General features: G+C 61.8%; 53 protein-coding genes and 1 pseudogene (2 of these 54 running past the window's edge). 18 read left to right on the forward strand and 36 right to left on the reverse strand.

All coding sequences use genetic code 11. The features are described from left to right. The 9 genes from Q7514_RS16885 to Q7514_RS16925 form a co-directional block, all read right to left on the reverse strand. Positions 1–29 carry the start of an FAS1-like dehydratase domain-containing protein gene (locus tag Q7514_RS16885; RefSeq protein WP_330134437.1) on the reverse strand. 595 nt of this gene lie to the left of the window's left edge, so the window shows 29 of its 624 coding nt (coding positions 1–29); its start codon is at positions 27–29; the stop codon falls past the left edge of the window. A 24-nt stretch (positions 30–53) separates the two neighbouring features. Next, entirely contained in the window at positions 54–1,148 is a 1,095-nt protein-coding gene (locus Q7514_RS16890; protein ID WP_330134438.1) for a CaiB/BaiF CoA transferase family protein, read from the reverse strand. 58 nt (positions 1,149–1,206) lie between these two features. After that, on the reverse strand, positions 1,207–2,427 hold the full coding sequence (locus Q7514_RS16895; RefSeq protein ID WP_330134439.1) for a CaiB/BaiF CoA transferase family protein: 1,221 nt from the start codon (positions 2,425–2,427) through the stop codon (positions 1,207–1,209). Continuing rightward, on the reverse strand, positions 2,424–4,058 hold the full coding sequence (locus Q7514_RS16900) for an FAD-dependent oxidoreductase (RefSeq protein WP_330134440.1): 1,635 nt from the start codon (positions 4,056–4,058) through the stop codon (positions 2,424–2,426). The genes Q7514_RS16895 and Q7514_RS16900 overlap by 4 nt, the downstream gene beginning before the upstream one ends. Positions 4,059–4,143: 85 nt before the next feature. After that, a complete protein-coding gene (locus tag Q7514_RS16905) occupies positions 4,144–5,763 on the reverse strand; it encodes an FAD-dependent oxidoreductase (RefSeq protein ID WP_330134441.1) in 1,620 nt (539 codons plus the stop codon). A gap of 289 nt (positions 5,764–6,052) precedes the next feature. Beyond that, positions 6,053–6,976 carry an SDR family NAD(P)-dependent oxidoreductase gene (locus Q7514_RS16910; RefSeq protein WP_330134442.1) on the reverse strand — a complete coding sequence of 308 codons (924 nt, stop codon included), beginning with the start codon at positions 6,974–6,976 and terminating at the stop codon, positions 6,053–6,055. A gap of 31 nt (positions 6,977–7,007) precedes the next feature. Next, the gene (locus Q7514_RS16915) at positions 7,008–7,466 is read right to left on the reverse strand and encodes a Zn-ribbon domain-containing OB-fold protein (RefSeq protein WP_330134443.1); all 459 of its coding nucleotides are present in this window, start codon (positions 7,464–7,466) and stop codon (positions 7,008–7,010) included. A 7-nt stretch (positions 7,467–7,473) separates the two neighbouring features. Continuing rightward, positions 7,474–8,301: an enoyl-CoA hydratase/isomerase family protein gene (locus Q7514_RS16920; RefSeq protein ID WP_408016113.1), complete on the reverse strand. Its 828-nt coding sequence runs from the start codon at positions 8,299–8,301 to the stop codon at positions 7,474–7,476. A 48-nt stretch (positions 8,302–8,349) separates the two neighbouring features. Then, on the reverse strand, positions 8,350–9,582 hold the full coding sequence (locus Q7514_RS16925; RefSeq protein ID WP_330134444.1) for a cytochrome P450: 1,233 nt from the start codon (positions 9,580–9,582) through the stop codon (positions 8,350–8,352). A 168-nt stretch (positions 9,583–9,750) separates the two neighbouring features. Here Q7514_RS16925 and Q7514_RS16930 point away from each other — a divergent pair, with 168 nt between their 5' ends. Continuing rightward, positions 9,751–10,362, forward strand: coding sequence for a cysteine hydrolase (locus Q7514_RS16930; RefSeq protein WP_330134445.1), 612 nt, complete (start codon positions 9,751–9,753; stop codon positions 10,360–10,362). On the opposite strand, the gene Q7514_RS16935 is transcribed toward Q7514_RS16930, so the two are convergent. From Q7514_RS16935 to Q7514_RS16955, 5 genes are all read right to left on the reverse strand, one after another. Next, positions 10,363–11,157: an SDR family NAD(P)-dependent oxidoreductase gene (locus tag Q7514_RS16935; RefSeq protein ID WP_330134446.1), complete on the reverse strand. Its 795-nt coding sequence runs from the start codon at positions 11,155–11,157 to the stop codon at positions 10,363–10,365. Between the two features lie 103 nt (positions 11,158–11,260). Continuing rightward, positions 11,261–11,479 (reverse strand): hypothetical protein, encoded by a 219-nt coding sequence (locus tag Q7514_RS16940; RefSeq protein WP_330134447.1) that lies wholly within the window; start codon positions 11,477–11,479, stop codon positions 11,261–11,263. Between the two features lie 12 nt (positions 11,480–11,491). After that, entirely contained in the window at positions 11,492–12,715 is a 1,224-nt protein-coding gene (locus Q7514_RS16945) for an amidohydrolase family protein (protein WP_330134448.1), read from the reverse strand. 225 nt (positions 12,716–12,940) lie between these two features. Beyond that, on the reverse strand, positions 12,941–13,747 hold the full coding sequence (locus tag Q7514_RS16950; protein WP_330134449.1) for an SDR family NAD(P)-dependent oxidoreductase: 807 nt from the start codon (positions 13,745–13,747) through the stop codon (positions 12,941–12,943). Between the two features lie 48 nt (positions 13,748–13,795). Next, positions 13,796–14,461: a TetR/AcrR family transcriptional regulator gene (locus tag Q7514_RS16955; protein WP_330134450.1), complete on the reverse strand. Its 666-nt coding sequence runs from the start codon at positions 14,459–14,461 to the stop codon at positions 13,796–13,798. Between the two features lie 45 nt (positions 14,462–14,506). On the opposite strand from Q7514_RS16955, the gene Q7514_RS16960 reads away from it, so the two are divergent. From Q7514_RS16960 to Q7514_RS16975, 4 genes are all read left to right on the forward strand, one after another. Next, positions 14,507–15,301, forward strand: coding sequence for an SDR family NAD(P)-dependent oxidoreductase (locus Q7514_RS16960; protein ID WP_330134531.1), 795 nt, complete (start codon positions 14,507–14,509; stop codon positions 15,299–15,301). Then, positions 15,298–15,789 carry a nuclear transport factor 2 family protein gene (locus Q7514_RS16965; protein ID WP_330134451.1) on the forward strand — a complete coding sequence of 164 codons (492 nt, stop codon included), beginning with the start codon at positions 15,298–15,300 and terminating at the stop codon, positions 15,787–15,789. Before Q7514_RS16960 ends, Q7514_RS16965 begins: the two co-directional genes overlap by 4 nt. Positions 15,790–15,892: 103 nt before the next feature. After that, positions 15,893–16,684 carry an SDR family NAD(P)-dependent oxidoreductase gene (locus Q7514_RS16970; RefSeq protein ID WP_330134452.1) on the forward strand — a complete coding sequence of 264 codons (792 nt, stop codon included), beginning with the start codon at positions 15,893–15,895 and terminating at the stop codon, positions 16,682–16,684. Continuing rightward, positions 16,684–17,439, forward strand: coding sequence for an SDR family NAD(P)-dependent oxidoreductase (locus Q7514_RS16975; RefSeq protein WP_330134453.1), 756 nt, complete (start codon positions 16,684–16,686; stop codon positions 17,437–17,439). Before Q7514_RS16970 ends, Q7514_RS16975 begins: the two co-directional genes overlap by 1 nt. On the opposite strand, the gene Q7514_RS16980 is transcribed toward Q7514_RS16975, so the two are convergent. The 7 genes from Q7514_RS16980 to Q7514_RS17010 form a co-directional block, all read right to left on the reverse strand. After that, positions 17,440–18,204, reverse strand: a complete 765-nt coding sequence (locus tag Q7514_RS16980; RefSeq protein WP_330134454.1) for an alpha/beta fold hydrolase — start codon at positions 18,202–18,204, stop codon at positions 17,440–17,442. Positions 18,205–18,329: 125 nt separating this feature from the next. After that, positions 18,330–18,599: a carboxymuconolactone decarboxylase family protein gene (locus Q7514_RS16985; protein ID WP_330134455.1), complete on the reverse strand. Its 270-nt coding sequence runs from the start codon at positions 18,597–18,599 to the stop codon at positions 18,330–18,332. 217 nt (positions 18,600–18,816) lie between these two features. Next, complete coding sequence (locus Q7514_RS16990) at positions 18,817–19,350, reverse strand: cupin domain-containing protein (protein ID WP_330134456.1); 534 nt, start codon at positions 19,348–19,350, stop codon at positions 18,817–18,819. A gap of 205 nt (positions 19,351–19,555) precedes the next feature. After that, positions 19,556–19,774 carry a hypothetical protein gene (locus Q7514_RS16995; protein WP_330134457.1) on the reverse strand — a complete coding sequence of 73 codons (219 nt, stop codon included), beginning with the start codon at positions 19,772–19,774 and terminating at the stop codon, positions 19,556–19,558. Continuing rightward, complete coding sequence (locus Q7514_RS17000; protein WP_330134458.1) at positions 19,740–20,861, reverse strand: ABC transporter substrate-binding protein; 1,122 nt, start codon at positions 20,859–20,861, stop codon at positions 19,740–19,742. The genes Q7514_RS16995 and Q7514_RS17000 overlap by 35 nt, the downstream gene beginning before the upstream one ends. A gap of 63 nt (positions 20,862–20,924) precedes the next feature. Continuing rightward, positions 20,925–22,202 (reverse strand): acyl-CoA dehydrogenase family protein, encoded by a 1,278-nt coding sequence (locus Q7514_RS17005; RefSeq protein WP_330134459.1) that lies wholly within the window; start codon positions 22,200–22,202, stop codon positions 20,925–20,927. Positions 22,203–22,237: 35 nt separating this feature from the next. After that, positions 22,238–23,302, reverse strand: coding sequence for a phosphotransferase family protein (locus tag Q7514_RS17010; RefSeq protein WP_408016114.1), 1,065 nt, complete (start codon positions 23,300–23,302; stop codon positions 22,238–22,240). Positions 23,303–23,441: 139 nt separating this feature from the next. Here Q7514_RS17010 and Q7514_RS17015 point away from each other — a divergent pair, with 139 nt between their 5' ends. Continuing rightward, positions 23,442–24,434: an NADPH:quinone oxidoreductase family protein gene (locus Q7514_RS17015; protein WP_330134533.1), complete on the forward strand. Its 993-nt coding sequence runs from the start codon at positions 23,442–23,444 to the stop codon at positions 24,432–24,434. An 86-nt stretch (positions 24,435–24,520) separates the two neighbouring features. Here the strand turns inward: Q7514_RS17015 and Q7514_RS17020 are convergent. The 11 genes and pseudogenes from Q7514_RS17020 to Q7514_RS17070 all read right to left on the reverse strand — a co-directional run bounded on the left by Q7514_RS17020 (position 24,521) and on the right by Q7514_RS17070 (position 38,109). Next, positions 24,521–25,706: pseudogene (locus Q7514_RS17020) on the reverse strand (amidohydrolase family protein). A gap of 181 nt (positions 25,707–25,887) precedes the next feature. Continuing rightward, positions 25,888–27,303: an ABC transporter substrate-binding protein gene (locus Q7514_RS17025; RefSeq protein ID WP_330134460.1), complete on the reverse strand. Its 1,416-nt coding sequence runs from the start codon at positions 27,301–27,303 to the stop codon at positions 25,888–25,890. Positions 27,304–27,480: 177 nt separating this feature from the next. Next, on the reverse strand, positions 27,481–28,914 hold the full coding sequence (locus Q7514_RS17030; protein ID WP_330134461.1) for an ABC transporter substrate-binding protein: 1,434 nt from the start codon (positions 28,912–28,914) through the stop codon (positions 27,481–27,483). Positions 28,915–29,158: 244 nt separating this feature from the next. Then, positions 29,159–30,673 carry an ABC transporter substrate-binding protein gene (locus tag Q7514_RS17035; RefSeq protein WP_330134462.1) on the reverse strand — a complete coding sequence of 505 codons (1,515 nt, stop codon included), beginning with the start codon at positions 30,671–30,673 and terminating at the stop codon, positions 29,159–29,161. A 314-nt stretch (positions 30,674–30,987) separates the two neighbouring features. Further along, positions 30,988–31,938 (reverse strand): ABC transporter permease, encoded by a 951-nt coding sequence (locus tag Q7514_RS17040; protein ID WP_330134463.1) that lies wholly within the window; start codon positions 31,936–31,938, stop codon positions 30,988–30,990. Positions 31,939–31,968: 30 nt separating this feature from the next. Continuing rightward, positions 31,969–33,573, reverse strand: coding sequence for an ABC transporter substrate-binding protein (locus tag Q7514_RS17045; protein ID WP_330134464.1), 1,605 nt, complete (start codon positions 33,571–33,573; stop codon positions 31,969–31,971). A 73-nt stretch (positions 33,574–33,646) separates the two neighbouring features. Further along, the gene (locus tag Q7514_RS17050) at positions 33,647–34,525 is read right to left on the reverse strand and encodes an ATP-binding cassette domain-containing protein (protein WP_330134465.1); all 879 of its coding nucleotides are present in this window, start codon (positions 34,523–34,525) and stop codon (positions 33,647–33,649) included. Continuing rightward, a complete protein-coding gene (locus tag Q7514_RS17055) occupies positions 34,480–35,550 on the reverse strand; it encodes an ABC transporter ATP-binding protein (RefSeq protein ID WP_330134466.1) in 1,071 nt (356 codons plus the stop codon). The genes Q7514_RS17050 and Q7514_RS17055 overlap by 46 nt, the downstream gene beginning before the upstream one ends. Next, positions 35,543–36,457, reverse strand: coding sequence for an ABC transporter permease (locus tag Q7514_RS17060; RefSeq protein WP_330134467.1), 915 nt, complete (start codon positions 36,455–36,457; stop codon positions 35,543–35,545). Before Q7514_RS17060 ends, Q7514_RS17055 begins: the two co-directional genes overlap by 8 nt. 57 nt (positions 36,458–36,514) lie before the next feature. After that, positions 36,515–37,699 (reverse strand): thiolase family protein, encoded by a 1,185-nt coding sequence (locus Q7514_RS17065; protein ID WP_330134468.1) that lies wholly within the window; start codon positions 37,697–37,699, stop codon positions 36,515–36,517. After that, positions 37,696–38,109 (reverse strand): Zn-ribbon domain-containing OB-fold protein, encoded by a 414-nt coding sequence (locus tag Q7514_RS17070; protein WP_330134469.1) that lies wholly within the window; start codon positions 38,107–38,109, stop codon positions 37,696–37,698. Before Q7514_RS17070 ends, Q7514_RS17065 begins: the two co-directional genes overlap by 4 nt. Positions 38,110–38,834: 725 nt before the next feature. Here Q7514_RS17070 and Q7514_RS17075 point away from each other — a divergent pair. Together Q7514_RS17075 and Q7514_RS17080 are read left to right on the forward strand one after the other, a co-directional pair. Further along, on the forward strand, positions 38,835–40,037 hold the full coding sequence (locus Q7514_RS17075; protein WP_330134470.1) for a CaiB/BaiF CoA transferase family protein: 1,203 nt from the start codon (positions 38,835–38,837) through the stop codon (positions 40,035–40,037). Between the two features lie 87 nt (positions 40,038–40,124). Beyond that, positions 40,125–41,672: an MFS transporter gene (locus tag Q7514_RS17080; RefSeq protein ID WP_330134471.1), complete on the forward strand. Its 1,548-nt coding sequence runs from the start codon at positions 40,125–40,127 to the stop codon at positions 41,670–41,672. A gap of 87 nt (positions 41,673–41,759) precedes the next feature. Here the strand turns inward: Q7514_RS17080 and Q7514_RS17085 are convergent, their stop codons facing one another. Continuing rightward, positions 41,760–42,845, reverse strand: coding sequence for a TIGR03857 family LLM class F420-dependent oxidoreductase (locus Q7514_RS17085; protein ID WP_330134472.1), 1,086 nt, complete (start codon positions 42,843–42,845; stop codon positions 41,760–41,762). A gap of 93 nt (positions 42,846–42,938) precedes the next feature. Here Q7514_RS17085 and Q7514_RS17090 point away from each other — a divergent pair, with 93 nt between their 5' ends. The 8 genes from Q7514_RS17090 to Q7514_RS17125 all read left to right on the forward strand — a co-directional run bounded on the left by Q7514_RS17090 (position 42,939) and on the right by Q7514_RS17125 (position 51,522). Next, a complete protein-coding gene (locus tag Q7514_RS17090) occupies positions 42,939–44,036 on the forward strand; it encodes a phosphotransferase family protein (RefSeq protein WP_330134473.1) in 1,098 nt (365 codons plus the stop codon). A gap of 13 nt (positions 44,037–44,049) precedes the next feature. Next, entirely contained in the window at positions 44,050–44,499 is a 450-nt protein-coding gene (locus tag Q7514_RS17095; protein WP_330134474.1) for an FAS1-like dehydratase domain-containing protein, read from the forward strand. After that, entirely contained in the window at positions 44,496–44,921 is a 426-nt protein-coding gene (locus tag Q7514_RS17100; RefSeq protein ID WP_330134475.1) for a MaoC/PaaZ C-terminal domain-containing protein, read from the forward strand. Before Q7514_RS17095 ends, Q7514_RS17100 begins: the two co-directional genes overlap by 4 nt. 66 nt (positions 44,922–44,987) lie before the next feature. Next, positions 44,988–46,319 carry a TetR/AcrR family transcriptional regulator gene (locus Q7514_RS17105; RefSeq protein ID WP_330134476.1) on the forward strand — a complete coding sequence of 444 codons (1,332 nt, stop codon included), beginning with the start codon at positions 44,988–44,990 and terminating at the stop codon, positions 46,317–46,319. A gap of 198 nt (positions 46,320–46,517) precedes the next feature. Continuing rightward, a complete protein-coding gene (locus tag Q7514_RS17110) occupies positions 46,518–47,288 on the forward strand; it encodes an SDR family NAD(P)-dependent oxidoreductase (protein WP_330134477.1) in 771 nt (256 codons plus the stop codon). 867 nt (positions 47,289–48,155) lie between these two features. Beyond that, the gene (locus Q7514_RS17115; RefSeq protein ID WP_330134478.1) at positions 48,156–48,992 is read left to right on the forward strand and encodes a mycofactocin-coupled SDR family oxidoreductase; all 837 of its coding nucleotides are present in this window, start codon (positions 48,156–48,158) and stop codon (positions 48,990–48,992) included. A gap of 93 nt (positions 48,993–49,085) precedes the next feature. Beyond that, on the forward strand, positions 49,086–50,522 hold the full coding sequence (locus Q7514_RS17120) for an aldehyde dehydrogenase family protein (RefSeq protein WP_330134534.1): 1,437 nt from the start codon (positions 49,086–49,088) through the stop codon (positions 50,520–50,522). A 103-nt stretch (positions 50,523–50,625) separates the two neighbouring features. Beyond that, positions 50,626–51,522 carry a LysR family transcriptional regulator gene (locus Q7514_RS17125; RefSeq protein WP_330134479.1) on the forward strand — a complete coding sequence of 299 codons (897 nt, stop codon included), beginning with the start codon at positions 50,626–50,628 and terminating at the stop codon, positions 51,520–51,522. Between the two features lie 23 nt (positions 51,523–51,545). Here Q7514_RS17125 and Q7514_RS17130 read toward each other — a convergent pair whose 3' ends face one another. The 3 genes from Q7514_RS17130 to Q7514_RS17140 all read right to left on the reverse strand — a co-directional run bounded on the left by Q7514_RS17130 (position 51,546) and on the right by Q7514_RS17140 (position 56,730). Further along, complete coding sequence (locus Q7514_RS17130) at positions 51,546–53,129, reverse strand: ABC transporter substrate-binding protein (protein ID WP_330134480.1); 1,584 nt, start codon at positions 53,127–53,129, stop codon at positions 51,546–51,548. 237 nt (positions 53,130–53,366) lie between these two features. Further along, the gene (locus Q7514_RS17135; RefSeq protein ID WP_330134481.1) at positions 53,367–54,551 is read right to left on the reverse strand and encodes a CaiB/BaiF CoA transferase family protein; all 1,185 of its coding nucleotides are present in this window, start codon (positions 54,549–54,551) and stop codon (positions 53,367–53,369) included. A gap of 28 nt (positions 54,552–54,579) precedes the next feature. Continuing rightward, complete coding sequence (locus Q7514_RS17140; protein WP_330134482.1) at positions 54,580–56,730, reverse strand: acyl-CoA dehydrogenase; 2,151 nt, start codon at positions 56,728–56,730, stop codon at positions 54,580–54,582. A gap of 307 nt (positions 56,731–57,037) precedes the next feature. Here Q7514_RS17140 and fdxA point away from each other — a divergent pair, with 307 nt between their 5' ends. Next, positions 57,038–57,361 carry a ferredoxin gene (fdxA, locus tag Q7514_RS17145; protein WP_330134483.1) on the forward strand — a complete coding sequence of 108 codons (324 nt, stop codon included), beginning with the start codon at positions 57,038–57,040 and terminating at the stop codon, positions 57,359–57,361. A gap of 40 nt (positions 57,362–57,401) precedes the next feature. After that, positions 57,402–57,671: the start of a class I adenylate-forming enzyme family protein gene (locus Q7514_RS17150; protein WP_330134484.1), read on the forward strand. 1,242 nt of this gene lie beyond the right edge of the window; 270 of the gene's 1,512 nt are visible here — the first part of the coding sequence; the start codon lies at positions 57,402–57,404; its stop codon lies beyond the right edge, outside the window.

The following is a 57,671-nucleotide window of genomic DNA, read 5'->3' on the forward strand; positions in this document are numbered from 1 at the left end:
GCGCTGCACGCACCGATGATCGAATGCATCAAGGTTCAAGTAGCCTGAGATTCCTATTGGCACAAGTCACTATTCGCACTTTCCCAGTCGGCGAGCACGTCGTCCGCCTCGTCCGGAGCTCGGTCTGCAATTCGTCCGGGAGTGCGCGAAAGTCGTGGCGCGACAGCCGGAACGAGACCGCCCGCGAATTCTCGAACCAGCTTACGGTGCCGGTTGTGCTCGTGTTCGGGAACCTCGTCCAGCGACAGCACCGGTGTGACACAGGCATCGACCCCGTCGAATGCCTTACACCAATACTCCCGCGTCCGGGTCCGGAAGAGAGCCACGATGTCTTTCTTTCGTTCGGGCCACAATTCGACGTCCGACTGCGCGTTGTCCCATTCGGGACCTGTCAACCCGAGAACGTCCCTGAATGCCCGGTAGAACTGCGGCTCGATGCATCCGACCGCCATGTATCCACCGTCGGCGGTTTCGTAGACGTCGTAGAAGAAGGCACCGGAGTCCAGTTTGTTCGTACCGCGACGGTCGGAATGCTGCCCGACCGAGCGATTCCAGTGGAAGGTCGTCATCAGACTGGCAGCGCCGTCTACCATCGCGGCGTCGACGATCTGGCCCTTACCCGAATGGGAACGCTCGTACAATGCACACATGATTCCGTACAGGAGATACATGGATCCGCCGCCGTAGTCTCCCACGAGATTCAACGGGACCGTGGGCAGCGCCCCGTCCCTACCGACCGCACCGAGAGCCCCGGCTATCGAGATGTAGTTGATGTCGTGTCCAGCGGTCCGGGCGAGCGGACCCGACTGGCCCCAGCCGGTCATCCGCGCGTAGATCAGCTTCTCGTTCCGGCCCAGACAGACATCCGGTCCCAGTCCGAGTCGTTCCATCGTGCCCGGCCGAAAACCCTCGATGAGCACGTCTGCGCGCGTCACGAGCTTCAACAGCAGCTGGACATCGGACGGCTCTTTGAGATCGACTGCAATGCGGCGTCGCCCTCGGTCGGTGGGTCCGACGCGAGGATCGCGGTCTGCGCGATCGATGCGGACGACGTCGGCACCCATGTCGGCCAGATGCATCGCAGCGAACGGGCCCGGTCCCATGCCTGCCATTTCCAGGACACGCAGCCCTGCCAGTGGTCCCGTCACGTGCATGTCTCCCTGTCTCCGAAGTCCGCTGTACCGTCACCGATCGACCATGTGTGCGTCATAGATCGAGTTCGGGGCCCGCGCCGAATGCCCCGCGAGCTGCCAGATCTTCGATGACGTCGTCCGACAAGTTCAGGTACGAGCGGAGGACTGCAACCGTATCCTCTCCCAGCCGCGGCACCCGACGGCTCTCGGCGCTCGTCGACTCCGAATCCAAAGGACCTCGAACCAGCGGTATCTCGGTCCCGTCCGTTCTCGTTGCCGCTCCCATGAACGGTGCCGAGAGTTCACTGTCGGCAATGAACTCGGGGATCCGATTCACGAGCGCATACGGGATGCGTACCTCTTGGAGAATCTTCACCCACTCCGCACTGTCGCGCTCGGCGAAGACCTGTTCCATGACTTCCTGCTCGTCGTACCGGTTTTCGCCTCGAAGCAGGTGCGTCGCGAAGCGGGGATCCTCGAGGATGTCGAGACGTCCCACGGCCCGGCACAACCTGTCGAACATCCGGTCGTTTCCGATAGCGACCTGGATCCACCGTGCGTCCGCCGTCCGGTACGCCCCGTGCGATGCGCCGGCTCCGCCTGCACGAGGCTGGGACGGTGCGCTGTCCTCGCCGGTCGCCAGGAAGCGCAGGACATCAGCGCCCATGAGATGTACTGCCGAGGCAAGCAGAGACACCGAGATGTGGCCACCTGCACCGGTGCGGTCGGCTTCCAGGACGGCGCCCAGAACTTCGATCGTCGCCCACAGCGCCGCTGTCTTGTCGACGATCGACGCTCCGATCCGCTTGGGCGGATCACCCTTGAACCCTGTGGTGTACATGATGCCGGTCGCTGCCTGGATGACCGGGTCGTACGCCGGATCGTCCGCCCGCGCGCCTGTCGTTCCGAATGCGTTCACCGATGCCACGACGAGCTTCGGGTTTCGGGAGACGAGCATCGCGGGATCGAGTCCGATGCGTGTCATCACCGAGGGGCGCATGTTTTCGATCAGGATATCGGCCTTATCGATCATGTCCACGGCCGTCGCGATCCCGGCCTCGGACTTCAGATCCAGGACGACGGACTTCTTGCCGTAAGCGGTTTCCGTGAAGAACAGCCCGTCGCCGTCGAACGCGGGGAAGGAGTGCCGTCCGTCGTCGCCGGTGCCGGGCCGCTCGATCTTCAGGACATTTGCCCCGAGGGCGGCCAGATTCCGGCCGACCATCGGTCCGCTGACGTAGTTGCAGATCTCGACAACTGTACGTCCTGCGAGAGCTTTTCCGACGTCGATCATTTCGTTCCTCCGATCTCCGACACGGTACGGGTGTCCGCGAGCGCGGTGCCTGCGATATATCCGAGAGTCATCGCAGGTCCGAGCGTCGAACCGGCACCGGGATAGCCCGTGGACAGTGGATTGGCCGAGACGTTGCCCACGGCGAACAGACCCGGAACCACAGTTCCGTCCGAGCGCAGGGCGCGTCCGCGGGCGTCGGTCACCACGCCGCCGGCGGTACCGAACGCACCGGGAAGGAACTCCATTCCGTAGAACGGTCCGATCTCGATCGGCGCAAGATTCGCGTTCGGATACGGGTTGGTGGGATCTCCGCTGTACTGGTCGTAGGGACTCTCACCGCGGTGGAAGTCCTCGTCCACGCCGGTCTCGGCGAACTTGTTGAAGCGCTCGACGGTGACCGCGAGGTCCTGGGCTTCGAACCCGAGTCCCTCGGCAATATCAGTAAGGCTCGCGCCGGTCGTAATCCATTCGGGGAGTTCGTCACCCGCTGAGTATGTGAGGAATCCATAACGCTCGAGGAAGCGGTGATCGAAGACGACGAACATCCGCAGTGGAATGCCCTTGGCTTCGGACGCCGCGAGAGCGGACCGAATCAGGCTGTTGTAGTCCTGCGCTTCGTTCACGATGCGCTTGCCGGTGCTGTCGACAATGATGACGCCCGGCGACTGCCGCTCAGAGCGGATGTGGCGGCCGACGCGCTGTCCTTCGACCTCCTGGCCGGGCACCGACACCATCGGTGCCCACCATGCCTCGTCCATGTGGTCGAAGCGTGCATCGAGGCGGGCGGCCATCCGATGTCCGTCGCCGGTGTTGTGCGGAGGGCTGCAGCGAATCGGGATCGTCATCGGCAGATACTCGCTCATCATCTCGGCATTCCATTCGAATCCGCCGCAGGCGAGCACGACACCACCAGTCGCTGTGATCTGCCGATCCGCGAGCGCGACACCGCGGACGACGCCGTCTTCCTCGAGCAGGTCCTGCGCCGGAGCCTCGAGCGCGAAGTCGACACCGGCCTGCAGACATGCCTGGAACACCGGGCCGACCAATGCAGCACCCCGTGCGACGATTCCCTTGGCTGTCCGCTCCCGCAGCTTCTCCCACGGGAAGTTCGCCCACGAACCCCACTGCTTGAATTCGATCATCGAATACTGGAGCAGGTTCTCGTCCCGGCGAAGTAGGTCCTTCCACTCGCCGAGCAAACGGGAATCATAGATGGTCGGCTGCATCGCGCGGCCGTAGCGCGAACCCTCGAGCCCCAGCTTGTAGTCGGGGTATCCGACGGAGGTCACCAGTTCGAGGGTCGTGTGCTCGCGCAGGAATGCGACCATCGCGTTTGCGTGATCGAGAAACGCGTCGGACACCTCACTGCCGCCGACTGTCTGGGCGAGGTACGTTCGAGCACTTTCGATGTCGTCGTCGACACCTCCCTCGGCCATTCCGTCGTTGGCGGGAATCCAGATGGTGCCTGCCGACACTGCAGACGTTCCGCCGATCTGGCCGGACTTCTCCAGCACGAGCACCGATTGCCCCGCCGACGCCGCTGTGAGGGCAGCAACCAGGCCACCTGCGCCCGACCCGACCACGATGACGTCGTATCTGTTCGACAGATCCGGCTTTCCCAGAATTTTCATGAGTTGTCCCTTGTGCTGGATGGCGCGATCACCGACATCTCGACGGTCGATAGAAGGCCGTCGCGGGCGGAATCCGCCGGTCGGGTCATTTCTTGGCTGCTGCGTCGAACATGCTCGAACGTGCGGTGATCAGTGACCGCATGTTCGCGATTCCACTCTGATACCCGCCGCCCACCTCGAGCATCGCCGACGAGTTTCCGGCCGCGTACAGGCCTTCGATCGGGCTGCCGTCGTAGTCCAGGACCCGTCCCACATCGTCGGTGTCGAGCCCGGTGGTCGGGATACCGGTACCGACGAGGACCGGCCGCATCGCGTAGAACGGGCCGATGGCAACCGGGCCCAGATTCGGATGCTGGTCGGCCTGATGGTCACCATAGGAGACCTGCGAGTACATGCGTTCGCCGCGCCCGAATTCACGGTCGACACCGGCTGCGCAGTCGGCGTTGAACCGCTGAACCTGGTCGGCAAAGACTCCAGGATCTACGCCCATCTTCTCGCCGAGAGCCTCGATCGTGTCGGCCGACACAACGTCCCACTCGGACGGGAAATCCATTCCCGGCGAGATCGTGGAGAACGAGTATTCGCTGCGGAATCTGGTGTCGAAGACCCACCAGCACGGCCAGTTCGCGAAGGCCTGCCTGCGCCCGTCGATCACCTTGAGCGCGTGACCGATTGCCGGATAGAATGATTCATCACAGAACCGGCGACCGTCTCCGTTCACTAGGATCGAGTACGGGTACGAGACCGCACGGAAGATGCCGGTCATGGGTCGGCCGTCGTCCTTGCGGCCGGGGACCGGATATCCCAGGCGCATCGGCTTGGGTTCGCTCACGACACGAGCCCCCAGCGGTGCGGTCAGCCTGAAGTGATCGCCCACCACCGAGGGCGGTGCCGCGGATGCGACATCGGGGATGCCCTCGAAAGTTCTCATCGCTCTGGGATCCCAGTCGTAGGCGCCGGTTGCGATGAGGACGCCGTGACGTGCGCCGATGGTGCGCCCGTCGTCGATGCGCACACCCACAACTCGTCCGGACTCGGAGATCAGCTCCGACACCGAGGTCGACGTCATGATCTCCGATCCGGCGTCGATTGCTCCGCGGAGGAAGAGCGCCGCGAGCCCTGTGCCCATGCACAACTCGTCGGCGGCCTCGCGTTGCTCGAGCAGCGAGCGATCCCACGTGTGGCTACGCGCGATGCCACCGAGCTTCCACATGTCTTCGTGAGTGAGCCGGTACTGAACATGAGGCGAGACCCGGAGGCGGTTCCGCCATTCACCCAACGACGAGCCCGGATACGGATCGACTTCGAGTAGTCTTCCTTGCCTTCGCGCGTCCGGAAATTCACCGTAGTAATAATCCGGCAGATCGTCGACTATCCGGAACTTGGCATCCAAAAGCTCGGTGAAGTACTCGAGTGTCGGGTTTGCATTGTCGGCATAGAAGCGCACATGCGCTTCGTCCGCGAAACCCATGCCGAGCCGGCGCAGGTAGCCTGCACCGGCCTCCGCCGAGTCTTCGATTCCTGCGTCGCGCTCGAGGAACGAGCCGGCCACCCATAATTGGCCGGCCGAGTATGCGGTCACCCCGCCGAGGGAGTCCGTCTTCTCGATCAGCAGGGAGGACAACCCACGCTCCTTAGCGGCGGTCATCGCGGCAAGACCTGCAAGTCCGCCACCGATTGCAATCACATCGAACGTCGAGTTCATCGACGCCGCCTTTCTGTCCGTCGGATCTGTGCACACGAGAATCGGAGCGTTGCGTCGGAAGTGCACAGCAAGGGGTATACGGCGAGACCCCCCGATTCCACGGCCCGGACGGGTACTTCTGCGGAAAAGATTGTCTCGCAAGAGAATAGGTAGGTCGAGCATCACCGAGCTCGACTTCTTCTCGAAGCTATCGTCGCCGGACCTCGAAGTCAATATTCTATATTGGATCGGGTCCGGGCGGGGCGCCGGAAAGGGCCGCCGGGCAATGAGCCCGGCGCGCGCCCCTCGCTCAGTCTCCCAGCCGCAAACCGGCAGCACGCGTGCCGAACACGTCGATAGCAAATACCGATCCGAGCTTTTCTGCGTCCCAGCGCTTTCCGTTGTTCGACACCGTCGCAATCGGAGTCCAGCCCCGCAACCAAGAGATATTCTCGCCCAGCGCCTTGATGACCTGGCCACTGACGTGCCCGGCTTCCGGACTTGCCAGCCACGCCACCACCGGTGACCCCAACGACGGATCCTTCGGATCGAATTCGTCATCGGTGCGCTGATCGGGCTCGACCGCCGCCGGACGGCCCGGCATCGTCGCCGACATCCGAGTCAGACCACCTGGACTGATCGCGTTGACCGTAGCGCCGATCGATGCCAGTTCGAGACTCAAGGTCTGAGTCAGTCCCGCAATCGCAGCCTTCGCCGGACCATAGTTCGTCTGGCCGAAATGTCCCTGCAGGCCCGCGCCCGACGTGGTGTTGATGATCCGCCCATAGACCTTTTCACCGGACGCCTTCGACTCCTCACGCCACTTACGCGCAACCGCGCGGCTCGTCAACCACGAGCCACGTACATGCACCCGCATCACGAGGTCGAAATCCTCGGCGCTCATGTTCCAGATCGCTCGGTCCCGAACGATGCCGGCGTTGTTGACCACGATGTCGAGACGGCCGAGCTGCGAATATGCTCGCTCCACTAGCAGATCCACCTGCTCTTCGTTCCCGACATCACTGAAGTCGGAGATCGCCCGGCCACCACGGTCTTCGATGACCTGTACAACCTCGTCGGCAACTTTCCCTGTTCCCTCACCGCTGACCGATGTACCCAGATCATTGACGATCACCGTCGCGCCGTGGCCGGCCAACTCCAACGCATGAGCACGACCGATACCGTGACCCGAGCCTGTCACCAACGCGACTTTGCCCTCGAGCAACTTACCCATGTAATGCCTCCCTCGAATCGAAAAATTCTTGCTACTGCGCCACTTCAGCGGCAGGGCGGAACACCGTCGCCTCGAGCTCGTCGGTCAACGATCGGAACGCAACCTCGACCGCCATACCGACCTCGAGGTCCTCGGGCTCACACCCTTCGATGTTGGTCATGACGCGTGGGCCCTCTTCCAGCTCCACCAGTGCAGCCACATAAGGCAACCGCGACTTGAACGGATGCAGATCATTCACATACACCGTCGAATACGTGTACAAGGTGCCACGTCCACTCGCTTCCACCGCGGTCACGTCCTCGCTCCAGCAGAACGGGCAGAACGGCCGCGGGTAGTGATGCACCTTTTCGCACGCACCGCATTTCGCGATCAGCAGTCTTCCTTGTCCGGCCGCGTCCCAGTAGGGAGCAGTCGCGTCCTCGACGGTAGGAATGTCCGCGCGCGGCTTCTCCGGCGCAGCGCCGTGGTCGGATCGTTTTTTCTCGGTCATCGCTTCCTCACCAACCCACGTAACGGGGGTCCCGCTTGTCGACGAACGCTTGCACGCCTTCGGTACTGTCCTGCGAGTAGCCCTGAATCTCCTGCGCCATCGCCTCTGCCACGAACGATTGGGTGCGGTCTACATCCGGTGAGTCGTTGAACAGTCGCTTCGTCAACGCAATCGAGCTGGTAGGCGCGGAGGCCAATCTGGATGTGAATTCCTCTGTTGCCGAATCGAGCTCGTTCTCCGGTACGACCCGATTGACCAACCCCAGATCGAATGCCTGACGCGCCGAGAGCTTGTCACCGAAGAAGACCATCTCCTTCGCGCGCTGCATGCCGATGCGACGTGGCAGGAGATAGGCACCGCCGCCGTCGACGACGAGACCCCGCTTGACGAAAGACTCTGCGAAATATGCGTTCTCCGAGGTCACCACAAGATCCGACGCGTACGCCAGGTGCGCACCGATGCCGGCAGCCGCGCCTTGTACAACTGCGATGACAGGCTTGGGGCAGTCGAGCACCGACGCAACCAGACGCTGTGCGCCTGTCATGATGGTGTGCATCGCCCCGGTCACCCGCTTGACCTTGGTCGCGCGATCACCCGACAGCTTGAGTACATCCGCACCTGCACAGAAATGCCTGCCGTTCGCACGTAGCACGACCACGCGCACGTCGGGGTCTCCCCCGGCCTCCTCGAAGAGACGAATCAGCTCGTTGCGATCATCAGGTCGCAGCGCGTTCGCAGCCTTCGGCCGGTTGAGCGTGATCGTCAAGACGCCGCCCTCCCACTGCCGGAGCACGCCGTCCGTGCTCTGTGCCTGTCCGTCAATGACGTCGGTCACCGAATCCTCCTCGACCCCACGGTCATGGTGTTGTGATCTGTTCTGTCGTCAGCGCGCGGTGTACTCGACGCGAAGATGCTTGATGCCGTTCAAGAAATTGGCCCGCAGCACGTCCGGCTCTCCGACCGTGCGAATGTCCGGGAAACGCTCGAAGAGCATCCGAAAGGCGACGTTCATTTCCAAGCGCGCCAAGTGTGCACCCAGACAGAAGTGCGGTCCGGGAGCACCGAAGGCCAAGTGCGGATTAGGATCCCGGGTTATGTCGAAGGACGACGGGTTCACGAAAGCGGAGTCGTCGCGGTTCGCCGAACCGTACCAGAGCACCACTTTGTCGCCCTTGCTGAACTCCTGGTCGCCGAGCTTCACGCCGTCACGAGTGACGGTGCGGCGCATGTGCACCACAGGACTGGCGTAACGGAGAATCTCCTCTATCGCGGTGGGAGCGTACCGGTCGTAGTCCGACAGCCAAAGGTCGCGCTGATCCGGATGCTTCGTGAGGAGGTGCAGACCGTGCGAGATCGCATTGCGCGTCGTCTCATTACCCGCACCGACCAGGAGAATGAAGAACTTCGCCATCTCCTGAGGTGTGAGATTCTCGGCGTCGTTTGCCGCGACGAGCCTGGTGATTAGGTCGTCCTTCGGGTCGGCGATCCGTTCCTCTGCAAGATCGTTCAGAATCGCGATCAGCCTTTGGCTCGCATCCGTCATCGCCGCTGCAAGCCCCTCGGAACTCTGATCCGGCACATACTCCGGATCGACGGCTCCCAGCAGGACATTGGTTGCTTCGAGGATGAACGCCTCGTGTTCCCGTGGGATTCCGAGCAGGTTGTCGATGATGCGCAGCGGTACCAACGCGGCGAAGTCGGAGACGAAATCACCTCCGCCGGGAGGCATCCCGTCCAGGATCTCCGACACCGTGTCCTCGATGTCTTCCCGGATCGATGACAACGCCTTGTTCGTGAATCCGCGCGAGACGATCTTCCGCAACCGCGCATGCTCCGGGTTGTCCATGTCGATGAACGAGCCCCGATACTCGCGCAGCTTGGCCGGCTGATCAAAGATCTGAGTGCCCTCGCCCGAGCAGAAATCGTCCGGACGTCGAGATACTTCCAGGACATCCTCATGTCGTGTGAGCGCCCAGAATCCCCGTGAGCCCACCGGCACGAATGCACGCGGGTTCTCCTGACGCAGCGACGCGAAGAAGTCATCGCGTTCAGTAGACCGGTGCTGCCACCAGTCCAGATCCATCAAGAGCGAAGCCACAGACTCGGTTCCCACCATCACAACCCGCCTCGTCTTTCCGCGGACACGCACCGTGGCGCCCGCCATGTCTAATTAATTCTGGCAGTATTGTCACTATTACACAACACCGATGAGCAGCATCTTTGTCGGTGTTCATTAGTCTACGATCCTGAAAACTGGCTTACATGTCACACCTGGAGGACCCTCATGGCGGACCACTTTCCAGCCCCCGCACTGGTGATCAGCGAATGCCAGCACGGCATCCTCGATCCAGACCTGTCCGTCTCGTCCGGGCTCGCACGCGAGGCCGCTGAACGAGACATCGTCGGCCGCACGGCCTCGCTCGCCCGCCAATTTCGCGCTCGCGGTCTACCTGTAGTGCACTGCATCATCGAGCACCGGGCCGACCAACGTGGGATGCTCGCGAATTCGTATCTCGGCACGATGGCGTTGCGTACCCGCAGCTTGACCGAAGGCACACCGGATGTGGGAATTCCGTCCGAATTGGGACCCGAGCCAGCAGACATCGTCAGCAGTCGCGCGACAGGCATAACAGCGTTCTATGGCACCGACCTCGATGCAATGCTCCGCCTCGAAGGCGTTCGCACCGTCGTACTGGCCGGCGTCTCGACCAACCTCGCCGTCCCCGGACTTGCGAGCGAAGCCGTGAACCGCGGCTACCACGTTGTTCTTGCAGAGGACTGCACTGCCGGGACATCCCCACAGGCACATGCCGCGATGCTGGAGAACACCCTCGGGGCCCTGGCCCGCATCATGGCCTCCGAAGACATCGTTACCCGCCTGCCGGGCCACTCATGATCAGACCGGCTGCGCAGCCAGGCTTTCCGCGTCGGATACCGCATCTCCGTTGATCGAGAATCCGCCGTCCACGGTCACCATCGACCCGGTAGCAAACTCGGCTTCGTCGGATACCAGCCAGGTGGCTGCATAGGCGATGTCCATCGGATTGCCTATCCGCGTCAGGCGCCCGCCTCCGGTGTGATGACCGGAGTCACCTTTCGACGCGACGACACGGCCGACAAGGATACAGTTGGCCCGGATCCCGTCCGGGCTGCCCTCCACAGCCAGCGTTCGAGTCAGACTGTTCACTCCGGCCTTGGCCGCTCCGTACGCGGCGAATCCTTTGAACCCTGACAGCGATTGGCCGGACGAAATATTGAGAATGGACGCCCCCTCTGACCGGGCGAGGTGCGGCCACGCGTACTTCGACGCCCAGAAGACATTTCCGGTGAGGGTACCGGTCATGATCCGTTCCCACTCTGCCGTGTCGTACTCGTGGAGGGGTTTGATCGTGCCGGCCACAGCATCGGTGGGCGCAGCGTTGTTGACCAGAGTCGACAGCCCTCCGAACCGAGCGACAACCGCGTCGACGACCGCGCGGATACTGTCTTCCGAAGTCACATCGAGAGAGAAGAACTCGGCTTCTCCTCCCGCCGCGCGGATCCTGTCGACGACCTTGCGTCCGCGCCCCTCCGTACGCCCGGTGACCGCAACACTCGCGCCCTCCGACGCGAAGTGTTCCGCGATCGACCTTCCGATGCCACGGGTGGAGCCCGTCACCAAAACCGTCTTGTCCTTCAGCCGCTCACTCACACATTTGCCTTTCGTGGGGGTCGTACCAAGTTCGAACAGTGCGGGCACGTAGGAGCAGACCGAGCCGTCTTCCTGCTTCGCAGGAAGACGGCTCGGTGGGATCTCACAGGGTGCTGCGCAGGCTTTCCATCGCAGTGAGCCGTCGTCGTACGAGAGCGAGTGACGCAGCGACGTCGACGCCGTCTGCGTCCTGTGCCTCGAGGTCAGTCAGGCGGACGCGCGTCGCGTCGATCTCGTCGTCTAGCCGTTCACCAGCCTCATCCTTGGTGAGCAGATCCTGATCGGTCCAGTCTGCGGCGTCGATTTCCTTCTGATGAGACATCTTTCGTACTCGCTACTTTCCGTCGGTGCGGGGGAAGTTGTAGAGTTTGCGAGCGTTGAGTTCGACGATCTTGTGTGCCTCGCTATCCGGTACATCATGGAGCAGCTTCGCTGTGTACTCACGACTGTTGGGCCAGTTCGAGTCCGAATGCGGGTAATCGCACTCCCACGTAATGTTGTCGATACCGATCTGGTGTCGTCGAGCGACGCCTTCGAAGTCGTCGATGAAGCACCCGTACATGTGTTCACGGAACAAGTCGGAAGGTCGAACCTCCTTGTTCACGTTCTGATACCAGCGGTGTTTTTCCCATGTCAGGTCGATACGCTCGAGCAAGTAGGGCATCCAGCCGATACCACCCTCGGACAGGGCGACCTGCAGATTCGGGAACTTGTAGAACACCGGGGAGAACAGCAGATCTGCCGTGGCATCCATCGAGTTCGTCCCGAACAGCGAAATCATCACTGCCATAGGAGCTTCAGGAGAAGTGATCGGAGCGCGCCCCGAGGATCCGAAGTGCATGCACAGCGGCATACCGGTCTCCTCCGCCGCGCGGAAGACCGGGTCCCAGTGGTCGGTGTAGAACGACGGCAATCCGAGTCCGACGGTGTTCTCCGGGAAGGTGATCGCCTTGGCGCCCTTGGCCGCGCAGCGGTAGATCTCCTTCGCCGCCTCCGCTGGATCCCACAGCGGCACGATCATGAGCGGGATGAACCGATCCGGGTGTGCAGCCGCCCACTCGTCGAGGTGGAAGTCGTTCCACGCCTTCACCGACAGCAGGGCAAGTTCTTTGTCCTTGCCCTCGAGGAACACCGTCCCAGCGAAGCGGGGGAAAGACGGAAAGCAGAGAGCAGCCTGCACCCCGTCTATGTCCATGTCCTGCACTCGGGCGTCCACGTCATAACACCCGGGAAGCATGTCGGAGTACCGCGTAGGGTCCATGCCGTATTCCTGGGGCTTCTTGCCCGCAACCGCGTTCAGGCCGATGTTCGGATAGATCCGGCCCTCGTATTGCCACACCTCCGCGAGCTTCGGCGCAGCCGCATCCTTGCCGCGTCGAGCAGTGTCCAGCAACAGCGCGGACAGACCCTCATCACCGTGCTCTGCGCTCATGTCTTTCTCAACGATGCGCGGGCCTTCGTCGACGAACTTTTTCGGCAGGCGATCCGTCCACACGTTCGGCGGTTCGATCAAGTGATCGTCTACCGAAATCAAGTGCATATGGTCCTGAAGCGGCACAGCGACTCCTTCGATGGTCGAACTGGGACGTGAAACAGGGTGGGCAGGTTCGGAATGAATCTCCACCGGTGTATCTGACACGTCGTATGCTAGTGATCGTCATCACAAGCGTCAACCTTGAATCGACTCGACCTCCCAATAGCTGCTTACTCCACAGGAGATTTGGTGCGCCCACAGCGGGAGCAACAGGCACATCTGACACTTCGTCACCTTATGGGAAAGATCCTACCCACGATGCTCCCCCGCCGCTTCGAATGCCGCTTCGATCCGGCGATGTCGTTCCCTGACCGAATCGAGCCGCTCAGGATGAGTCACGATGTACAGGTCACCGCGCTCGATGCCGTCGGCTACCATTTCGCCCACCACGTCAGCCTCCAGGAGGAACGGCGATTCGGCCTGCTGAACCATCGGCCCACCCGAACCACCGGGCCGATTTCGTTCACTGGCACCGATGCGTGAGCGGACCTGGCCGGGAACGACCACACCCACGCCGACGTGAGCTCCACGCGCGGCGAGTTCCTCATCGAGAGCCTCGGTCAGCCCGACCACCGCGAACTTCGTCGTCGCGTAGGCAGCGAGACGAGGCGCGGCCCGAAGCCCGGCCATCGACGCAGTATTGACGACGAATCCCGCACGCGAAGTGCGCTCGATGATCGGCAAGAACGTTCGCACGCCGTGGACCACACCCCACAGATTCACGTCCACCAGCCAATGGAAGTCGTCATAGGTCAGGTCCTCGAACGGAGCCACCCGGGCGACCCCAGCATTGTTGACCACTACGTCGACCCTGCCGTACCGGTCGAGAGTCTCCTCCGCCAGCCGCTCGACATCCGCGCAGCGACTCACATCGGCCTGGACTCCCGGGACACCGAGTTCCACCGCAGCACTGTCGAGTGCGGACTGCTCGACATCAGAGATGACCACAGCCGCGCCACGGTCGCGTAGCGCGCGTGCCACCGCATAACCGATCCCCGATGCACCACCTGTGACGACGCACACTGCGCCAGCCAGGTCACTGACTCCTCGTCTCATTCGATTCCTTTCGGTTAGACATCACTGTTCCGCTGCCCAGGACCCGTGTCACGGTGTCCTCTCGAAGCCGGCATCGATCCCACCGAGCACGAATCGACCGGTCCATTCGACCTCAGAACGAGACGGCTTCGTCCCATTCCACAGATGACGGCGCATCGCACCCAAAACAAGATCTGCGATGCAGTCGCCATCGAGTCGGGGATCGGCTCCCAGTTCCTCCAAAGGCGCCGAGAGCAGCTCACGGAGGGGATAGAGCAACTCGTTCGGCGAACTGCCCGAACCCGAGTCGCCGGCTCTCTTGAGTGGCTCGAGCACCGCCCGGCTCGTCTGCGCGGCTTCTGTATCCGTTACTTGCCGTAGGACTCCACGGGTCCACGCCAGAATCTGTTCGCGGGGGTCCTTCGTCCGCGCCATACGCTCACGAATGTAGTCCGCAACCCGCAGCGTGCCCTGCTCCAGTACAGCGAGGAGGAGGTCATCCTTACTGGGGAACGAGCGGTACAGCGTTTGGTTCGAGATGCCGGCCGTCGCCACGATCTCCGAGACGGAAGGGATTGCGGGTGCGGACTTCTCGATGAGTTCGAGGGTCACTGCAAGTATTCGCTGAATCTCGTCTTCAGCGGACTTCCGCTGCCGGGCCGTACGACGCTCTGCCGCCTGCGCGACTCTGTTGGGGACTGCCGAGGTCCGCGATCCTGATGTATCTTTCTTCATACTGAGTAATCCGATTCTGATCTGAGGATATTTATGACTCCCAGTATGGACGATGACACCGACCGATCGGTGCCGGATCCGCAGTCCCCTTTCGATCTGTTCAGCCTCACGGGCAAGGTCGCACTCATCACCGGCGGCAGCCGCGGCATGGGTAAGGAAATGGCCTTCGCCTTTGCGCGTGCCGGCGCAGACATCATCGTCGCCAGTCGCAAACTCGAGAACTGTCAGGCTGTCGCGGCCGAGATCGAGCAGACCACCGGCCGCAACGCCCTGGCCTACGGATGCCATATGGGCCACTGGGACGAGATCGAGGGGCTCGTCGACGCAGCGTACGAGCGGTTCGGGCACATCGACATCCTCGTCAACAACGCCGGTATGTCCCCGGTCTACGACGACGTCACCGACGTGACCGAGAAGATGTACGACAGCGTCCTGAATCTGAACCTCAAAGGCCCGTTCCGGCTCACCCAGCTGGTCGGCACCCGCATGAAAGCGCGCGGCTCCGGCTCGGTCGTCAACGTCAGCAGCACCGGCTCGCTACGGCCGATGGGCTCGATCATCCCGTACGCCGCCGCGAAGAACGGCCTCAACGCGATGACGGAAGGCTTCGCTCAGCTCCTGGGACCCGAGGTTCGGGTCAACACCCTCATGCCGGGGCAGTACCTCACCGATATCGCAGCAGCGTGGGACATGGAGCACACCGATCGCATGGCCGAGCGCCTGCATCTGAAGCGCATCGGAAATCCGAGCGAAATCGTTGGTGCAGCACTGTTTCTCGCCAGCGATGCATCGAGTTACACATCCGGCACTATCGTGCGTTCCGACGGAGGGATCCCGTGAGCGACCTCGACAGATCCCTTCTCGACGAACTTGCCATCCGCAAGCTGACCGATGCCTACAGCCACGCCGTCATGCGGGGCGACGGACGCGCAGCCGCAGCGTGTTATGCCGAGAACGGGATCCTTTCCGCATACAGCGCACCGGATGTGATCGGACGGGATCGGATCGGCTCGATCCTCGAAAAGACCTTGTCCCCACTCACCTTCATGGTCCTCACGTGCGCGAACGGTGTCATCGAGGTTGTCGGGGACAATGCCGTGGCGAGTTGGTCCGTGTCGGAATGGCTGGCGGTCGACGGCCAGGAGGAACTCAATTGCAATTTCGGTGTGTACGAGGACTCCCTCGCGCGGTTTCCTGAAGGTTGGCGGTTCATCCGACGCCGATTCCAAGTCTTCAGCAGGGGGAAAGTGCCATATTCCGGCAAGTTCTCTCTGCACCCCGATCTCGAACACGACTACACGGTGCCCCGCTTCCTGGATCCGGCGTAGTCGTCACGCACCTCGCAATCAGACACCCGTTCTCCGGTCGAGGAATGACCTATCCACAGGATCGGCTACTCGGCCGGAGAACCCCGTTCGAAGGAAGATTCACATGGATTTGGGTGTGCGCGACAAAGTATTTCTCATCGTTGGTGGCACTGCAGGAATGGGCTTTGCCGCAGCGATGGTCCTTGCCGGCGACGGCGCCACCGTTGTCGTGGTGGGTCGCGACCCCGACCGAGCCGAACGCGCCGCCGTCGAACTGGCTGCGGCCGGCGCGACACCTGCGGTGGGCTTTGCTTACGACGTCAGCCGCAACGGTGAGGCGGCCCGAGCCGTACAGGACACAGTCGAACGATTCGGGCGCCTCGACGGGGTCGCTGTCACCACCGGCATCAAGGGCAAGATGCCGATCGAGTCGTCCGACGACGAATGGACGGATGCATTCCGTGACGTATTGCTCGGCACTACCCGCACGGTGGAAGCCGCCTTGCCACACTTGGTGAAGTCCCGCGGCACGCTCGTAACGACCGCCGCGTACTCCATCCGCTCACCCGAGATCGCACGGTTACCATACGCGTCGCTCAAGGGCTCGGTGGCCTTGTTCACCAAGGGGATCGCGAAGACATACGGGGCGCAGGGCGTTCGCGCAAATTGCATTTGCCCGGGCGCGGTCGAGACCGACGGGCTCCGAGCCATCCGACAGCATGTCTCCGCCGAGCGCGGCTGGCCCTACGAAACAGCGCTCGAGCGTGTAATGACCGAGGAGTGGGGAATGCACACCGCGTTGGGCCGGCCCGGACGGCCGGATGAGGTCGGCGACCTGATGGCATTCCTGTTGTCGCCGCGGGCCGGATACTTGACAGGCTCATTGATCAATATCGACGGCGGGACGGATTTCTGATGACCAGATTCGACGCCAAGGTCGCTTTCGTCACCGGCGGCGCACAGGGATTCGGCGCAGCATTCTGCCGATCGTTGGTAACCGAAGGCGCCTCCGTGGTCGTCGCAGACATCGATGAAACCCGCGCCGAGAATACGGCCACGGAACTGAGAGAGGCCGGCTTCGAAGCGCTGGCGGTCCATTGCGACGTGGCCGACGAGAACGCTGTTGCGGGTGCCGTTGCACGAGCAGTCGACGCGTTCGGCGGAATCGACATCCTCATCAACAATGCCGGTCTGCACCTGACCCGCTACAACCAGCCCTTCTCGTCTATGCCGCGCGAGGACGTGCGAGCCCTGTTCGACGTCAATGTCTTCGGGATCGTCAACACCTCGATCGCATGCCTCGAAGCCATGCGGTCACGAGGCGGAGGGACGATCGTCAATGTCTCATCGATGGCGGCATACAATCCGATCACTGCGTACGGGGTTTCCAAACTGACAGTTCGTGCCCTCACGATCGCACTGGCCCACGACTTCGCTTCCGCGGGTATCCGATGCAATGCCATCGCACCCGGACTGATCGGGACGGACAGCGCGCTGGCCGATCTCCCGCAGGCGTTTGTCGACTCGATCGTCGAAGACCGGCAGCTCGTGCATCGCCTCGGCCGGACCGACGACATCGTTGCCATGATGCTGTACCTGTGCTCGGACGAGTCATCCTTCGTCACCGGCGAGACCTTCAAGGTCAGCGGCGGCACACCGCTGTGGATTTAGTCAGACCTGGGAATCCAATTCCCGCGACGGCGCCGGGTATTGCTCGACGCAATCCAGCAATACCCGGGCCAGGGTGGCAGGTTCACTGATCATCACGTCGTGACAGCTTTCGATCTCGATGACTTCGGAGACACCGCCGAGGTTGTCGATGTGCTGACGTTGTTGTGCCGGCGGCACCGCGCGATCGCACCCGGTCAGTACCCATACCCGAGGCACTCCCTGCGGCATCGCGCTTCTGTCGACAGGTTCCGTAGCGAGTCTCGAGCTTTCCGCGCACAATTCGGAGAGCGCAAACTCCTTCTGCTCATCGGTCATCCCATTGCAGAACAATTCTGCTGCCATTTCGCGGGGGAAGGGCTCGGTCGCTCCGGACGTCACCCGCTCACCTACCCGATCTTGCAAGCTGCCCTGGAGATTCTCGAGGATCGACCATCCGTTCGGCGGAACGGCAGCAGCAATGAAGATCATGCTGAGCACCCGTTCGGACCCGAGTTCGGCTGCTACACCGGCAATCGTGATGCCACCCATCGAATGCGCCACCAGTATTACGTCGTAGCACTCGGATTCCTCGATGTCCGCAACGACAGACGTGACGCATTCGGCAATCCCCACCTCCGCGAGATCAGCAGGGTTCGTCGCCCGTCCGGGTAGATCAACCGCGAGCACCGGAAGATCCGGACGCAGCCTCTTCAATTCGTCCACCGTCCACGACCAACAGTGACCGGTGTGCTGTCCGCCATGTACCAGTACGATCCCTGTGCTCATCACAAATCCTTCTGTTCCGGAACGCTACACACGATCTGCCTGAACGTCGCTGCCACTGCCATTTCCCAGGTCCACCGTGACCGGACACGAGGTCGATCATGGGTAGACCGAGCGACTCCTGACCCTCAGGTCACACGGTCGACTTCCGACGGACGATACTTCAGCACCGGTTCGGAATCGTCGTACACGTCGAGAATGTGAGTCCAGCGATGGGTGCCGATGAGTGCTGCACACATCTGACCCAATTCGACGATCTCGGCGGTCGTGAACACCTCCGCCAACTCGAGCAGCACCTTGTCACCGATCGAGTGGTGATCGAGGTTGAACGCGTCGACGAACTGCAGGGCGCGCTTTTCACGTTCCGAATAACCAGCGGAGTCGGCCGGATCAACCATGCATGCCACATCATCATCGGAGATCGACGAATCCTTGCGGGACGACGAGCAAGGTCCGCAACCATTTATCTGTGCGCTGCGGCTCCGAAGGAGTTCTTCAGGCGCTTGTCGAGCAGGCCCGGGCACCCTTCTCACTTTGAGTCGGTGATGCGCACACCGCGGAGACCGGCTGCCGCCACATCCAACCATTTCCCGGCATCTGCTCGATGCTCGAAGATCACATCTGCACCTTTCCCGGAAACCTTTCATCGGGCTCCGAGTCGAGGTCTGCGCGCCCCAACTTCAGGATCGGGTCGCTGAGCGAGTCACCCACAAACGGGGGGCGCGGCGGCCGCGGCAGGTTCTCACTGACCGCGCCCTTGGCCGCCAAGAACGACTCCCAGTCCGCCGGGTCCCCACCGAAGAACTTGCCGGTGCCCATGATCACGCAATACAGCACCGCGCCCTCCGGACCAGCCTCCCACGGACCGAACATGTCGCCCCAGTCGAGCATCATGTGCGTCCCCGCTCCCAGAACGCCATCCGGACCGATCAATTCACCTTCGAGGATGAAGATCGTGTGGTCGCCATGATGACCGTGATACGGAGCAAGGGCGCCAGGCTCCCACTTGTTGTAGAACACGAGGTATCGCGGTGTGTATTCAATCCACTTCTCCCAGATCGACGCGGTCCGTCCATCGTCGAAACGCACTCGCATCGCCTCGAACCACGGCACCTCGTCGAGATGTTTGATACGCGGGCCACCCTGCATAATCACTCCTCCAGTTCACTTCTCAGCATCGGCGCCGATGCTGAGAACACGGTGCCGATGATTCTCATATGACCACTATCACTATGCTCTTCGCGAGTCGCATGATCTTTGGAGCCAGACTCCATCCGATGAGGTGGTAGACGTGCAAGCATCAACGCTCCGAAGAGTGCAGTCGACTCGGCTCGCGACCTGCGGCAGGTCTGATCTACGACGTGGTTCCCCAGTAGCGGGTGTCGATGATGCCGACGAAGTCCGCCTGTCCGGAATCTTCGATACCAACCACTTTGTCCTTGTATGCGACCATCGTGGGCATACCGCAAATGAAGACGTCATACGCTTGTTCGCCGGCGATAGCGGACGCTTCCGCGTACAGGGCGGTGCGCTCGTCTTCACTGATGCTCGGGTCCAGCGATCGGGTGACCACGTCCTGGTATTCCTGTGACGACGGCGTCGGGAATCGGAGCGGATCCATGTAGTTGACCATCAGCGTCTGAGAGGGAACGGACTGCACCAAACGAGGTCGGCTCACACTGGCCGTTGAGGAACGCAGAGTTGATCGCCTCCCGGTCCACCGCGTAATTCAGGGCCTGCCGAACCCGGGGATCTTCGAAGCCAGGCTGGCCGATATCAAGCTGGATCGCGTAGTACGTTGCAGCCGGGAACGAGTGCATCGACAGGCCCGACGATGTGGTGAGCTGCTCCAGTTCGTCGTACTGCCCAGCCTTGGCCAACATCGCGTCGAGCTGGCCACTGCGGAACGCATTGAGTCGCGCGTTGTCGTCCGGAATCCCGAGGATGTCGAGGGTCTTGTAGTTCTGCGCGTCCGCCGCCCAATAGTTGTCGTAGCGTTCGTAGGAAATATGGTCACCGAGACGAATCCTGGTAGGAACGTACGGACCGGACCCGGCTGTCTCGATCGTCAGATCTACGCCGGAATCCAACGCCGCCGGATTGATGATCGCGCCCACGGTCGACGAAAGGACCGCAGGAAGATCCGCCGCCGGCCGGTTCGTGTCGATGCGCACTGTATGTTCGTCCACTGCCACGACATCGGAGATCATGGAAAAGGATTGGGCGACCAACGCCTGCTGCGGATCTCGTGCACGATTCAAGCTTTGGACCACCGCGTCGGCGTTCACTGGTGATCCGTCGTGGAACGTCGCATCCGAACGCAGATGGAATGTCGCCGACAGGCCGTCCGGCGCGAACTCCCACGACTCGGCAAGCATCGGTGCGGTCTCCGGTCCACTCACCGTCTGTGTCAGCCGGTCGTATACCGGAGCGAGGTAATTGAAATCCACCGAATAATTGCCGGATCGGTGCGGATCGAGGTTTCCCGGCGGAGTTGTCCACGCGTAGCGGAGAGAGGCATCCTTGTCGATCCGCCCACCGGCCGCCGACGCACTGCCATTGCTCTCACCGGAGCCGCCACACGCTGTCAACAGCAGTGAAGCAGCGAACAATGCGGCCGCAGCCTTCAGAATCCAGCTACGGCCTTTCGAATGGCTCATATCGTTCTTCCGTCCCTCGTCGCCAGTAGATCTACGACGTTCTACCGCTGTCTCAGTCCGACATCACTCCAGTCCGAGTTTGCGTTTCGCGGCCTCCACCTTGTCCGGCAGGAACTCGGTGGGCCAGGCCCCGTCCGTACCCTGCTGCCCCTTGAGCACACCACGCGCCACCTGACGCAGATGCACTTCGGTCGGGCCGTCGACAAGCCCCATCACTGGAGCGGTCACCCACATCTTGTGCAACGGCGTAGACCGGGTGACTCCGAGCGCTCCGTGGACTTGGATCGACCGTTGCACGATATCGTGCAACACCTTCGGCGTCAGGAACTTGATCGCACTGATGTCGGTGCGGCACTTCGAGTAGTCCTTGGTCTTGTCGATCAGCCAGGCCGTCTGCAGGACGAACAGTCTGAACTGCTTCAGCTGGGCATAGGACTCCGCGATGTAGGTCTGCACGGTCTCGCGATCGGCCAGCGGTTTGCCGCGAGTCGTACGGCTCAGCGCACGCTCGCACATCATGTCAAGGGCGCGTTGGGCCAGACCGACGGTACGCATCGCGTGGTGCACACGCCCACCTCCGAGGCGAACCTGCGCGACCTCGAATGCGCGTCCCTCGTCACCGAGCAATGCGGTGGACGGCACACGCACGTCGTCGTAGTGGATCAGCGCCTCCGAACCCTCTTCGTCCGGCTCGTGGATCAGTGCAAAGTTCCGTTCGATGGTCAGACCCGGTGTGTCGGTGGGCACGAGGAACATCGACATGCCCTTGTGCGGGCCGGCTTCCTTGTCGGTGTACGCCATCACGATGCAGAACGTGGCGTAGCGGGCGTTCGACGAGAAGAACTTCCGGCCGTTGATAATCCACTCGTCGCCGTCCCGGACCGCGGTGGTCTCGAAGCCGGAGACGTCCGCGCCACCCTGAGGCTCCGTCATCGAGTAGCAGGAGAAGATCTCGCCGTCGAGCAGCGGCTGAAGGTACCGCGCCTTCTGCTCGTCCGTACCGAAATGTGCGATGATCTCAGCGTTCCCCGTGTCCGGCGCCTGAGTGCCGAAAATCGTCGGCGCCCAGGTTGATCGACCCAAGATTTCGTTCAGGAGCGCAAGCTTCAGCTGTCCGTATCCCTGCCCGCCGAGGGCCGGTTCGAGGTGGCAGGCCCAGAGTTCTTGCTCTCGTACGCGTTGCTTGAGCGGATCGACGATCCGGCGGTGCTCGTCGTCGAGCGGTTTGTAGTTGTCGTACGGCCAAACGAGGTCGAGCGGCTCGACCTCGTCACGGACGAATTGAGCAACCCAGTCCAGCTTCTTCTGAAATTCGGGGTCGGTGTCGAAATCCCACGTCATGATGGCTCCTCAGGGTTGAAAGTGCAGATGAACGATCAGCGCAGGGTGACCTGCCGGGACAGCGAGGCTGCGAACTCCATGAGCTCGAGAACGATGGGGCCGAACCGCGCGACCCGATCGTCGGCCTCGCCCTTCGCGTGACGGGCGACGCTCGCCTCGAGGACGATCGCCAGCTTGAACCGCGCCAGGATGACGTAGTAATCCACATCGGAGACATCGAGGCCGCTGACTGCGGCGTACCGTTCGAGCATTGCGTCACGAGACGGCATACCCTCATAGTCGAGGTAGCGAGCGTACTTCATCGCGTCGCCCTCGGGCCCCCAGGAAACGAGAACCCAGCCGAGGTCGAGCAGCGGGTCACCGATCGTGGTCATCTCCCAGTCGATGATCGCTGCGAGCTTGGCGGGCTTCCCGTGGCGGAACATCACATTGGCGAATTGGTAGTCGCCGTGCATGATTCCGGGCCGGAAGCTGGGCGGTTGGTTCTTACGCAACCATGCGGCGGTCTCTTCGAGGCCGGGAATGTCGCGGAATTTGAAACCGGACAGATGCGACAGCCAACGATCGACCTGACGGTCGAGGAAGCCGTCGGGCTTGCCGAAACCTTCGAGTCCCTGAGCCTTCCAGTCGACTCGAGCCATGCGGGCGGCACCGTCGACCAGTTCGAGACCCAGAGCGCCCTTCGCCTCGAGGTCGGTGTCGAAGGGTGCTGCCCAGCCACCGCCCATCGGGCTCCACCCGTCGACCAGATCCATCATGTAGAAGGGTGTGCCGATCACCGACGCGTCATCGGTCGCGCCGCGGAGTGCAGCATGAGGCACATCGGTGCCCGCCAGTGCCTTCAGGAGCCGAGCTTCCCGCATCAACACCTTGGCGCGACCCTCGACGGCGTAACCGGGGGGCCGTCGTAGTGCCATCTTCTCGCCGCCGCGGACAACCTCGAACAGTTCGTTCTGCGATCCACCGGACAACGTACGGGCCTGAGCAAGTTCACCCTGTCCTGGCAGACCTTCCCGGTCCATCCATCGACTGAGGGCTTCGAGATCGAGAGAAGTGGACGTCGATGCGTCCTTGGAAGAAGTGTGTGTGTCGTGGGCCATATCTAGTAATCTAATTACTCAAATCGCGAAAAACAATTACTGGTCGATATTCGTCCTGAAGGCGCAGGTGGAAGCGGCGCAGACAGAGACGGCACTTCACACAAGGAGGCAGATGATGCACATGCGAGAGAACCTGACGATGCGCGCAGCACGGATCCACGAGCTCGGTAGCGCCGAAGCTGTCACGATCGACACGATCGAGATACCCTCGCCGGCCGCACACGAACTGCTCGTGTCGGTCGAGGCCGCGGCGGTCAATTTTCCCGACACCCTCATGATCGCCGGTCGGTATCAGACAACAACACAGCTGCCCTTCGTGCCCGGGCACGAGTGCGCGGGGGTCGTCGCCGCCGTCGGTGCCGATGTCACCGGATTCACTGTGGGAGAACGGGTCGCCGCTCTCGCACCCGGCGCCTTTGCGGAATACGTCGTTGTGCCGGAATCCTCCGCAATCCCGGTCCCCATCGGCGTAACCTCCGCCGAAGCGTCGGCAACATGGGTCTGCCACCTCACCGCGTACCACGCCCTACGGTCGATCGCCCAGATCGAACCGGGCGACCTGGTGCTCGTCCTCGGAGCAGGAGGGGGTCTCGGTCTCGCCGCGGTCGAGCTTGCAGTTGCTCTCGGTGCCACAGTGATCGCAGCCGCATCCAACATCGAGAAGCTGAATGCTGCCCGCGACCGCGGAGCTCGGCACGCTGTGGACTACGTCGGAGGCGATTTGAGAGAAGGCATCCGCGCGGCCGTGGGCCCCGGGGCGCTCCAGGTTGTGATCGATCCGGTCGGCGGCCCCTGGGCAGAACCTGCGCTTCGCGAGCTCGCGTGGGGCGGCAGGTATGTCACGCTCGGGTATGCGAGCGGCGAAATTCCCTCTATTCCGCTGAATCTCGTACTCCTCAAGGGTGCGATAGTCAAAGGCCTCGAAATCAGAACCTTTGCCCAGCACGATCCGAAGCGCGCCGCCAGGGACCGAGCCGAGTTCACCGAACTCTGGAGCACGGGCCGGATCCGACCCAGCATCCATGCCCGATACCCGCTCGACGACACCGCCGCGGCGTTGACCGCGGTTGCAAGCAGGCGGTCGGTAGGGAAGACCATCATCGAGGTCATCCCATCCGAAACGGTGAAATGACCCGGGCCCTCCTCTCACAGCAAGACCCTGTGAACACGGTGCCCGCGCCAGGAAGAGACGGGCACCGTGTGCATCGAGGTGGACAGTCAGTTGATGCGCGGAAAGTTGTAGAGCTTGCGGGCGTTGAGCTCGACGATCTTGTGTGCCTCGCCGTCGGGCACGTCGTGCAACATCTTTGCCGTGTACTGACGGCTGTTGGGCCAGTTCGAATCCGAGTGCGGGTAATCGCGCTCCCACATATGTTGTCGATACCGACCTGTTCGCGTCGGGCAATACCTTCGAAGTCGTCGATGAAGCACCCGTACATATGCTCGCGGAACAAATCCGAGGGTCGAAATTCCTTGTTCACGTTCTGGTACCAGCGATGTTTCTCCCAGGTCAGATCGATGCGCTCGAGCAGGTACGGCATCCAGCCGATTCCACCCTCGGACAAAGCGACCTTCAGATTCGGGAACTTGTAGAACACCGGTGAGAACAACAGATCCGCGGTCGCATCCATCGAGTTCGTACCGAACAGCGAAATCATCACGGCCATCGGAGCTTCCGGCGAGGTGATCGGAGACTTACCGGACGAGCCGAAGTGCATACACAGGGGAAGCCGGGCCTCTTCAGCTGCCCGGAAGACCGGATCCCAGTGGTCGGTGTAGAACGACGGCAGTCCCAGACTGACTGTGTTCTCCGGGAATGTGATGCCCTTGGCACCCTTGGCGGCACAGCGGTAGATCTCCTTCGCCGACTCTGCCGGATCCCACAGTGGCAGGATGATGATCGGGATGAACCTGTCCGGGTAGGAACCACACCACTCGTCGAGGTGGAAATCGTTCCACGCCTTGACGGAGAGTAGCGCGAGTTCCTTGTCCTTGCCCTCGAGAAACGCGGTTCCCGCGAACTGGGGGAAGGACGGGAAACATAGCGCGGCCTGCACGCCGTCGATGTCCATATCCTTCACTCGGGCGTGTACGTCGTAGCACCCGGGCAGCATGTCCGAATATCGCGTGGAATCAGTCCCATACTCCTGTGGCTTCTTGCCCGCGACCGCGTTGAGGCCGATGTTCGCGTAGATGCGGCCCTCGTATTGCCAGACCTCCGACAGCCTGGGTGACGAGCCCTCGCTCCCCGTCTGTCGACCCGATCTCGGCGCTCATGTCCTTCTCGATGATGCGAGGCCCTTGGTCGAGGAACTTCTTTCGGTAAGCGATCCGTCCACACGTTCGGCGGCTCGATCAGATGATCGTCCACCGAGATCAATTGCATATGGTCCTGAAGCGGCACAACGAACTCCTCAAAGACAAGCGCGATACCATAGCACCCGTACGTATCTGACAGCATGTCACTTTCATGAGAGGGGCCACAATGTGCACCTTCTCATGCTTTCTACTGCACGACCCCACAACGCTCCAGCGCGGCACCGCCCATTCTCACGGATATTTCTGACGCTCCGTATACATCAATGTCAGCCGGTGACCGACACCGTCCGCAGGTCGAACGGACCGCCGGTGATCGGTGGGCTCATCCGGTCCAATCCCGACACCCGGTTGCTGTGAAGATACTGCGTCGGGATCGCACAGACGTACAGCTCCAGCGCGTTCTCGGACGCAGCGCGTGACGCCGCAGTCAGTGCAGCCACCCGCGTCTCCCCCGCCAGCGTGGCGTCCATCGGAGCTTCGAGGACAGGCGCTACGCCTTCCGGCAACGGTCCCGGGTACAGGAAATCCAGATAAGTGTCGTGCATGGTGACAGCGGGATCCGCCGCACCCGGATGCGTGTACTGGAATCCACTTGCGTTACCCTCGCGCCACTCCACGACACCTTGCCCCAATTCGCGCGGCTGCAGGTTCAACTCGACGCCGACTTGGCGTAGTTGTTCCTGGATCGCGATGGCGACACCCTCGCTGGTCCGTGCGCCGGCCACCGTGAGGACGTCGAGCCGCACCGGATGTCCGTCATCGAAGCCGGCCTCGGCGAGGAGTCGCTTCGCCTTCTCCGGGTCGTGTCGGTACCGGTCGGTGCTCTCTTCGTCGTACCCGAGCACCCCCTCCTGCAGAGGCTGGGACGTGGGGATGCACTGGTTGTTCAACAGTCCGCTCGACAGGGCTTCGCGGTCGATCGCCAGATTCATCGCCCGGCGCACCCGGATGTCGCCCAGCGCCGGGTCATCGAGATTGAAATACATTGAATACCAAGCGCTGCGGTCGGTGTCGGTGAGTCCGAACTGCCCGGAATCCGCCAACCGGCGCGCGTCGGGGTACTGCGTCACCTTCGTCAAGGCGACATCGACCTGGCCGCTGCGCAACGCATTGAGTCGCGCTTGATCATCGACGAGGCCAACGATCTCGACGGTCGCCATATTCTGCGCTTGCGGATCCCAGTATTCGTCGAACCGCGTATAGCTCGCCCGGTCACCAACACGAAGTTCGCCGATGCGGTAGGGACCCGAACCGAAGGTTTCGCGACTGAGATCTCGCTCCCCCGCGATCGGATCGATGATCGCGCCTGCCAAGGTCGACAGCTGGTACAGCAGTTCCGACGCAGGTCGGTTCAAGCGCATGGCCACCGTGCGAGGATCGGGAGTGTCCACCGACTCGATCGAACCTAGAGCCTTCTTCACCGTCGACGCGGGTAGCGCCCTGGCGCGGTCGATGCTCCATTTCACCGCTTCGGCATCGATCGGTTCACCGCTGTGGAACGTCGCCTCGCGCAGATGGAACGTCAATTCCATACCGTCCGGAGTGAACTCCCACGATTCTGCGAGCATGGGTACGAGTTCGGTCCCGCTGTCGGTCCTCTCAACACCGATAAGCCTGTCGTACACCGGGCTCAGATACGGGTACGCACCGATGATCGACGGAGTGAGGTGTGGGTCCATCATGGGCGGCGGAAGGATCCAGCCTACGGACAGCCCGGCGGAACGGTCTGCCTCGCCGGTACCTTCAGGCGTCGACGCAGCCCCTCCCCCGCTACCGCATGCAGCAGTGAGCAGCATTGCTACTGCACACCATGCCGCAGCACGAACACTATTGGAAAACACTTCGCTCCTAGTCATCGTTCACGACGTCACGCCGGCGTACCGGACGTCGAAGACGCTGGTGAAGTCAGCATGGCCGAGCGAGTCCATACCCACTGTGTCGGACGTGTAGGCAATCATCGTCGGTGATCCGCACAGAAAGACGCTGTACGCCTGTTCTGCAGCCATTCCCGATGCTGACTCGTACAACTCGGTGCGCTCTCCGTCCGGCAACGATGGGTCCAACGACTGCATCACAATGTCGGTAAACTCCGATGACGGCGGGGTAGGGAACCGGAAGTCGGCCAAGTAGTTCGTCAGGAGTGTCTGACCGGGAGTCGGCGCCGATAGGAAAATGTTCAGCAGTCCATAGTCGCCGGTTCGAAATGTTGCCTGCGCGTCCACAGCCGGGATAGGAACCAGCTGAGCATCAAAGCCGACGTCATGCAATTGCGCCTGTATGGCGGTCGCCATCTCCTGTTGCGGCGATGCACTGGCAACGTGAATGATACGAACTTGCAGATTGTCCGGCGCCCCCGCTTCCTTCAGCAATTGCCGCGCACGATCCGGGTCGTACGTATACAGGCCGGCCGCATCGTCGTTGTGGCCGTCGACGCCCGCGGGAAGCGGTTGGGTCAGCGGCGGACACCTGCCGTTCAGTAGAGCACTGTTGATGGACTCGCGATCGATCGCGTAGTTCAGAGCTTGACGCACCCTCGGATCCTCGAGCCCCGGGGTACCGATGTCGAGGTACAGCACATAGGACTGGACAATCGGATATTCGTGGAGTTCGAATCCCGGCTGAGTAATCACCGATTGCATTTCGTCGTACTGATCCGGATCCACCTTGATCGCGTCGACCTGCCCCGACCGGAAGGCGTTGAGCCGAGAGTTATCGTCGGGTAGACCGATCAATTCCAATCGGGCCGGCTTCTGCGCGTCCGGGTCCCAGTACCCCTCGTGGCGCACATAGGTGATCCGATCGCCTGGCCGCACCTGGTCGAACTCGTATGGACCCGAGCCTGCACTCTCCCGGGAGATGTCCAGTCCGTTCGCTATCGCTTCCACATCGATGATCGCCGACTCCGTAGTCGCGAGAACTGACAGTAAGTCCAACGCAGGGCGATTCGTTGTGATGCGCACAGTACGTTCGTCGACTGCGTCCACTGACGCCACCATCTCGAACCGGCCGGCAACTCTCGACTGCTGCGGATCTCTCGCGCGCTCGAGGCTTCCGACAACCGCATCTGCGTCGACGGGGTTACCCGAATGGAAGGCCGCGTCGGTTCTGAGCCGGAAATCCACCGAGCGTCCGTCCTCCGCGAATGTCCATTGCTCCGCCAGCATCGGAACGACCTCCGGGCCTGATACCACCTGGGTGAGACGGTCGTAGACGGGCGACAGGAACGGATAGTCGACCGTGTAGTTGCCCGATTGGTGCGGATCCAGATTATTCGGCACAACGTTGCCCGCCACGCGCAACGTTCCCTCACGGTTGAGATCCTGGGAACCAACCTCCTCTCGAGTAGATGGACCACACGCTGCTACCAAGAGCATGGCAGCAATCAGAGCGGCAAGGATCGGAGCACCAAGTTCCCCAGCGCTGGATCGTGCCATGGGAGCGAAAAACGGCATGTGCGTATACCTCCGAGAGCGGAACAGATACGACAGAAGGAGTGTCCGGCCGCGTTTCCGCGGCCGCACAACCATCGAGTGTCTGTCAGGAAGTGATCCCCATATACCGGGTGTCGACGATGCCGACAAAGTCGGCCTGGCCACCTTCGTCCGCACCGACAACCTTGTCAGTGAACGCGACCTGAGTCGGAATGCCGCAAATGAACAGGTCGTAGGCTTCTTCGGACGCGATCGTCGAGGCCGTGGAATACAGCTCGGTCCGCTCCTGGTCTTCGATGTTCGGATCGAACGACTTCTCGACCGCCTCCCTGAACTCCTGCGACGGGGCTGTCGGGAATCGGAGTTCGGTCAAGTAGTTCGTCTGCAGCGTCTGAGCCGGGGTCGGGAAGGCGAGCCGTGGGTTAAGCAGCGCGTAGCCGCCCTCACCCATGCGGATCTGTGCATCGGCAGCAGGAAGAGGCATGATCTCGACTTTCACGCCGACTTCGGCGAGCTGTGCCTGGATGGCCGTCGCCATCTCTTGCTGAGGCGACAGACCCGACACCGTGATCAATCGGAGCGTGACATTGTCCGCGCCGGCTTCTTCGAGCAGCTGACGAGCCGCCGCCGGATCGTAGGAGTATGTCCCCTGCAAGGATTCGTTATGGCCGTCGATACCTTCAGGAATCGGCTGATACACAGGCTGACACTGGCCTTGCAACAGGGCTGCGTTGATGCCGTCTCGGTCGATCGCGTAGTTCAGCGCTTGGCGAACCCTGGGATCCTGCAGTTCCGGTTGCCCGATATCGATCTGGACCGCGTAGAACTGTGCGACAGGGTAGGTATGCATGTCGAACTGTGCCTGGGCGAGCAAAGGTTGCAGGTCATCGGTCTGGCCCGCCTTGGCGAGCATCACATCAAGCTGCCCGCTTCGGAAGGCATTCAAACGCGCATTATCGTCGGTCATTCCAATAATCTCAAGCGTCTCATTTTTTTGCGCTTCTGGATCCCAGTACCCGTCATACCGCTTGTACACGATGCGGTCTCCACGCCGGATTTGCTCGGGAACGTATGGGCCCGAACCTGCCATCTCGACTGAGAGATCGACATTATTGTCCAGCGCAGCGGGATTGATGATCGCGGCAGTCGTGCTTGCAAGCACCGCGGGAAGATCCACCGCAGGCCTATTGGCAACAACCCTGACGGTGCGTTCGTCCACAGCCTGGACATCGGTGACCATCGCTAACGTGTTCGCAGATTTCGCCTGCTGCGGATCGCGCGCGCGGTTCAGGCTCTTGACCACAGCAGCAGCGTCCACAGGTGTGCCGTCGTGGAAGGTGGCATCCGTGCGCAAGGTGAAATCGACAGAGGTCCCGTCCTGGGAGAACGCCCACGACTCCGCCAGCATCGGATCAACCTCGGGTCCGGATACCACGACAGTCAGCCGATCGTATACAGGCGCAAGATAGTTGAAATCGACTTGATAGTTGCCGGATTGGTGCGGGTCAAGATTTCCGGGTGCCAGCGTCCACGCCATCCGCAGAGTTGCATTGCGATCGACCTCACCCGCCGAGGCACCAGAAGCGGCCTCACCACCCCCACCACACGCGGTAACGGCCACGGCCAAAGTCAACGCGCCTGCAAGCGCTCTCAGACTGGTAGACAATCCTTTTCGGACCCTCATTCCACATGTCTTTCTCTCGGTGAAACAGAATGGTGTAAAGAAGCGCTATCCCCCGGATTCAGAGCACCTGTTGTTCAAGAGAGCTCCGATCGACCGCACTGCAACAACCGTAGTGATCGCAATCACATTACGCAATAGGCGTAACCAAATTACCCTCACGATCACAAAGTCGCCCGTGGTTGAACCGGCCCCCCGGATCAACCACGGGCGATATGATCAGCAGTTCAGTGGCTGTAACGCCACCGACGAAGCTACGTGCGCATCTTCGGATTCAGGTACCCGTACGACATGTCAACGAGCAGGTTGCAGACGAGTACGACGATCGCACTCACAATCACCACTCCCTGCACCATCGGCAAGTCCCGTTGGATCACGGCGGTATAGCCAAGCATCCCCAGTCCAGAAATCGCGAACACGAACTCGACAGTTACTGCACCGCCGAGGATCCGACCCATCTGCAAGCCAAGTACCGTTACGATCGATACCGCCGAATTCTTCATCGTGTGCTTCCACAACACCGACTGCTCACTCAGCCCCTTGGCCCGAGCGGTCCTGACGTAATCCTTCGACAGTGTGTCGACGATCGACCCCCTTGTCTGACGGGCCATTTCGGCCGCCGATACCGCTGCGAGTGCCAGGCTCGGCAAAATCAGATGGCGCGCCCACTCGACGAACCCACCGTCTGCCAACGACACGTACCCGGTGGCAGGCAACCATGCCCGGGTGATCGCGAACATGATCACCAGAACCAGTCCGAGCACAAATGGCGGCACCGACATCAGCAGGGACGCCAGGGTCGTGACGAAGCGGTCGACGAGTGACCCCTGCCGCACAGCCGCCCACACTCCCAAGGGAATACCGATGATGATGGTCAGCACGATTGCCCACAGCGCCAGGGACGCAGTCGGCCAGATCCGCTCCATCAGCGCCTCGGTCACGGGCTGGCCACTGTAGAGGGACGTACCGAGATCGCCGGTTACCGCGTTCAGCACCCAGTCCACGTACCGCATGATCATCGGTGAGTCCAGGTTGAGGTTCTCACGAACCATTGCGATCTGCTCCGGACTCGCGCCCTCGCCGGCGATACGCGCAGCAGGGTCCGTACCTCGATTCGCCAGTTCGAGCAGGACGAACGACAGAAAGGCCACGAGCAAGAGCAACGGTATCGCTGCAAAGATGCGACTGACTACGAGTTTCAACACGACCGGACTCCTCGAGATTGGGAAGGTATGTCAGGCGCCGGTTTTGCCGACGTACCTAAGATCGACGACGCCGATGAAGTCGGCCTGACCTGCAGTATCGAGACCCACGACGCTGTCTTGGTAAGCGACGAGAGTCGGTAGTGCACAGATGAAGACATCGTATGCGTCTTCGGATGCCGTCGCGGACGCGGCACTCACGAGCTTATCTCGCGCTTCCGCGTCCAGATTCGGATCGAGCGCCTGCTCGACAGCCTCTCGAAACTCCTGAGACGGCGGCGTCGGATAGCGCAGCGGGGTCATGTAATTATTGAGAAGCGTTTGCACCGGCGTCGGGTAGGTCAAGCGCGTATGGAGCAGACCGACGCCGCCTCCGGCAAATTCACGCTGTGCATCGGACTGGATGACGGGTTTGATGTTCATGGTCACGCCTACATCCGCCAATTGCGACTGCACAGCGATGGCCATTTCCTGCTGCGGGGATATGCCCGTGACGGAGATGACGTCGAGGGAAAGACCGTCAGGCACACCGGCTTCATCCAGGAGCTCCCGTGCCCGATCGGGATCGTACGAGTATCGATCGGCACTACCAGGATCGCTCCCCTGCAGCCCGGCGCTGATCGGCTGGCTCGTCGGTCCGCACAGGCCGTTCGTCAATGCGACATCGATGTTCTCACGGTCGATCGCATAGTTGAGCGCCTGACGAATCCGGGGATCTTCGAATCCTGGCGTTCCGAGGTCCAGTTGGATTGCGTAGAACTGGGTAACGTCGAACGTGTGCATGAGATAGTTCGGCTGCCGTGTGATCGCCTCGAGGTCGTCTACCTGACCCGCCTTTGCGAGGATGGCGTCGACCTGACCTCCCCGAAAGGCATTGAGCCGGGCATTGTCATCGGTCAACCCGATAACTTCGACCGACGCAGCCTTCTGCGCCTCGGGATCCCAGTATCCGTCATAACGCTTGTAGGTAACGCGATCGCCGAGTCGGATCTGATCGAACTGATATGCCCCGGATCCGGCGTTCTCGATGCTCAGCGTTGAATCCGGGCCAAAGAACTTCGGATTCATCACTGCCGCTTCGGTTGTCGAGAGTATGGCAGGAAGGTCGGCTGCCGGCCGATTCGTCCGGACCACGACGGTGTGTGCATCCACCTTCTCGACAGATTCGATCATGGTGAATGCTCTGGCGACACGTGCCTGATGCTCGTCGCGGGCACGATTGAGGCTCGCAACCACCGCGTCTGAATCGACGGGTGACCCGTCGTGAAAAGTTGCGTCCGTCCGCAATCGAAAAGTTGTCTCGCGACCGTCCGGTGACGGCTCCCACGACTCGGCCAACAACGGTGCTACCTCCGCACCGTCCACCATCTGCGTGAGCCGATCGAACACAAGCGACAAGTAGGTGAAGTCGAGTTGATAGTTGCCGGACTGATGTGGGTCCAGATTCTTCGGCGGAACAGTCCACGCAAAACTGAGGGACCCAGTGGGGTCGATGACACCGGTGGATCTGGCTGCTGTGGAACTACCTCCGCCACTGCCACATGCAGAGAGTAGAAGAACTGCAGAGGTTGCAGCGGCCACGGCAGCAGTACGGGGTCGCATTCGACTGCGAGCCGAGCTCGGTGCACCGTTGATCATGTTTCATTCGCTTTCGATTCATAATGCTCGTAATGCGCACGGCACACTCCGCCGTACAGATGGATCAGCAGAGTCAGGAACTCGGTGTGACGACCGTCTTGCTGCGAGACGCTCGTCGACGAGGATTCATGACCGGCATCGCAGACAAGAGTTCCTTGGTGTAGGTCTCTCGTGGGTCGTCGAAAATCTGCTCGGTAGGGCCTGATTCGACAATCTCACCACGACGCATCACGGTCACGTCGTGAGCGAACATCTTAACCAGAGCGAGGTCGTGAGAGATGAATACATAGCTTATCTGGCGCTCGGACTGAAGGTCCTGCAGGAGGTTCAGAACCTGGGCTTGGATGGATACATCGAGAGCCGCGACCGGTTCGTCACACACAATCAGCTCAGGCTCGGTTGCGAGCGCGCGCGCGATCGCGATGCGCTGCAATTGGCCACCGGAGAACTCGTGCGGATACTTCTCGATCTGGTCCTTGCGCAGACCGACTCGTTCGAGCAGTTCCGCCACCTTGCGCTCACGTCCGCCACGGTCGAGCGAGGTGTGTAGGACTAGCGGTTCAGCAACCGACTCGCCGATCAGCATACGTGGATCCAGCGAATTGAAAGGGTCCTGGAAGATCATGGTTGCTCGGCGACGGAGCTTCCGCGCCTGTGCTGCAGACATTTCCAGGATGCTGTCGCCGAACAGGCGTATCGATCCTTCGTCGGGCACAGCTAGCCGCAACACCATGCGTCCGACGGTGGACTTGCCTGCGCCGGATTCACCGACAATGGCTCGGGTACGGCCTTTTTCCAAGGTGAACGACACATCTTTGACGGCATGTGTCCGTTCCGCGGGCAAGCCGAAAACATTGCGCTTCTTGACGAAGGACTTCATCAGTCCATCAACCTCGAGGATCGGACTCATTGCGCGATTCCTTCCAGACTCAACTCGTCGGCGCGGACACACCGCACCATGTGGTCACCGGGCCCACCGAGTGCAACCAGGCCCTGGTCACACCTACCTTGCTGTGCGTAACTGCAACGCGGATGGAATCGGCACCCGCTCGGCCAATCCCACGGAGCAGGCACAGTTCCGGGAATTGCATGCAGCCGTTCGGCACGAATCTGCGCATCGGGTGTAGATGCTAAGAGTCCCTCGGTATACGGGTGCTTCGGATCGTAGAACAGCCCTTCCGCATCAGTCATCTCCATCACCTGGCCGCCGTAGAGCACCGCGACACGATCGCAGGTCTCGGCTACCACTCCCAGATCGTGGGTGATGAACAGGACGCCGAGTCCCATCCGGTCCTGAAGCTCGGTAAGGAGAGCGAGAACCTGTGCCTGCACAGTGACGTCGAGCGCGGTAGTCGGTTCGTCTGCGATCAGGACTACGGGTTCACATGCCAATGCCATCGCAAGCATGACACGCTGGCACATACCGCCGCTGAACTGGTGAGGATAGTCGCCTGCACGCTTGTCCGGTTCCGGGATACCCACCAGGTCCAGCATCTCGACCGCTCGTGCCCACGCCTCCTTGCGGGAGGAGTCAGTACGATGCCTCCGGACGACCTCGGCGATCTGATCGCCCACGGTGAACGCAGGATTGAGGCACCGACGAGGTTCCTGGAAAATCATCCCGATCGACAGGCCACGCAGTCGGTTCACTTCGCGTGCGGGCAGACCGATCAATTCCTGACCTGCAAGCTTGACTGAACCCGTGACCTTCACCCGAGGACCGGTGAGCAGTCCCATCACTGCGAGCGAGGTAACGGTCTTACCTGAACCCGATTCTCCCACCAGCCCCAATGTTTCCCCGCGATTTAGCGTGAGATTCACATTGTCGACAACCCTGGACCAACCGTGGGGGGTGTTGAAGTCGACACAAAGATCTCGTACCTCGAGGACAGTCTCCCCGAGTCCGAAGTTCTCCGCGGCTTCTTCTGTGGTGTCGAGCAGGGCGGTGTTGCCTGTAACTTTCGTCTGGTCAGCCATTGGCTCCACGTCCTTCGAAGGCGTCCCGCATGCCGTCGCCGAAGGTCGACAGCGCCAGGACGGTCAGTACGATCGCCACTGTCGGCACGATCATGAAACTCGGCGAGACGCTGACGTTCTGGAATGCATCCTGCAGCATGGAGCCCCAACTTGCCTGCGGCGACTCAACGCCGAGTCCAAGAAAGCTCAGGCTCGCTTCGACGATGATGATGATGCCAGCGCCGAAGGTGACCTGAATCATCAGTGCGGAACTGGCGTTAGGCAGCACGTGCCGCCAGAGGAGCCGGAAGTTCGAGCACCCCACGCTGCGGCATGCCTCGATATAGGACTCTCCGCTCACCGCTTGCGCTTCGGATCGAGAGATTCGGAACAGTCGAGGCGCAAGGAGCATACCGACCGCGATCATCGCGTTGGTCAGACCAGGCCCGAGTACGCCAACGACCGCCAGTGCCAGGATCAGCGGAGGCAGCGCGAGCAAGGCCTCAGCAATGCGGCTGAGAACCGCATCGACCGGACCGCCGACGAGTCCTGCCAGCAAGCCCAGCGGAATGCCGACAACGGCAGCGAGCGCCATCGCTTGCACAATAGCCAGGACCACGACCTGCGTTGCATCGATCAGGCGGCTGTATACGTCCCGCCCGTAGCCGTCGGTTCCGAGCCAGTGTTCTCCGCTAGGGCCTTGCAGCCGATCTCCCAGAGCCTGCGCGTTGGGATCGTGCGTCATCAGTAGTGAGCCGAAGACTGCTACGAGGACCAGCAGAACCAGGAAGGCCAGCGACACCATCGCGGCCCGGTTCGTACGAAGCGCACGCCACTTGCGGCCGCCGCGGAAGCGCTTGCCGCGCGGCTCCTTCACCGCAACCGGTGGTGGTGCCGTACCTGCGGGGATTGGTTCGGATATCGACATTTCCGGTCTCCTGAGTAGAGCGATGCGCCGGGGCGCGAGAATTCGACTTCGGTTTCGTCACGCCTCGCGGCGAAGCAGCATGCAACCGGCTTCCGGTCCCCCACCGATGCCGACTGCTGCAATCTCGACGTCTTTGGGAATCTGCCGATCGCCGGCTTCGCCCCACAGCTGCACACAGGCTTCGTGGAGGAATCCGTATCCGTGGAGACGTCCGGCGGAAAGCTGACCACCGTGCGGGTTGATCGGTAGTTCGCCGTCCAGGCGGTAGTGCTCGTCGTTGTCCAGGAGCTGCCCGACCTTGCCGTGTTCGCAGAACCCGAGTGCCTCGATCCATTGCGTGCACAGGTAGCTGAACCCGTCGTAAAGCGTCGCGAAATCCACGTCGTTCGGGGCAAGAGACGTGGAATCCCACATCGCCTGTGCGGAGTCATGTGCTGCCATCGTGGTCAGGTCGGCGCGCTGGTCCCAGGAATGACGTTCGTACAGAGCCGAGCCGGCAGCCTCGATGTGTAGCGGTGTGTTCGCCAACCCCGAAGCCGCTTCCTTCCGCGACACGATGATCGCAGTCGCGCCGTCACACGGCACGTCGCAGTCATACAGGCCGAGCGGCCACGATACGAGGCGAGCATCGAGGTAGTCGTCCATCGTCATCTCGTCCCGGTAGATCGCGTTCGGATTGAGACCCGCATTGCGTCGGGCATTGATAACGAGTTTGCCGATCTGTTCACGCGTCAGGCCGAAGTCGTGCATGTAACGCTGGGCGTACATTCCGATCCAGTTCGCCGGCGAGGCGGCGCCGAACGGCAGACGGAACTCGGAATGCCCTCCGGCACGTGTCGACTTTGCTGTCAGGGCTGCAGCACGTCCGGAGGCCTGTGCAGTGGCTTCCCACACCGAGCGGAAACACAGCACGTGAGTGGCACGGCCGGTCGCTACTGCTGCGGCGGCATCCAGGAGTGTTCCGGCCTGGCCTGAGGTTTCCACCCCGCTGACATGCCACCGAGTCTTCAGCCCGAATGCATCGCGAACGTCGTGGGTAGTGGCTCCGACGAAGCCACCTTCCGCGTGCACGGGTCCGGGATAGCTTGCGACGCCGTCGATGTCGTCGAACGAGAGGCCGGCGTGAGCGACCGCACGCTCGGCTGCTTCCAGTGCGAGATCGATTCCGGTACGGCCGATCCGTCGGCCGATCTCAGACTGTCCTACACCCGTGATCACGGCACGGTCGTCGACGAAGGTCATGCGGTCACCGGCCTGAAGAAGGGAAGCGCCACATCTTCCTGTTTGTCGAAGACGACCTCGACCTGCATTCCGACCTCGACGTCGTCGACATCGACGTCGACCAGACATGTGGTCAGCCGTATGTCCGGTTGCTCCTCGAGTTCGACTGCAGCGATGACGTACGGCGGTGGGAAGGCAGGGAGCCAGGGGTGATGGTTCACGGTGAATGCCGCGACCGTTGCCCGGCCCGAAGCGACGTCGGGACCGACGTCTCGACTCCGGCACCGCCAGCATGCCCCTACGGGCGGATGGAACCAATCATTACAGGAACGGCATCGATAGATGCGCAATTCGTTGTCGAATCCCCCGGTCCAGAAGTCCCGCGACTCCGCGGTGACCTCCGGCAGGATCCGTCCCGCTGTTGTGGACATCGAGTTCCTCCAAGAACGTCACGGTGCGATCGGCTCGCCTGAATAGTTCGTTCCGCGCCACCACAAGCAGTGATACGGGTCACGCTTGCGGGAACACTAACATCTGATGGTGGTGTCACGAAATAGGCAATGGCTGAACCGTCCAGCGCGGAGGCACTGAGAGCCCGCCGGATACAGGCGCTTCCCAATCGGACCATCCGGACGGAACGTAACGCCCGTCAATGAGGTCAGCTACTTGGCCAACCACCTCGATTCTCGCCGATAAAGCGTCTTAACCTGCATCGAGTTCGTTCGGCCCACTGATTCGTGCGTGTCCATGTCGAGTCGGCAGGAAATCTTCTCGAGTCAGGCGCCTCACCAACCGCAGGAAGCCTTGCATCTCCACGACAAGGCCCGGCCCGATAGCCGAATCGAGCAGTCCCTGCAGGATCACTCTGACAGTGATGTTCGATATGGGCCGCGAGGGCCCGCGTTTGCGGAGCGAATTCTCCCGCCCTGCCGGGACCAGCCTGCCGAACCGCCCACCGCGGAGAGCGGCCATAGGCGCTCGAAGAAGAGCCTTGTGATAGCCGCCACACAGCTGCGATAATTTTATGTACACTGAGTCAGATTTCAGCGCCCCTCTCTTTCATGGTGTAGGAACGCCGGCCGGACCAATCGATCCCGCACCGCACCCACGCCATGACAGTCGAACCCCAGAAAGGACCCATGTCGTGGTCGGTGTGATGAGTGGAATCAGAGTCGTCGAGGTGGCTGCTTGGACGTACGTCCCGGTGGCTGGCGCCATCCTCACCGAATGGGGTGCCGACGTTCTCAAGATCGAGCATCCCGAGTCGGGCGATCCACAGCGTGGCCTGGTGACCTCGGGCCTGGTTCCCGCGGGAGCGGTCAATCACATGTTCGAGCTTCCGAATCGCGGTAAGCGCAGTGTCGCACTGGATCTCAAGTCCAAGGAAGGGCGTGAACTGCTTATGAAACTTGTGGAGACAGCAGACGTCTTCCTCACGAACTTCCGCCCCTCCGCGCGCAAGAAGCTCGGTATCGACGTCGAGGACGTCCGTGCCCACAATGACAAGATCATCTATGTCCGCGGGTCGGCAGCGGGACAGGCAGGCCCCGAAGCCGAGCGTGGAGGCTACGATATGTCCTCGTTCTGGTCACGCAGCGGCGCGGCCGACAACGTCAGCCCCGAGTCACTCGGATACCCAGTCAACATGCCTGGTCCCGCCTTCGGAGACGTGCTAGGCGGACTCACCATCGCAGGCGCGATCTCATCCGCACTGTTCCACCGCGAGCGAACCGGCGAGGCCACGGTCGTCGACAGTTCTTTGCTGGCGCTCGGCGCCTGGGCAATGGGGCCGACGATCGCCGGTGCGCACGCGTTCAACCTCGATGGATACCCGAAGAAGACGCCCGACCAGGCAGCGAATCCCTTGGTCAACACTTACGGGACCAAGGACGGACGCCACATCAGCATCGTGATGCTCGAATCGGATCGATTCTGGCCCGAACTGATGACGGTGCTCGAGAGCCCCGAGCTGATCACGGATCCGCGTTTCGACAGTCACGCCAAACGCGCCGAGAACAACGTCGAATGCGTGGCCGCAATCGGCGCCGGCTTCGCAAAGAAGACGCTCGAGGAATGGAAGATTGCGCTCAAGGACATCAACGGAGTGTGGGCCCCGGTCCAGCGCCCGCGCGAAGTGGTCACCGATCCCCAGGTCGAAGCGAATTCGTACATCGCCGATCTCGACGACTCCGCCGGCACTGCCTTCAAGCTGGTGTCTGCACCGGTGCAGTTCAATGAGCAGCCGGGTGACGTCCGGCGAGCGCCGGACCATGGTGAGCACACCGATGAGGTTCTCCAGGAGCTCGGTTTGACGATGGACGAGATCCTCGAATACAAGATCAGCGGAGCAGTTCTCTGATCTCCGGACTTCGGTGACCCTGGTTGAGGGCCCCCGCGCATCGCGCGGGGGCCCTCAACCACATCGCTATGCTTTCGAAAGGCAGCCATGAGCATCCGACAGGAGCGTTCTGCCACCTGCGCCGACAGCGTCGATTCCGCTGAGATGACTCGGCGTCGCATGCTCACGGCCATGGTGGGGACGTTGCTCGGACTCGTCCTCTCCGCACTCGCCTCCACGACAATCCTCACGTCGCTTCCCGTGATGATGAACGAGCTCGGCGCAGGGCAGACCGCCTACACCTGGGTCATCACAGCGAATCTGCTCACCACTACCGTGAGCTTGGCGATCTGGGGCAAGTTGTGCGATTTGTTCTCGCACACCCGACTGATGTTTGCCGCGATCGGATTGTTCATCGCGGCGTCACTGTGTGCTGGACTCTCCCCCACTGCCGAAGCCCTGATCGGATTCCGTGCGGTGCAAGGAATCGGCGCAGGCGGACTCATCTCGGTGGGCAGTGTGCTGCTCGCCGATCTGGTCAGTCCGCGAGAACGCGGCAAGTATGCCGGGGTTGTCGGTGGAGTAATCGGCGTCGGCACTATGGGCGGGCCGGTCTTGGGTGGATTGATCACCGATGCCTTGGGCTGGAGGTGGAACTTCTATCTCGGAATACCGTTCGCCGTCGCATCGGTGATTCTCCTGCATCGAACGCTCGACTTGCCTTCCCCTCGCGGATCAGCACGGATCGACTGGGCCGGAGCCGTTCTCGTCACTGCGAGCGCGGGTTTGGTCATGACATGGGTGTCCGTCGCAGGTGACATGTTTCCGTGGTGGTCATGGCAATCCGTCGCGATGGTGACGACGTCGCTCGGGTGTGCGATTGCGACGATCGTCGTCGAGCGCAAGGTTGCCGAACCACTCATACCGCTCGGACTCTTCACCGATCCGACGATTTCGCGGGTTGTGATCACGAGCGTCTCACTCGGAGTGACGATGCTGTCAGTACCTGCATTCATGAGCCAGTATTTTCAGATTGCACGTGGCATGAGTCCCTCTGCGTCCGGCAGCATGATTCTGGCGATGTCGGCGTCGACATTCATTGCGTCCACAGTGGTCGGTCAGGTGATCAGCCGTACCGGCCGTTGGAAGCCGTGGGTGATTCTGGGCACCGCCTTTCTGCTGTCGGCGACAGTCGGCCTCGCCACCCTGACGAGCACCACGCCACTTGCACTGGTGGGTGGTTATCTTGCCGGAGTAGGTGTCGCCGTTGGCACGCTCATGTCGAATATGCAGATCCTTGCTCAGAACAGCGCTCCTCCGGACAAACTCGGCGCTGCCACGGCACTGCCGGCATTTTTCCGCCAACTCGCGGGGACGCTCGCGATCGGTGTTCTCGGCGCCGTGATCGCCACTCGTGTCTCCAAGACGTCGGGAGCCGCCGGCTCCACCGGAGATACGGTGCCCGATGTCTCAAAGCTGTCCGGACCTGTCCGCGACGCAGTTCAGACCCTGTATGCCGACATCATCGGAGACCTATTCCTCTGGTGTGTTCCGCTGGCAGCGGTCGCATTCCTGGCGACTGTGCTGTTGCCGAACCGACCGCTCCGCACGAACACTGCTGTCCAGCAGAGAGCAGAGTCGCTGTTGTCGGAATGAACCGCGTCTCGGTCTCTGCACACAGCATCGGGTCGGGCTGCCCGATGCTGGCGCCATAGTCTGGTGATCACTCTTCTGGCGTCGATGTCACTTGAATGTTGCTGTGATCCCACCGACGACGGCACCCAGCTGGTCGGGCGTACTGCCGTGCAGGACCAACTCGTCGGCACCTGCCTCACGATAGCGATCGAATGTCGCATGACACGCTGCCGGGGATCCGAGCGCGGCAGCCCCGGTGATCCACTCGGACGGCAGTGCAGACGACGCCTCGACGAGCTGGTCGCGGGTACGGACCGAGTCGGCTGCACCTTTGAGGCCGACGAGATGCGGGTGGCTCCGTAGCACGTCGAGTGCCGCTGGATCCCACTCGTTGACCCGCGCAAGCTGCTCCCCGAAACCCGGTATCTGGTAATAGGTCACTGCTCGCCCACCGACGACCGCAGCCTCTTCTCTCGGCTCGAGGCCGGAAGCCACCACGACGGTCGCATAGATCCGCACATCTGCTGGGTTCCGTCCGGCCTGCTCCGCAGCAGCACGAACGGTCGCGGCCGAGCGGCGCACCGCCTGGGGGGTCAGGAAAGGATGGAGTAGCACACCGTCGAAATGCCTCCCTGCCAGAGCAAGCCCCTTCGGGCCGAGAGCTGCAAAGACCAATGGAGGTACCGGCACATCGGGAACATCGTTGAGCCGCAGGGAGGGGAACCTGCCGGCAGGACCGTCGTATTTGACCTTCTCGCCGCGGCAGAGGCGACGGAAGATCTCGACGGAGTCCACGATCGAGCTGTTGGTTGCCCTCGGCAGCCCCACCGCATCCCACATCGCATCGACTGATCGTCCGACACCGAGGACGATCCGCCCGCCGGTGAGCGCCTGGGCGGTCATCGCCATCGACGCCAGCATCGCGGGGTGGCGTGATTGAAGGTGGGTCACCCCGGCGGCGATGTTGATCCGGGTCGTCACCTGACCGAATGCGCCTGCCAGAACGCCGAAGTCTTTCGTACCCCATCGTTCACTCAGCCAGAGAGTATTCAACCCGAGTCGCTCGGCCTCGACCACCTGCGCGATACCCGGCTTCGGATCCGGAACGCGACCCGGTAGCGCGTACGCGCCCAGCGCGAGGGACGGGCGGCATTCCGACGCGACAGCGGATGGACTGGATTTTTGATCACTCATGGTCGTATTCTGACAGTAATGGTCATAAATAGGAATCCGATTCCTTCCCCATGTGGAGCGCCTCGGTCTCCGCAGAACGAGAAGAGGTAGCCGATGGCACCGGCCGCAACACAGCTACACCGCGACGTCCACCTCGGCGACACCTTGCGAAAGTGGCTTCCCAGCAAGCTGGTCCCGAAGCCGCACAGCAACTTCGACATCCACGATCTCGATGCTCCTGATGCCGGATTCTCCGGTCAGACAGTGCTGTTCACCGCCAGCTGGACCGCCGACGACGGCACACAAGTCTCCCGCGAACTCGTGCTACGCATGCAGTCGGCCGACCATCAGCTGTTCACCGAACCCGACGCGCTGCGACAGGCCGAGGTCATGCGGGCGCTCGGTGTCCACCCCGGCGTCGTCACTCCCTCCATCGTGCTCACCGAGGCGGATCCGTCAATTCTCGGGGCACCCTTCTATTTGATGACACGTGTCCATGGCCGGGTGCCCTCGGACATTCCCAGCTGGCACAAGAGAGGCTGGACCGTCGAGCTCGACGCAGACCAACGTCGACGGATGTACGACAACGCACTCCGCGCCCTTGTTGCGGTCCATGCTGTGGACGACGAACAGACCCTCGCCGTCCTACGTGCGCCTGCGCAGCAGCCGGACGCCACGGCGCTGCAACAGTATCTGGCCCGTCTACGCGACTGGTACGAAGTGCGGAGCTCCGAACTCGTCGTCGGCAAGAACGTACTGGCCGAGGCGTGGACCGTCCTGTCGTCGTCCGTTCCCGACACCGACGCGGAAACAGTGGTGTGGGGCGATGCCCGAGTCGGCAATATGGCCTTCACCGACGATCTGGACGTTGCCGCCCTCTTCGACTGGGAGACCGCGAGCACAGGCCCCGCGGAGATCGACCTCGGGTGGTGGCTGATGTTCGAACGATTCCTGTGCGAATCCCTTGGGTTCACGCGTATGGACGGCGTACCCGACGACGAGGCCATCGTTCGCCGCTACCAGGAACTCGGCGGCCGCATCGACGCGGACTTGCGCTACTACACAATTCTCGCAGCGTTCGTCTTCAGTCTGATCACCAACCGGCTCGCCCTCCTTCTCGTCGAGGGCGGCCTCGACGAGAAGACGGCACACAGCTACCCGGAGACCGCGGTGGCACTTGTCAGGCACTATCTCGACGAGTCCACCTCATGAAGGAGAAATCAGCATGACCACACCCATAGCCGAACCGTCACAGGTGGGCACGACAGGGGAAGAATGGGAAGTTTTCGTCGAGCGCGGAAAGATCCGTGAGTTCGCAGCCGCGATGCAGTCCGATAACCCTGCATTCCAGGGGCCCGACGCGATAATCCCGCCCACGTTCCTGATCAGCGCAAACCAGTGGGCACCTGCTGGTGCGCGAGTCAACGTTGGTTTCGACCGTAAGCGACTCCTTCACGGCGAGCAGGAGTTCGTTTTCCACCGCGGGCTCCCAAAAGCAGGCGACCGGATTCTGGCCCGAGAGCGGCTGGTCGAGCGATTCGAAAAACCCGGCAAGAAAGGGGGACAGATGCGCTTTGCCGTCGTCGTCACCGAGTTCCACAATTCGGCAGGCGAACTGGTAGCGGAATCACGCGGAACCTTCATCGAGACCGCCGCCAAGGAGGCAACGAAATGAGCGCACCCACCACTGAACTCGAGGTGGGCACCACCGCCGAGCCCCGCACCTTCGGTCCTCTGACGAGACAAATGTTCGTCCGGTACTCCGGTGCATCGGGCGATCTGAACCCGATGCACTACGACGACAACATGGCCCGTGCTGCCGGCAACCCCTCCGTGTTCTCGCAGGGGATGCATCAGTCGGCTCTACTGGCGACCTTCGCGACCGATTGGCTCGGCGCCGAGAACGTGCGCAGGTTCGGAGTTCGCTTTCGCGAGCAGGTCTGGCCGGACGATGTGCTCACCTGCACCGGCGAGGTCACCGCGACAGCGGATGTGGACGGTGGGCGGCTCGTTACCGTCTCGCTCACGTGTACACGGCAGACCGGTGGTGTCGCGATCAGCGGGACGGCAGACTTCCTGATTCTTACCGGCCGGTAGGATACTGGCCACATTCCGCGCGAAGTCCTCGCGGCAAACGATACTGATCACCTAGGCTGTGCACTGATGTCAGAAAACCCGATCTACCGTCGCGCAAGTTATGGCCCGTCGAGCCCCGAAGTGGGCACACGGGGCGCATCGACGCGTCGGCGAATCATCGAAGTATCTCTGGAGCTGTTCGCAGAGCACGGCTTCTTCGGCACATCGGTGGACGCCATCGCGAAGGCCGCAGACATGTCCCGCGCCACGCTCTATCAGTATTTTCCGGGTAAGGACGAGATCTTTCTCGAACTACTGGACGAGTGTGGGCGCGCCCTGTTCCGTGTTGCTCGGCGCATCGGTCCGCTCGGCCCGACCGAGGTCGGGTTCGACAACCTGAACTGGTGGTTGGGCGAGTGGAGCTGGGTCTTCGAGAAGTACTCGACGATGTTTGTACAGTGGGCCGTCGTCGCCGCGTCGGAGTCCGCGGTGAAGCCGGAGATCAGCCGCTTCGTCGCGAATTACAACGAGCGGGTCTCGAGCCGCCTCGAGGAGTCGAAGCTCGTAGGAATCGAGCCGCGCGTCGCAGCCATGACGATGACGGCGCTGGTGCACCGTGTCAATCTCTTCATCCACACAGACCGGGTATACGGCCGCGAGACGCAATCGATCGTGGACGCCTTGTCGGTGTTTCTCCAACTGTTCCTGTTTCCCGAGACTCCCGCAGCCGTGCTGCACAGCCTCAAGTTGCGCACCGTGGGCACAGGCGCCATCACCCTGCCGGACCGGCCTTCCACCGAAGGGCTGAGCCTTGCCGATCGCACCGATGGACTCACCAAACGCGCGACCAACACCGTCCGAGCCCTGGTAGAAGCCGGTGCGGAACAATTCCGCGCGAAGGGCTACCATCGCACGAGCGTGGACGATATCGTCGATGCGGCCGGTTTCGCTCGCGGTACATTCTACAAGTACTTCAGCGAGAAGCAGGATCTACTCACGACACTGTGCATCGAATCGGCGGACCGCGCGCTCGAGCTGGCCCAGGATCTTCGTAAGGTCGACTTCACCGATCCCGACAATGCCGCGCCACATCAATGGCTGAAGTCCTTCGTGGAATATATGGAACATTATTCGGGCTCCATCGATGCGTGGACCGAACGAACTGCCGACAGCAAGATCGTGCACGGCCTGGGCGCCTACGGGCAAGCTTCCTTGGACGCGTCGTCACTGACCGTGCTGGCGCCCCACCCGCGTAACTACCCGTTCGACCCCATACTGTCCGTCCTCATTCTGCGTGCAATTGTCGTACGCCTCCCCGAGGCCGCGCAGGAAATGAAACCTCCACTCACTCTCGACGAGTCGATCGACCTCACGTTGACCGTCATCCGGCGTGGTTTCTTCTCCTCCATCGAGGACTGACCGAACTCACGCTTCGAGCACACCGCCCTTTGCGGCATACCCGACCTGGATACGGGAACGGGCATACAGCTGTGCGCGAAGCACCCCACGTGCACGAGCAACGCACGGCAAGGGTCTTGAATATTTCTGACGCTTATGTCATTTTGTACGTAGGATTCAATCATCGCTTGCACCAAGCTGATAGGAAGGCCCATCCCTATGGACATCACGACTGCGTCCGCGCTCGTCACCGGTGGAGCCGGTGGCCTCGGTGAGGCAACGGTTCGTCAGCTCGTTGCCGCCGGCACCGCCGTTGTCATCGCCGACCTCAACGACGAGAAGGGCAAGGCGCTCGAGGCCGAACTCGGCGATCGGGTCCGATATGTCGCCACCGACGTACTCGATGAGGCCAGCGTCAACGCTGCCATCGCCGTCGCTGAAGAGCTCGCACCACTGAAGATTGTCGTGAACGCTCATGGAGGAGGCGCTGGGGCATCGCGCGTTGTCGGACGCGACGGTGAACCGGCATCCTTCGAGCAATTCCAGTGGTACATAAACCTTTTCCTCAACGGAACCTTCAACGTCCTGCGACTCGGCGCCGCCGCAATGGCCAGGAACACCGCCGACGAGGACGGCGCTCGGGGTGTCGTCATCAACACCGCGAGCATCGCAGCATTCGAGGGGCAGATCGGCCAGACAGCCTACTCCGCGGCAAAGGGCGGCGTCGTGGGATTGACACTTCCCGCCGCACGCGATCTCACCAAGCAGGGTATTCGAGTCATGGCCATCGCACCGGGTACGTTCTTCACACCCGCGTTCAAGATGGAACGCGAAGAAGCCGACCAGAAGTGGGGATCGGCCGTTCCGTTCCCCAATCGCATGGGCAGCCCGTCCGAGTACGCAGCGCTTGTGCAGCACATCGCCGAGAACAACTACCTCAACGGCGAAGTGATCCGGATCGATGGTGCACTTCGGTTCCAGCCGAAGTAGATCGGGAACCAGTAGGCCAAGAGGGAATGTCACGGAGCGACGAAATTGTCGAGCCGTGGCATTCCGCGTTGCCTCGATCACTGCAGTAGATCAACGCGCTGGAGCACGCCCGGCCCTATCGCCATCACCGAGCCCAGCCGGACAGCTTCTGCAAGGAGTTGAAGACTCGCGGCGAAGAGAAGGTGGTTGACCAGCGTGATCCCAGCCGCTCCTCTGCGATCCAGGCAGCCGTGTCGCTGACCGGAGCACCCCGCGACCGCCGCATCGCGAGCCGACCTGCATCCGGAAATCCGCATCAGCGTATCGACCCGTCCCGTGGTGCGCGAAACGAACACTGAGCCCGGCTGCATAGGCGGCTGTACCACCCGGTCCCCACGCGGCCTCGCCAGTTACGTATCGGAGAACGTGCAACAAGAGGACGCTGCCGCAGTCACGACCGAAATCTGCAAGCGACACCCCGACCACAGCCCACTGCTCGCGCAGTCGATCGGCGACCTGATCTCGTGGGCAATGCGCGCATCCTGTGCCATGGCGCCAGCAATCGCATCACCATCGGTTCACCATCCGGCCCTGCGAAGACGAATCCTATTCTGACAGTCATTTTTTCGCGTTCTCCTGGAGCTCGTTGCCGGCCCCACGCCTGCAGCCTGCGGCGTACGCAAGTATGAAATGTATTCATGTGCTGCGTGAATTAATACCATGCCGAACGGTGCAACCTCCCCTTCCTATCGTGATGTGGATCACCTAGGTTCGAATCGAGCCATCCCGCGCCTTCACAGTCTCGGCCGATTCGAGCAACAGGAGACGCACAGATCCTCGAGAATCCCTACGCCGACCCTTCGTGCATGACCGATTGGAAGAACGAAGTTGAACAGAACTCAGGACAAAGTCGCTTTCGTCAGTGGAGCAGGTCGCGGCCAAGGACGCAGCCACGCCGTGCATCTGGCCGAGGAAGGTGCCGACATCATCGCCTTCGACCTGTGTGCCGATATTTCGACGAACGAATACACGCTGGCTACCGAGGAAGACCTAGCGCATACGGTCAAGCTGGTGGAGGCCGAGGGGCGCCGTATCGTGGCCGCGAAAGTCGATGTGCGCGACCGCGTCGGCCTCGAACGGGAGCTGTCGTCTGCCGTCGAGAAGCTCGGCCGACTCGACATTGTCGTCGCCAATGCCGGAATCTGTCCGCTGGGAGAAGATCTGCCGGTTCAGGCCTTCATCGATGCATTCGACGTCGACTTCCTCGGGGTCGTCAATACAGTTCACGCTGCCATTCCTCATCTCGGCGATGGTGGATCCATCATCGCGACAGGTTCGCTGGCTGCATTGATGCCCGCGGGGTTGTCGACTCCCGGCGGGATGGGATATGGGCTGGCGAAACGCATGATCCCCAATTACATACGCAGCATCGCTCACCTGCTCGCCGCCAAGGGCATTCGAGCGAACACGATCCACCCCACGAACTGCAACACCGATATGCTGCACAGTGCGCCGATGTACCGGATGTTCAGAGACGATCTGGACAACCCCACTCTCGACGATGTCAAGGACGGCTTCGCCAGTATGCAGGCGATGCCCACACCGTGGGTCGAACCGTCCGATATCTCGAGCGCTGTCGTGTACCTCGCATCCGACGAATCCCGCTACTTCACCGGGCAGGAGATCCGTATCGACGCGGGCGCCGGCCTCAACCTCGGTCTCTGACCGCACCGTCCGCACTCGACGAAAGGACTCTCAGTGGCAGATACCACCGAAACTGATTCGCGAATTCCGCATCTCGTGTTGCGCGAGTCCCGGATGTTGATCGACGGGCATCTCGTCGACGCTATCTCGGGGCAAGTATTCGAGAACATCGACCCCGCGACAGAAGAGGTCATCGGCGTTACCGCCGACGCGGCGATCGAGCACGCGGACGCGGCGATCGAGGCAGCCCGCCGCGCTTTCGATTCGACGAACTGGTCGACCGACGCTCAGCTGCGCCGACGCGTCCTTCACCAGCTGGCCGATGCGATGGAGAAGCACGCCGACGACCTCGGCGCGGTGGTCACAGCTGAAGCAGGAGCCCCGGTTGCACTGCACGACCACATGCAGATCGGTCCTGGCATCTCGGCTCTGCGCTGGGCAGCAGACCTCGCTACCACCTACGAGTACGAGCGGCAGTTTCCGGCGCGGTCCGCCCTCGGGACCGAGACCCGCCCGCTTGTCCGGAAGGAATCCGCAGGTGTGGTGGCGGCCATCACCCCGTGGAATTATCCCTTCTACCTGAACATGACCAAGATTGCTCCCGCGCTCGCCGCGGGCTGCACTGTGGTACTCAAGCCCGCGCCGGACACACCGTGGTCCGCGACAATGATCGGCAAACTCGCAGTCGAACATACCGACATACCGGCCGGTGTTCTCAACGTCCTCACGTCGTCCGACAATGCTGTCGGTGAAGCCCTGACCACCGACACACGAGTCGACGTCGTCACCTTCACCGGGTCCACAGCGACAGGCCGACGAATTCTGACCGCAGTTGCACCGACGGTGAAGCGGACCCTGCTCGAGCTCGGCGGCAAGTCCGCGGCAATCGTGTTGCCGGACGCCGACATGCAGGCCGCTCTGGCGTACATCGCAGGTTCGGTGTGCTCGCACGCGGGGCAAGGATGCGCCCTGACCACCCGTCTGTTGTTGCCGCGCTCGCACTACGAAGAAGGACTGCAGCTGGCGAAGGCGGTCATGGAACATCTGGTGCCCGGTGACCCCACCGATCCGACGACGTTGATCGGACCTGTCGTCAACCGGTCGCAGTTCGAACGAGTGCTGTCGTACATGGACCTCGGCCGTGCTGAAGGGCGTGTGGTGTTCGGTGGTGGCCGTTCCGATCTACATGAGCGCGGATTCTTCCTCAACCCCATGTTGATCGCCGACGTCGACCCGAACGCCAGAGTCGCGCAGGAAGAGATCTTCGGCCCCGTGCTCGTTGCGATTCCATACGACACCGAGGAGCAGGCGATCGAGATTGCCAACAACTCCCTGTACGGCCTGTCGGGTTCGGTGTTCGGTGCCGACGTCGCACATGCAGTCGACGTCGCTCGTCGCATCCGCACCGGCACGATCGCGGTCAACGGGGCCGCGTTCATGAGCGACGACGTGCCGTTCGGAGGATTCCGCCAGAGCGGCCTCGGGCGTGAGCACGGTATCGAAGGATTCGAGGAGTTTCTGGAGACCAAGTCCATCGGAGTCCCAGCCTGACGCAACCTCGGCGTTTCGCTCGCATTGAGGCGCACCGGTGTGTAGAGCACACCGGTGCCCTGCATCGGAGTGGCAAGAAGCCGACTGCGCCTACACTGGTCAGGTGGAACTGCAGCAGGTTCGAAGCCTGGTGACTGTCGCTGAGCACCGATCCTTCACCAAAGCAGCGGCCGTCCTACACGTCACGCAGTCGTCGCTGTCCCATTCGATCGCCAAACTCGAGGCTGAGATCGGGCTGCGGCTTTTCCATCGGACACGACACGGAGTCGTGTTGACCTCCGATGGCGAGACACTACTCGTTCCTGCTCGTCGCATCCTGCAGGATTTCGATCTGTTTGCCGAATCGGTATCCGATATCCAGGGAATCGTCCTGGGCCATCTCAGACTTGTTTACTCACAAACAATCTCGGTTCCCACAGGAGATGTCATCTCCGAGTTCGCGCGGCAATTCCCTGGGATTCGGATGCAGATCTCAGCTCCACGCGACGACGCGGACATCTTCCATCTCGTCGAAGCAGGTGTGTGCGACATCGGATTAGCACGTATCGACGAGGCGTTACCGGGAGTCGACACCGAGGCGATCGCGACCGAGACGCTTGTCCTTCTGCTCCCGCAATCGTGGGACAGTGAGCCGAACAGGACCGACGTGCCGTGGGTCGAACTGTCCGATGTGCCCCTCATCGTGCCTCCAGCCGGATCGGCATCACGGCGCCGGCTCGACCGTTTCTCCGCTCAGATCGGCATCACGGTGAATGCGGTGTTGGAGAACGAAAATCGTGGAATGTCGATCGAGATGGTCCGGTCCGGAGTCGCCGCGTTCCTCGCTTCCCAGGCATCTGAGATCATGATCCCCGGCGTAGTGCAGAAGCGGCTCGTCCCCACGGAGACCAGCGAGGTCGGCATCGTCACACGCCCCGGTCTGCTCACCTCGGCGACATCCGCATTCGCCGAGGTGGCACGAGACTGGGGCCGGGGTGCGTTCAACAGTACCCGGCAGTAGTATTCATCGCTTCCGACCGTGTGTCACTTCGTCTTTCCCAGGTAACGGGGGTCGTAGATGCCCTGGAAATCCGCCTGTGCCATTTCTTCGACTCCGGTGACGTCCGAGTTGAAGAGAACCATGGTCGCCGGTGAGCAGATAGGCACTTCGAATGCCTCCGCCGAAGCTTGATCCGATGCCTGCTGCACGAGAGACAGCCGCTCGTCGCCACTGATCGCGGGATCCAGCGAATCTGTGATCTTTTTACGGAAGTCGTCGGGGACGCCGCCCGGATACCGTGGAGTGTTCACGTACAGCCCGAGCAATGACGAGGGCGCGGTAGCGCGCACGTTGCGATCGATCAGGGCGGCAGGAGCTTGACCTGCGGAGAACCCCGGAATCAGCGCAGATGGATCCGTTGCCAGAATCTCGGAGCTCACGCCGATGTCGGCAAGCTGCGACTGTACCGCGGTGACGAGCTGCGGATAGGGTGCGAGCCCTGCGACGTGCATGATGTCGAAGCTCAGTTCGGAGGCTCCCGCTTCGGCCAATAATTGCCGTGCGCGTTCGGGATCGTACGCGTAGCGACCCTCCGCCTCGGGCGAGGACCCTGGGAAGCCCGGAGAAAGCGGCTGTGTCGTAGGTGCACATGCTCCGTTGAGCAGCGACTCGTTGATACCTTCGCGATCGATGGCGTAGTTCAGTGCCCGACGCACGCGAGGATCGGCGAACTCTGCGCTGGCCACGTTCAGATCGAGGGAGTAGAAGCTTCCCGCAGAGAACCGGTGGAACTCGTGGCCCGGTTGCCGCACGATCGATTCTGCGTCTCGATAGTGACTGCTGGGAACATAAGTCATATCCACTTGACCACTACGGTATGCATTGAGACGGGCGTTCGAGTCGGTGATGCCCCACAGTTCGATCGTGGCCGATTTTTGCGCCTCGGGGTCCCAGTATTCGGCGGCTCGTTGATACACGATCCGATCGCCCACTCGAACATCGCTGATGACATACGGTCCCGAACCTGCGGCCTTCTGTGCCGGGGATTCACCGCTATCGAGCAATGCCGGATCGATGATGGCCGCCTCTGTGGTCGACAGCACCTGCGGGAGGTCCCATGCCGGCCGATTGGTGACGATCCGCACGGTCGTGGCGTCGACCGCCTCTATGTGGTCGATCATCGACAGTGTTCCAGCGGTCTTGGATTGCTGCGGATCGCGGGCACGGTCGAGGCTGCGTTTCACTGCCGTGGCATCTACCGCGCCGCCACCGTGGAACGTCGCATCGGTCCGCAAGCGGAAGTCGACGGCCATGCCGTCGTTACCGAAATCCCACGATTCAGCCAGCATCGGAGCCACATCGGGTCCTGAAACAACCTGCGTGAGCCGGTCGTATACCAGTGAAAGGAAAGGGAAGTCGAAGAGATAGTTGACCGAGTTGTGCGGATCGAGTTGCCCTGTCACCGGCAATGACCACGCCACGATGAGAGTCGCGTCCGGATCGGGTACACCGGCGCTCTGCTCGTCACTCGACGGCGCGCCACACGCTGCCAGCACGAGCGCGGTAGAGAGGACGCAGAGCGCAACTCTGCCCCGTGTTGCATTCTTCCCACGCTGCCACATCACCATCTGGGTCGCCTCTCCGAAACGAATGAATACGAAGCAACCCGGCGCACAGCCTCATCCAAGCCTGGGTAGCTTCTTGTTGAATGCAGATACGCCACAACATGGCGAGAGACAAATCTGACAGTTCGTACATTAATGTGATGCTTCGCGCATGTCAACTCGATCAGAAGTACCTATTAACCTCGAGCGCAATATTTTTCGCTGCATCACCCTTGCTCACCACGCTCTGGCGCACACCACTCAGATGACTCCGGTAGACCGAAGACACTCGACCTCGCCTCGACTCCGGCCCAGTTCTGCAAGGATCGCCTCGGAGTGTTCACCGAGCGCCGGTACTGCGCCCATACGGGGCTCTATTCCCTCGAGGTCGGCCGGCGGGAGCAGCGCACGGATCGGCCCGCTGGGCGTGGGTACGTCCCGCCACCTCTCGCGTTCAGCGAGCACCGGATGCCCCCACAACTGGTCCATGGTATTCATCCGCGCGTTGGCGATCGATGCCGTATCGAGTTGCTGCGCAAGCTCGTCTGCAGTGTGGCGCTGCACGGCGTCGGCGATGATCTTCTCGAGTTCGTCACGATTCTCGACCCGATCGGAATTGCGCGCGAAACGTGGGTCTTCGATCAAGTCGGCACGACCGAGTACGTCAGCACACAATCGACCCCACTCGCGTTGGTTCTGCACTGCCAGGAGCACCGCACCGCCGTCCCCCGCAGTGAACGGACCGTATGGAGCGATGGTGGCATGACGAGCACCAGTGCGCTGTGGACTACGTCCTCCATAGGCCGCGTAGTAGGCAGGTGAACCCATCCACTCCGTCAGCGCTTCGAACAGTGACACGCGCACAGCACGGCCTCGACCCGTGGTCGCGCGAGCGAGCAGAGCAGCAAGAACCCCCGAGTACGCGAAGCTACCGGCGGCAATGTCTGCCACCGAAATCCCCGCCTTTGCAACATTTCCCGAAGATCCGGTGATCGACAGCAGCCCCGCCTCCGCCTGGACGAGGAGATCATATGCCTTACGGGTCCGCCACGGCCCATCCGCGCCGTATCCGGATATCTCACACACGACCAACCCCCGATGCGCTTCCGTCAGCGCATCCGTGCCGAAGCCCATCCGCTCGGTTGCACCGGGTCCCAGATTCTGCACGAACACGTCGGCACGGCCGATCAATTCACGAAGGATTGCGAGCCCGTCCGTCGACTTCAGATCGAGGGTGATCGACTCCTTCGAGCGATTGAGCCACACGAAATAACTGGACTGTCCGTGCACCGTTTCGTCGTAGCCTCGCGCGAAGTCACCGCCGTCCGGGCGCTCGACCTTGATCACGCGCGCCCCGAGGTCTGCGAGCTGGCGGGTTGCGTACGGAGCTGCCACCGCCTGCTCGAGACTGACGACGGTGATCCCCGCCAGTGGCAGATCGGTCATCGTTAATTCTCCTGTACTCGAATGTAATTCAGTGAACCAGTGGATCGCGGGGCAAGCCGATGATCCGCTCTGCGATGGTATTGCGCATAATCTCGGAGGTTCCTCCTGCGATGGTCAGGCACCGGGAGAACAGGTACGGGTAGGTGACGTCGGGTTCCTGACCGGTGACCGCCGCGGTTCCTGCAAGCGTGAGCCCCAAGTTGGTGATGCGCTGCGAGTGCTCGGCTCTCACCAGCTTCGTGACGTTGGCTTCGGGGCCGGGTCCCGCGCCGATGATTGCACGGACCGCTTGACGCATGTTGAGCAGGCGCAAAGTGTGTTCCTCGGCCAGCACCTCGCCGACTTCACGTTCGACACCCGTATCGGTATCGACGGCACTGTCGAGAAGCTTGACCAGTTCGGCGCCTGTGAACGGAATCGAGCCGGAGCCACCACCGATCGATACCCGCTCATTGCCCAGCGTGGCGCGGGCGACCTTCCATCCCTCGCCCACTCCCCCGACCACATCGGAGTCGGGGACGAAGACATCGTCGAAAAACACCTCGTTGAACAAAGCGTCCCCGGTGATTTCACGGAGTGGGCGGATCTCGACCTTTGGTGAGGTGAGATCGATCGCCATCATGGTGACGCCCGCGTGTTTGGGGGCGTCGGGGTCGGTGCGAACGGTCGCCAAGCCCCACTGGCATCCGATTGCAGCGCTCGTCCAGACTTTCTGGCCATTGACGCGCCAACCTCCGTCGACGCGAGTTGCGGACGTTCGCACGGCGGCAGCGTCCGAACCTGCGTCCGGCTCGCTGAACAACTGGCACCAGCTGTTCGTGCCCCGTAGTACCGGATCTACCCAGCGCTTCTTCTGTTCTTCCGAACCGACCTGGGACAGAGTGAGAGTCACCCAGCCGGCGATGCCCAACTCGGGAAGGTCGACGCTCTCGAACTCCTGCTCGATGACCAGTTGTTCGATTGCTCCGGCCTCACGGCCCCACGGCTTGCGCCAGTGAGGCACCAAGTATCCACTGTCGACGAGATAGTCCCGACGTTCGGCCTCTGGCAGCGTCGCGAGGTGTTGCGCTGCTGCGCGGGCCTGCTCCCGGAATCCTTCGGCCTCGGGGGGTAGGTCGAGTTCGGCACCGTGCGCCTGACCAGCGCGGTATGCCGCCACGATATCGCTGAGGGGACGACGCCCGTCGTTGAGCAACGCAGCCACCGTATCGGCTCGTCGCAGGTACAGATGTGCGTCGTGCTCCCAGGTGAACCCGATACCGCCGTGCAACTGGATGTTCAGTCGCGCAGCGTTGACCTGAGCGCGAGTGGCATTGGCTGCTGCCACTGCGGCGGCGAAGCCGACCCTGTCGAGATCAACGGACCGTGCCGCGTCCCACGTTGCGGCGACAGCGAGTTCGATGTCGATGAACATGTTCGAGAGGTGGTGCTTGACCGCCTGGAAGGTACCGACGGGCCGGCCGAACTGCTCACGGGTCTTGACGTACTCGGTTGCGATCTCGAGGCATGTGGAGGCACTACCGACAGCTTCGGCGGCCGTAAGGATGCGATATAGGGAAACAGCCGCACCCGCTGCTCCTCGCAGCACACGGTCTTCGGGAACAGCCACACCTTGTGCGGCAACGGTCCCGATGCTTCGGGTGGTGTCGAGACCGCCGAAGGAAGTGACGGTCAGGCCGGTCGAATCCTTGTCCACGACAACCACGTCATCCCCCGCCACCAGGAGCAGGATGCCCGCGTCCGGGGCTCCGAGAACTGCGCGGCTCTCGCCGGTGAGAGATCCGGTTGCGTCCAGTCGCAGGCCAGGCGAGATCCCGACCGCGCCGATCGAGGAACCGTCGGTAAGCCCAGGCAGGAGGATCGATCGGAGCTCGTCGGAATCCGACTGGGCGATGATCGCCGCCGCGGTCACGGTAGGCAAGATCGGGAGAGGCGCCAGTTCGCGACCGACTGCTTCGAGGACGACGGTGAGTTCGGGCAGGCCGAAGCCGGAGCCTCCGAATTCCTCGGGGACGTGCAATCCCAGCCAGCCGAGCTCTGCGGTCGACGACCACAAAGTGGTTGTGTCCACCGCGGCGTTCAAGGTCTCGCGAGCGGCTGCACGGGCCTTGTGCCGCGCAAGGTGAGCCGCCGCGACGGCAGCCAGTTCCTTGTGGTCCTCGGAAATCGCCAATGCCATGGCGCTGTACCTTTCGATCGAACGGGCCCGGTGCGCTGCGGCGCCCCGATGAGGCAGGGCCGAAACTAATGACTAACTTGTCAGATCGCAGCGTATCGAACCTGCGCGGCTTACAACAGACCGGTGTTCGCAATCCGGGCGCAACCCGATACCTTCGACGCAAGTGACCCGCTCCAGCGCCTGACTGCATGTGCAGCATCCGAACATGAGGGCAGCCCGGTTTGTATGTAGACAAACTGTCAGAACATACCTAATCTAGTCGGTGACTTGATCTGGGTCACTATTCGAACGAGGAGCATCGACCGCCGTGCCGTACGTTATCGCCGAACCCTGCGTAGATGTGATGGACAAAGCCTGCATCGAAGAATGCCCGGTCGACTGCATCTATGAAGGCTCACGCATGCTCTATATCCATCCCGACGAATGTGTCGATTGTGGCGCATGCGAGCCCGTGTGCCCCGTCGAGGCGATCTTCTTCGAGGACGATCTTCCCGAGGATTGGAATGGTTACGTCGCGAGCAACGTGGACTTCTTCGCCGACCTCGGTTCCCCCGGAGGGGCCGCGAAGGTCGGCCGTACCGAGAACGATCCGCCTTCCATCAAGAACCTGATCCCGATGAAACAGAGCTGACCCGGCCTCGCCGGATCCCGACGACCGATCGGAACGGACAATGAGTATTTCCCTCCTCCTCGAGATGGCAGTGTCGGGCAGCCCCGACCGCCCAGCACTCGTCGTCGACGACACGACTGTGACGTACCAGCAGTTCGCGGACGGTGTGGCGGCAGCGGGCTCGGTAATCCAGTCGGCGGACGTCGACACCGTCGTGTATCTCGGAGGTTCCGGGCTGGATCTGCCCACCCTGCTGTTCGCGTCGGCCCACGCAGGTGTGCCCTTCGCCCCGGTGAATTACCGGCTCTCGGCCGAGCAGCTCGAACAACTC

Source organism: Rhodococcus artemisiae (assembly GCF_036327795.1).
In the GTDB taxonomy this organism is placed as follows: domain Bacteria; phylum Actinomycetota; class Actinomycetes; order Mycobacteriales; family Mycobacteriaceae; genus Rhodococcus; species Rhodococcus artemisiae.

What these genes read in the sequence shown, in the direction of transcription:
- Q7514_RS16895 (WP_330134439.1), bottom strand. Translation starts at nt 2,427, where the DNA reads ATGATCGACGTCGGAAAAGCTCTCGCAGGACGTACAGTTGTCGAGATC.
- Q7514_RS16900 (WP_330134440.1), bottom strand. Translation starts at nt 4,058, where the DNA reads ATGAAAATTCTGGGAAAGCCGGATCTGTCGAACAGATACGACGTCATC.
- Q7514_RS16905 (WP_330134441.1), bottom strand. Translation starts at nt 5,763, where the DNA reads ATGAACTCGACGTTCGATGTGATTGCAATCGGTGGCGGACTTGCAGGT.
- Q7514_RS16910 (WP_330134442.1), bottom strand. Translation starts at nt 6,976, where the DNA reads ATGGGTAAGTTGCTCGAGGGCAAAGTCGCGTTGGTGACAGGCTCGGGT.
- Q7514_RS16915 (WP_330134443.1), bottom strand. Translation starts at nt 7,466, where the DNA reads ATGACCGAGAAAAAACGATCCGACCACGGCGCTGCGCCGGAGAAGCCG.
- Q7514_RS16925 (WP_330134444.1), bottom strand. Translation starts at nt 9,582, where the DNA reads ATGGTGGGAACCGAGTCTGTGGCTTCGCTCTTGATGGATCTGGACTGG.
- Q7514_RS16930 (WP_330134445.1), top strand. Translation starts at nt 9,751, where the DNA reads ATGGCGGACCACTTTCCAGCCCCCGCACTGGTGATCAGCGAATGCCAG.
- Q7514_RS16940 (WP_330134447.1), bottom strand. Translation starts at nt 11,479, where the DNA reads ATGTCTCATCAGAAGGAAATCGACGCCGCAGACTGGACCGATCAGGAT.
- Q7514_RS16950 (WP_330134449.1), bottom strand. Translation starts at nt 13,747, where the DNA reads ATGAGACGAGGAGTCAGTGACCTGGCTGGCGCAGTGTGCGTCGTCACA.
- Q7514_RS16955 (WP_330134450.1), bottom strand. Translation starts at nt 14,461, where the DNA reads ATGAAGAAAGATACATCAGGATCGCGGACCTCGGCAGTCCCCAACAGA.
- Q7514_RS16960 (WP_330134531.1), top strand. Translation starts at nt 14,507, where the DNA reads ATGGACGATGACACCGACCGATCGGTGCCGGATCCGCAGTCCCCTTTC.
- Q7514_RS16970 (WP_330134452.1), top strand. Translation starts at nt 15,893, where the DNA reads ATGGATTTGGGTGTGCGCGACAAAGTATTTCTCATCGTTGGTGGCACT.
- Q7514_RS16975 (WP_330134453.1), top strand. Translation starts at nt 16,684, where the DNA reads ATGACCAGATTCGACGCCAAGGTCGCTTTCGTCACCGGCGGCGCACAG.
- Q7514_RS16980 (WP_330134454.1), bottom strand. Translation starts at nt 18,204, where the DNA reads ATGAGCACAGGGATCGTACTGGTACATGGCGGACAGCACACCGGTCAC.
- Q7514_RS16985 (WP_330134455.1), bottom strand. Translation starts at nt 18,599, where the DNA reads ATGGTTGATCCGGCCGACTCCGCTGGTTATTCGGAACGTGAAAAGCGC.
- Q7514_RS16990 (WP_330134456.1), bottom strand. Translation starts at nt 19,350, where the DNA reads ATGCAGGGTGGCCCGCGTATCAAACATCTCGACGAGGTGCCGTGGTTC.
- Q7514_RS17000 (WP_330134458.1), bottom strand. Translation starts at nt 20,861, where the DNA reads ATGAGCCATTCGAAAGGCCGTAGCTGGATTCTGAAGGCTGCGGCCGCA.
- Q7514_RS17005 (WP_330134459.1), bottom strand. Translation starts at nt 22,202, where the DNA reads ATGACGTGGGATTTCGACACCGACCCCGAATTTCAGAAGAAGCTGGAC.
- Q7514_RS17010 (WP_408016114.1), bottom strand. Translation starts at nt 23,302, where the DNA reads ATGGCCCACGACACACACACTTCTTCCAAGGACGCATCGACGTCCACT.
- Q7514_RS17015 (WP_330134533.1), top strand. Translation starts at nt 23,442, where the DNA reads ATGCGCGCAGCACGGATCCACGAGCTCGGTAGCGCCGAAGCTGTCACG.
- Q7514_RS17025 (WP_330134460.1), bottom strand. Translation starts at nt 27,303, where the DNA reads ATGATGGACCCACACCTCACTCCGTCGATCATCGGTGCGTACCCGTAT.
- Q7514_RS17045 (WP_330134464.1), bottom strand. Translation starts at nt 33,573, where the DNA reads ATGATCAACGGTGCACCGAGCTCGGCTCGCAGTCGAATGCGACCCCGT.
- Q7514_RS17055 (WP_330134466.1), bottom strand. Translation starts at nt 35,550, where the DNA reads ATGGCTGACCAGACGAAAGTTACAGGCAACACCGCCCTGCTCGACACC.
- Q7514_RS17060 (WP_330134467.1), bottom strand. Translation starts at nt 36,457, where the DNA reads ATGTCGATATCCGAACCAATCCCCGCAGGTACGGCACCACCACCGGTT.
- Q7514_RS17065 (WP_330134468.1), bottom strand. Translation starts at nt 37,699, where the DNA reads ATGACCTTCGTCGACGACCGTGCCGTGATCACGGGTGTAGGACAGTCT.
- Q7514_RS17070 (WP_330134469.1), bottom strand. Translation starts at nt 38,109, where the DNA reads ATGTCCACAACAGCGGGACGGATCCTGCCGGAGGTCACCGCGGAGTCG.
- Q7514_RS17075 (WP_330134470.1), top strand. Translation starts at nt 38,835, where the DNA reads ATGAGTGGAATCAGAGTCGTCGAGGTGGCTGCTTGGACGTACGTCCCG.
- Q7514_RS17080 (WP_330134471.1), top strand. Translation starts at nt 40,125, where the DNA reads ATGAGCATCCGACAGGAGCGTTCTGCCACCTGCGCCGACAGCGTCGAT.
- Q7514_RS17085 (WP_330134472.1), bottom strand. Translation starts at nt 42,845, where the DNA reads ATGAGTGATCAAAAATCCAGTCCATCCGCTGTCGCGTCGGAATGCCGC.
- Q7514_RS17090 (WP_330134473.1), top strand. Translation starts at nt 42,939, where the DNA reads ATGGCACCGGCCGCAACACAGCTACACCGCGACGTCCACCTCGGCGAC.
- Q7514_RS17095 (WP_330134474.1), top strand. Translation starts at nt 44,050, where the DNA reads ATGACCACACCCATAGCCGAACCGTCACAGGTGGGCACGACAGGGGAA.
- Q7514_RS17100 (WP_330134475.1), top strand. Translation starts at nt 44,496, where the DNA reads ATGAGCGCACCCACCACTGAACTCGAGGTGGGCACCACCGCCGAGCCC.
- Q7514_RS17105 (WP_330134476.1), top strand. Translation starts at nt 44,988, where the DNA reads ATGTCAGAAAACCCGATCTACCGTCGCGCAAGTTATGGCCCGTCGAGC.
- Q7514_RS17110 (WP_330134477.1), top strand. Translation starts at nt 46,518, where the DNA reads ATGGACATCACGACTGCGTCCGCGCTCGTCACCGGTGGAGCCGGTGGC.
- Q7514_RS17120 (WP_330134534.1), top strand. Translation starts at nt 49,086, where the DNA reads ATGTTGATCGACGGGCATCTCGTCGACGCTATCTCGGGGCAAGTATTC.
- Q7514_RS17130 (WP_330134480.1), bottom strand. Translation starts at nt 53,129, where the DNA reads ATGGTGATGTGGCAGCGTGGGAAGAATGCAACACGGGGCAGAGTTGCG.
- Q7514_RS17135 (WP_330134481.1), bottom strand. Translation starts at nt 54,551, where the DNA reads ATGACCGATCTGCCACTGGCGGGGATCACCGTCGTCAGTCTCGAGCAG.
- Q7514_RS17140 (WP_330134482.1), bottom strand. Translation starts at nt 56,730, where the DNA reads ATGGCATTGGCGATTTCCGAGGACCACAAGGAACTGGCTGCCGTCGCG.